General features: G+C 69.4%; 53 protein-coding genes and 1 tRNA gene (1 of these 54 running past the window's edge). 26 read left to right on the top strand and 28 right to left on the bottom strand.

The window, feature by feature from the left end:
- Positions 1–392, top strand: the 3' portion of a protein-coding gene (locus JL108_RS17125; RefSeq protein WP_307837309.1) for an Lrp/AsnC family transcriptional regulator. It extends 70 nt beyond the left edge of the window; only the last 392 of its 462 coding nucleotides appear in the window; its start codon lies beyond the left edge, outside the window; the stop codon is at positions 390–392.
- Positions 393–663: 271 nt separating this feature from the next.
- Here JL108_RS17125 and JL108_RS17120 read toward each other — a convergent pair whose 3' ends face one another.
- Positions 664–1245 (bottom strand): TetR/AcrR family transcriptional regulator, encoded by a 582-nt coding sequence (locus JL108_RS17120; protein ID WP_205199351.1) that lies wholly within the window; start codon positions 1243–1245, stop codon positions 664–666.
- An 88-nt stretch (positions 1246–1333) separates the two neighbouring features.
- Here JL108_RS17120 and JL108_RS17115 point away from each other — a divergent pair, with 88 nt between their 5' ends.
- Positions 1334–2185, top strand: coding sequence for an SDR family NAD(P)-dependent oxidoreductase (locus JL108_RS17115; RefSeq protein ID WP_205199350.1), 852 nt, complete (start codon positions 1334–1336; stop codon positions 2183–2185).
- Between the two features lie 139 nt (positions 2186–2324).
- Here the strand turns inward: JL108_RS17115 and JL108_RS17110 are convergent, their stop codons facing one another.
- Positions 2325–2657: a nuclear transport factor 2 family protein gene (locus JL108_RS17110; protein WP_205199349.1), complete on the bottom strand. Its 333-nt coding sequence runs from the start codon at positions 2655–2657 to the stop codon at positions 2325–2327.
- Between the two features lie 29 nt (positions 2658–2686).
- Positions 2687–3442: an SDR family oxidoreductase gene (locus tag JL108_RS17105; protein WP_205199348.1), complete on the bottom strand. Its 756-nt coding sequence runs from the start codon at positions 3440–3442 to the stop codon at positions 2687–2689.
- Between the two features lie 70 nt (positions 3443–3512).
- Here JL108_RS17105 and JL108_RS17100 point away from each other — a divergent pair, with 70 nt between their 5' ends.
- The gene (locus JL108_RS17100; protein WP_205199347.1) at positions 3513–4196 is read left to right on the top strand and encodes a TetR/AcrR family transcriptional regulator; all 684 of its coding nucleotides are present in this window, start codon (positions 3513–3515) and stop codon (positions 4194–4196) included.
- A gap of 3 nt (positions 4197–4199) precedes the next feature.
- On the opposite strand, the gene JL108_RS17095 is transcribed toward JL108_RS17100, so the two are convergent.
- The 5 genes from JL108_RS17095 to JL108_RS20560 all read right to left on the bottom strand — a co-directional run bounded on the left by JL108_RS17095 (position 4200) and on the right by JL108_RS20560 (position 7083).
- On the bottom strand, positions 4200–4823 hold the full coding sequence (locus JL108_RS17095; RefSeq protein WP_205199346.1) for a dihydrofolate reductase family protein: 624 nt from the start codon (positions 4821–4823) through the stop codon (positions 4200–4202).
- Positions 4823–5320, bottom strand: a complete 498-nt coding sequence (locus JL108_RS17090; protein ID WP_205199345.1) for an SRPBCC domain-containing protein — start codon at positions 5318–5320, stop codon at positions 4823–4825. Before JL108_RS17090 ends, JL108_RS17095 begins: the two co-directional genes overlap by 1 nt.
- Before the next feature lie 3 nt (positions 5321–5323).
- Complete coding sequence (locus tag JL108_RS17085) at positions 5324–5665, bottom strand: helix-turn-helix transcriptional regulator (RefSeq protein ID WP_143914538.1); 342 nt, start codon at positions 5663–5665, stop codon at positions 5324–5326.
- A gap of 72 nt (positions 5666–5737) precedes the next feature.
- Positions 5738–6283 (bottom strand): CGNR zinc finger domain-containing protein, encoded by a 546-nt coding sequence (locus JL108_RS17080; protein WP_205199344.1) that lies wholly within the window; start codon positions 6281–6283, stop codon positions 5738–5740.
- Positions 6284–6492: 209 nt separating this feature from the next.
- Entirely contained in the window at positions 6493–7083 is a 591-nt protein-coding gene (locus JL108_RS20560) for an XRE family transcriptional regulator (RefSeq protein WP_307837308.1), read from the bottom strand.
- A gap of 98 nt (positions 7084–7181) precedes the next feature.
- Between JL108_RS20560 and JL108_RS17070 the strand changes: the two genes are divergently transcribed.
- Together JL108_RS17070 and JL108_RS17065 are read left to right on the top strand one after the other, a co-directional pair.
- Positions 7182–8615: an MFS transporter gene (locus tag JL108_RS17070; protein ID WP_205199343.1), complete on the top strand. Its 1434-nt coding sequence runs from the start codon at positions 7182–7184 to the stop codon at positions 8613–8615.
- 124 nt (positions 8616–8739) lie between these two features.
- Positions 8740–10836 (top strand): ATP-binding protein, encoded by a 2097-nt coding sequence (locus JL108_RS17065; RefSeq protein ID WP_205199342.1) that lies wholly within the window; start codon positions 8740–8742, stop codon positions 10834–10836.
- Here the strand turns inward: JL108_RS17065 and JL108_RS17060 are convergent.
- Entirely contained in the window at positions 10806–11399 is a 594-nt protein-coding gene (locus JL108_RS17060) for a hypothetical protein (protein ID WP_205199341.1), read from the bottom strand. The two genes, JL108_RS17065 and JL108_RS17060, sit on opposite strands and share 31 nt — an antisense overlap.
- Positions 11392–11898, bottom strand: coding sequence for a pyruvoyl-dependent arginine decarboxylase (locus tag JL108_RS17055; protein ID WP_185973188.1), 507 nt, complete (start codon positions 11896–11898; stop codon positions 11392–11394). The genes JL108_RS17060 and JL108_RS17055 overlap by 8 nt, the downstream gene beginning before the upstream one ends.
- A gap of 160 nt (positions 11899–12058) precedes the next feature.
- Between JL108_RS17055 and JL108_RS17050 the strand changes: the two genes are divergently transcribed.
- On the top strand, positions 12059–12460 hold the full coding sequence (locus tag JL108_RS17050) for a response regulator (protein WP_143914545.1): 402 nt from the start codon (positions 12059–12061) through the stop codon (positions 12458–12460).
- A 4-nt stretch (positions 12461–12464) separates the two neighbouring features.
- On the opposite strand, the gene JL108_RS17045 is transcribed toward JL108_RS17050, so the two are convergent.
- Positions 12465–12854: a DUF1304 domain-containing protein gene (locus JL108_RS17045; RefSeq protein ID WP_205199340.1), complete on the bottom strand. Its 390-nt coding sequence runs from the start codon at positions 12852–12854 to the stop codon at positions 12465–12467.
- 55 nt (positions 12855–12909) lie between these two features.
- Positions 12910–13737, bottom strand: coding sequence for an AraC family transcriptional regulator (locus JL108_RS17040; protein WP_205199339.1), 828 nt, complete (start codon positions 13735–13737; stop codon positions 12910–12912).
- 163 nt (positions 13738–13900) lie between these two features.
- Between JL108_RS17040 and JL108_RS17035 the strand changes: the two genes are divergently transcribed.
- The 4 genes from JL108_RS17035 to JL108_RS17020 all read left to right on the top strand — a co-directional run bounded on the left by JL108_RS17035 (position 13901) and on the right by JL108_RS17020 (position 17782).
- Positions 13901–14935: an ABC transporter substrate-binding protein gene (locus JL108_RS17035; RefSeq protein WP_205199338.1), complete on the top strand. Its 1035-nt coding sequence runs from the start codon at positions 13901–13903 to the stop codon at positions 14933–14935.
- A gap of 62 nt (positions 14936–14997) precedes the next feature.
- Positions 14998–15966 carry an iron ABC transporter permease gene (locus JL108_RS17030; protein WP_205199337.1) on the top strand — a complete coding sequence of 323 codons (969 nt, stop codon included), beginning with the start codon at positions 14998–15000 and terminating at the stop codon, positions 15964–15966.
- Positions 15963–16997 carry an iron chelate uptake ABC transporter family permease subunit gene (locus tag JL108_RS17025; RefSeq protein ID WP_205199336.1) on the top strand — a complete coding sequence of 345 codons (1035 nt, stop codon included), beginning with the start codon at positions 15963–15965 and terminating at the stop codon, positions 16995–16997. Before JL108_RS17030 ends, JL108_RS17025 begins: the two co-directional genes overlap by 4 nt.
- Positions 16994–17782 carry an ABC transporter ATP-binding protein gene (locus JL108_RS17020; RefSeq protein ID WP_205199335.1) on the top strand — a complete coding sequence of 263 codons (789 nt, stop codon included), beginning with the start codon at positions 16994–16996 and terminating at the stop codon, positions 17780–17782. Before JL108_RS17025 ends, JL108_RS17020 begins: the two co-directional genes overlap by 4 nt.
- A 40-nt stretch (positions 17783–17822) precedes the next feature.
- Here the strand turns inward: JL108_RS17020 and JL108_RS17015 are convergent, their stop codons facing one another.
- Entirely contained in the window at positions 17823–18173 is a 351-nt protein-coding gene (locus JL108_RS17015) for a hypothetical protein (RefSeq protein WP_205199334.1), read from the bottom strand.
- Between the two features lie 32 nt (positions 18174–18205).
- On the opposite strand from JL108_RS17015, the gene JL108_RS17010 reads away from it, so the two are divergent.
- Genes JL108_RS17010 through JL108_RS16995 form a run of 4 tightly spaced genes read left to right on the top strand, consistent with a single transcriptional unit; the run spans position 18206 to position 21736 of the window.
- Positions 18206–19414 (top strand): cupin domain-containing protein, encoded by a 1209-nt coding sequence (locus JL108_RS17010; RefSeq protein WP_205199333.1) that lies wholly within the window; start codon positions 18206–18208, stop codon positions 19412–19414.
- A 7-nt stretch (positions 19415–19421) separates the two neighbouring features.
- Positions 19422–20342, top strand: a complete 921-nt coding sequence (locus JL108_RS17005; RefSeq protein WP_205199332.1) for a sucrase ferredoxin — start codon at positions 19422–19424, stop codon at positions 20340–20342.
- A gap of 1 nt (position 20343) precedes the next feature.
- Positions 20344–21225 (top strand): hypothetical protein, encoded by an 882-nt coding sequence (locus JL108_RS17000; protein ID WP_205199331.1) that lies wholly within the window; start codon positions 20344–20346, stop codon positions 21223–21225.
- 10 nt (positions 21226–21235) lie between these two features.
- A complete protein-coding gene (locus JL108_RS16995) occupies positions 21236–21736 on the top strand; it encodes a hypothetical protein (RefSeq protein ID WP_205199330.1) in 501 nt (166 codons plus the stop codon).
- Positions 21737–21740: 4 nt separating this feature from the next.
- On the opposite strand, the gene JL108_RS16990 is transcribed toward JL108_RS16995, so the two are convergent.
- The 10 genes from JL108_RS16990 to JL108_RS16945 form a co-directional block, all read right to left on the bottom strand.
- Positions 21741–22049 carry a metal-sensitive transcriptional regulator gene (locus JL108_RS16990; RefSeq protein ID WP_143914550.1) on the bottom strand — a complete coding sequence of 103 codons (309 nt, stop codon included), beginning with the start codon at positions 22047–22049 and terminating at the stop codon, positions 21741–21743.
- 4 nt (positions 22050–22053) lie between these two features.
- Positions 22054–24129, bottom strand: a complete 2076-nt coding sequence (locus JL108_RS16985) for a heavy metal translocating P-type ATPase (RefSeq protein WP_205199329.1) — start codon at positions 24127–24129, stop codon at positions 22054–22056.
- Positions 24130–24141: 12 nt separating this feature from the next.
- Positions 24142–26424 carry a cation-translocating P-type ATPase gene (locus tag JL108_RS16980; protein ID WP_205199328.1) on the bottom strand — a complete coding sequence of 761 codons (2283 nt, stop codon included), beginning with the start codon at positions 26422–26424 and terminating at the stop codon, positions 24142–24144.
- The gene (locus JL108_RS16975; protein ID WP_205199327.1) at positions 26384–27328 is read right to left on the bottom strand and encodes a heavy-metal-associated domain-containing protein; all 945 of its coding nucleotides are present in this window, start codon (positions 27326–27328) and stop codon (positions 26384–26386) included. Before JL108_RS16975 ends, JL108_RS16980 begins: the two co-directional genes overlap by 41 nt.
- Before the next feature lies 1 nt (position 27329).
- Complete coding sequence (locus JL108_RS16970) at positions 27330–27539, bottom strand: heavy-metal-associated domain-containing protein (RefSeq protein WP_143914553.1); 210 nt, start codon at positions 27537–27539, stop codon at positions 27330–27332.
- Between the two features lie 250 nt (positions 27540–27789).
- Positions 27790–28572, bottom strand: coding sequence for a hypothetical protein (locus JL108_RS16965; RefSeq protein ID WP_205199326.1), 783 nt, complete (start codon positions 28570–28572; stop codon positions 27790–27792).
- A gap of 11 nt (positions 28573–28583) precedes the next feature.
- The gene (locus tag JL108_RS16960) at positions 28584–30026 is read right to left on the bottom strand and encodes a polysaccharide deacetylase family protein (RefSeq protein ID WP_205199325.1); all 1443 of its coding nucleotides are present in this window, start codon (positions 30024–30026) and stop codon (positions 28584–28586) included.
- Between the two features lie 9 nt (positions 30027–30035).
- A complete protein-coding gene (gene glmS / locus JL108_RS16955) occupies positions 30036–31844 on the bottom strand; it encodes a glutamine--fructose-6-phosphate transaminase (isomerizing) (RefSeq protein ID WP_205199324.1) in 1809 nt (602 codons plus the stop codon).
- Positions 31844–32842, bottom strand: a complete 999-nt coding sequence (locus JL108_RS16950; RefSeq protein ID WP_205199323.1) for an NAD-dependent epimerase/dehydratase family protein — start codon at positions 32840–32842, stop codon at positions 31844–31846. Before JL108_RS16950 ends, glmS begins: the two co-directional genes overlap by 1 nt.
- Positions 32839–34179, bottom strand: coding sequence for a nucleotide sugar dehydrogenase (locus JL108_RS16945; protein WP_205199322.1), 1341 nt, complete (start codon positions 34177–34179; stop codon positions 32839–32841). The genes JL108_RS16950 and JL108_RS16945 overlap by 4 nt, the downstream gene beginning before the upstream one ends.
- A gap of 256 nt (positions 34180–34435) precedes the next feature.
- On the opposite strand from JL108_RS16945, the gene JL108_RS16940 reads away from it, so the two are divergent.
- On the top strand, positions 34436–35689 hold the full coding sequence (locus JL108_RS16940) for a glycosyltransferase family 2 protein (protein WP_205199321.1): 1254 nt from the start codon (positions 34436–34438) through the stop codon (positions 35687–35689).
- Here the strand turns inward: JL108_RS16940 and JL108_RS20555 are convergent.
- The 3 genes from JL108_RS20555 to JL108_RS16925 all read right to left on the bottom strand — a co-directional run bounded on the left by JL108_RS20555 (position 35677) and on the right by JL108_RS16925 (position 40180).
- Positions 35677–38328, bottom strand: coding sequence for a LuxR C-terminal-related transcriptional regulator (locus JL108_RS20555; protein ID WP_205199320.1), 2652 nt, complete (start codon positions 38326–38328; stop codon positions 35677–35679). The genes JL108_RS16940 and JL108_RS20555 overlap by 13 nt on opposite strands.
- 176 nt (positions 38329–38504) lie before the next feature.
- Positions 38505–38612 (bottom strand): methionine/alanine import family NSS transporter small subunit, encoded by a 108-nt coding sequence (locus JL108_RS16930; protein WP_143914562.1) that lies wholly within the window; start codon positions 38610–38612, stop codon positions 38505–38507.
- A complete protein-coding gene (locus JL108_RS16925; RefSeq protein ID WP_205199319.1) occupies positions 38609–40180 on the bottom strand; it encodes a sodium-dependent transporter in 1572 nt (523 codons plus the stop codon). Before JL108_RS16925 ends, JL108_RS16930 begins: the two co-directional genes overlap by 4 nt.
- A gap of 127 nt (positions 40181–40307) precedes the next feature.
- Here JL108_RS16925 and JL108_RS16920 point away from each other — a divergent pair, with 127 nt between their 5' ends.
- Together JL108_RS16920 and JL108_RS16915 are read left to right on the top strand one after the other, a co-directional pair.
- Positions 40308–41288 (top strand): ATP-binding cassette domain-containing protein, encoded by a 981-nt coding sequence (locus JL108_RS16920; protein ID WP_205199318.1) that lies wholly within the window; start codon positions 40308–40310, stop codon positions 41286–41288.
- The gene (locus JL108_RS16915; RefSeq protein ID WP_205199317.1) at positions 41288–42124 is read left to right on the top strand and encodes an ABC transporter permease; all 837 of its coding nucleotides are present in this window, start codon (positions 41288–41290) and stop codon (positions 42122–42124) included. Before JL108_RS16920 ends, JL108_RS16915 begins: the two co-directional genes overlap by 1 nt.
- Before the next feature lie 369 nt (positions 42125–42493).
- On the opposite strand, the gene JL108_RS16910 is transcribed toward JL108_RS16915, so the two are convergent.
- The gene (locus tag JL108_RS16910) at positions 42494–45586 is read right to left on the bottom strand and encodes a BTAD domain-containing putative transcriptional regulator (protein ID WP_205199316.1); all 3093 of its coding nucleotides are present in this window, start codon (positions 45584–45586) and stop codon (positions 42494–42496) included.
- Between the two features lie 97 nt (positions 45587–45683).
- Between JL108_RS16910 and JL108_RS16905 the strand changes: the two genes are divergently transcribed.
- From JL108_RS16905 to JL108_RS16885, 5 genes are all read left to right on the top strand, one after another.
- The gene (locus JL108_RS16905) at positions 45684–47744 is read left to right on the top strand and encodes an alkaline phosphatase family protein (RefSeq protein WP_205199315.1); all 2061 of its coding nucleotides are present in this window, start codon (positions 45684–45686) and stop codon (positions 47742–47744) included.
- Entirely contained in the window at positions 47741–48505 is a 765-nt protein-coding gene (locus JL108_RS16900) for an MBL fold metallo-hydrolase (RefSeq protein ID WP_205199314.1), read from the top strand. Before JL108_RS16905 ends, JL108_RS16900 begins: the two co-directional genes overlap by 4 nt.
- Complete coding sequence (locus tag JL108_RS16895; protein WP_205199313.1) at positions 48498–49064, top strand: DedA family protein; 567 nt, start codon at positions 48498–48500, stop codon at positions 49062–49064. The genes JL108_RS16900 and JL108_RS16895 overlap by 8 nt, the downstream gene beginning before the upstream one ends.
- Before the next feature lie 235 nt (positions 49065–49299).
- Positions 49300–49908: a DUF2975 domain-containing protein gene (locus JL108_RS20550; RefSeq protein ID WP_185973193.1), complete on the top strand. Its 609-nt coding sequence runs from the start codon at positions 49300–49302 to the stop codon at positions 49906–49908.
- Positions 49908–50147 (top strand): helix-turn-helix transcriptional regulator, encoded by a 240-nt coding sequence (locus JL108_RS16885; protein ID WP_143914571.1) that lies wholly within the window; start codon positions 49908–49910, stop codon positions 50145–50147. Before JL108_RS20550 ends, JL108_RS16885 begins: the two co-directional genes overlap by 1 nt.
- A gap of 64 nt (positions 50148–50211) precedes the next feature.
- Here the strand turns inward: JL108_RS16885 and JL108_RS16880 are convergent, their stop codons facing one another.
- A complete protein-coding gene (locus tag JL108_RS16880; RefSeq protein WP_307837306.1) occupies positions 50212–51423 on the bottom strand; it encodes an MFS transporter in 1212 nt (403 codons plus the stop codon).
- A gap of 55 nt (positions 51424–51478) precedes the next feature.
- Between JL108_RS16880 and JL108_RS16875 the strand changes: the two genes are divergently transcribed.
- The 4 genes from JL108_RS16875 to JL108_RS16860 all read left to right on the top strand — a co-directional run bounded on the left by JL108_RS16875 (position 51479) and on the right by JL108_RS16860 (position 57581).
- Positions 51479–52405, top strand: coding sequence for a Ppx/GppA phosphatase family protein (locus JL108_RS16875; RefSeq protein ID WP_205199311.1), 927 nt, complete (start codon positions 51479–51481; stop codon positions 52403–52405).
- Positions 52405–53316 (top strand): NAD(P)-dependent oxidoreductase, encoded by a 912-nt coding sequence (locus JL108_RS16870; RefSeq protein WP_205199310.1) that lies wholly within the window; start codon positions 52405–52407, stop codon positions 53314–53316. The genes JL108_RS16875 and JL108_RS16870 overlap by 1 nt, the downstream gene beginning before the upstream one ends.
- A 9-nt stretch (positions 53317–53325) precedes the next feature.
- Positions 53326–53398: transfer RNA gene (locus JL108_RS16865), tRNA-Leu, on the top strand.
- Between the two features lie 283 nt (positions 53399–53681).
- Positions 53682–57581, top strand: a complete 3900-nt coding sequence (locus JL108_RS16860) for an HtaA domain-containing protein (protein ID WP_205199309.1) — start codon at positions 53682–53684, stop codon at positions 57579–57581.
- Positions 57582–57671: the final 90 nt, after the last annotated feature.

Genomic DNA, 57671 nt, shown 5'->3' with positions numbered 1-57671 from the left:
TCGCGCGCGAGCTAGGTGTCGCCGATTCCACCTGCCTGGCTCGGGTGGCGGCGCTTCAGGACCGTGGTGTCATAACCGGCTTCCACGCGACGGTCGACCTCGGCGAGATCGGGAGGGGCGTGCAGGCGCACGTGTCGATCAAGATCCGACCCCAGGCGCTTCCGACTGCGTCTGCCTTCTGCGACGCGGTCGAGGGTCTCCCCGATGTGGTCGCCGTGTATATGGTCACCGGCGAGGCTGACCTCATTGCCTATGTCGCGGTCTCGAGTACCGATGAGCTGCGCGAGTTCGTTCTGCGGCTCGCCCGTCGCCCCGAGATCGCCGACATCAGGTCCTCGATCATTTATCTCAGCCGACGCGCCGATGTCATCGAACCCATCGAGGGAAGTTGAGAACGTCACGCTTCCGCCGGGAGGCGAGGCTCGCACCTTCACGTCATCGCTGAGGCTCAAGCCCTTGAGTCCCCTCGCCATCGCCTTCGACGGCCGCATCTACCCCTTGAGCGATCGAAAGAGGCCAGTGAACAGCGGCACCGAGAATCTGAACACCCTGACGAGGTTCTCGCCGACTAGGACACATCGGCCGTTGCTCGCTGATCGAGTCAGCAGCGGCTCTCGGATCGAACCGTGCTGCGCAGGCGCGGCCGCATCGCAGTGTGGAGCTCTAGGCGAAGGGGCGAATGGCCTTCATCGTCTCGTCGAGCAGCGCGCCGAGAGAGTCGCGCGCGTCGGGTTTGAGCCAGTGCTCCTGTGCGACGTGCAGGCAGGCGATCGCAGAAGCAACGACGGCTTCGACGTGGATCGCAGTCCGTTGATCGTTGGGGAGTCGTGGCCCTAGCGTTCTGGCGATCCCGCTCGTCCACATCGCGTCTTTAGCGCGCTGTAGGTGTGGGTGTTGAAGCATCAGCCTTCCAAGAGCATGGGCCTGCCGATCGGTGTCGGCTTGGTGGACGAGGGTGTCGAAGGCGCGTCGTAGCGCCAGCCAGGCGGTCTCGTCGTCGGGACGTGCTTCGAGTGCCTCGGCGACGGTTTCGCCGACGATCGCCAGCCCCGCGGCGAGCGCATCATCTTTGCTGGCGAAGTAGCGAAAATAGCTGCGCCGGGAGATACCGGCCGCTTGGGCGATCTCTTCGACGGTGGTCTCCTCGAACCCCTGGTCGAGGAACAGCTCCATCGCTGCCTTGGCGATCTCGGCTCGCACTGCACGGCGTGTGCGTTCCCTCAGGCTCTCTCCTGTAGTGCTCACCCGCCCATGTTACTTTGAAGAGTTATCTATGGCACTGTAGTGTCAATAGAGACATTGAAGTGCAGGGCGAGAGGGAGTGACAGGCACGATGAGTGAACGGACGATCGTGATCACCGGGGGTTCTGACGGGATCGGTGCGGAGGCGGCGCGGCAGGTGAGACGATCGCAGGCGTCCGCAAGGATCGTCCTGGTAGGCAGATCGCCGGAGAAGACGACAGCCGTGGCCCGCGAGATCGGCGCGGATCATTGTGTAGCGGACTACACCCGCCTCGATGATGTGCGCCGGGTTGCGGCGGAAATCCGGTCGACGGTCGATCGAATCGATGTGCTTGCGAACAACGCCGGCGGTGTGTTCGGCGAGCGGGCGGTCACAGAGGACGGGAACGAGAAGACCTTCCAGGTCAACCTGCTCGCCCCCTTCCTGCTGACGCATCTGCTGCTCGACCCGTTGCGGGCGGGAGAGGGCGGGGTGATCAACACCTCCAGCGCGTCGGCCCGGATCGTCGGCAAGGTCGATATCGAGGACCTCAACCATGAGAAGCGCTACGCGCCGATGCGCGCGTACGGCGACGCGAAGCTCGCGAACATCCTGTTTGCGCTGGGCCTGGACCGTCATCACCGGGTACAGGGCATCAGGGCCGCCGCCTTCGATCCCGGCAATGTGCGCACGAGCTTCGGGGCGGAGAACAACGACTTCCTCACCCGCCTGCTGTACCGCACGCCGCTGTCGAAGCTGGCACTGATCGCACCGGAGAAGGGTGGGGCGAACCTCGCGTTCTTTCTGAACGGCCGCCCTGGCGTCGACTGGCAGGCCGGTCGCTTCTACGCCCAGACCAAGCCCGCCTCCCGCCGCCAGACGAACAAGCAGGCCTTCGACGAGGGGCTCATCGAAGAGTTCTGGCGACGCGTGCACGGGCTGCTGGGCATCGCGGAAGGCTGACCGCCGCCGAGGCGGGTCGAGTCTTCGGCTCGCAACCCCGGCAACCTGGTGCGCTGCTCAGTAACTCGTCCTGGGCCGGTAGTCGGCCTGAGGGGGCGATGTACGACCGTGGTCTAGACCGGGTCGGGAGGGCCGGCTGCTAGCCCTCGCGGATGGTCATCGAGGTGAGCTTGTCGCCGTCGACCGTGAAGGTGAAGGCCGAGCGGCCGTTGGCGTGCTGGGAGCGCCAGTCGCCGGTGACGGTGACCGCGTCGGGGGCCTCGGTGGCGACCTCCTCGACCGTGAGGGTTCCGTGTGAACCGATGAACTCCTTGTCGCTCCAGGCCTTGATCTGCTCGCGCCCGGTGAAGGTGCGTCCCCAGTCGTCCACGACCCCCTCCGGGGTGAAGAAGTCGAGGAAGGCGGCCTCGTCGTGACGGTTGACGGCATCGACGAAGGAGGCGACGGGCTCGGGAAGGGTGATGTCTGCCATGGTGTTGCTCCTTGCTTCGTTGCGGTGTCTCAGCGGGTGGTGTAGCCGCCGTTGGCGAAGATCGTCTGTCCGGTGATCCACCATCCCTCGGTGGCGAGGAAACGGACGATCGGGGCGATGTCCTCGATCTGAGTGAGCTGGCCGCCCATGGCCTGCGACTGGTGGAACTCGACCCGCTCGGGGGTCTCTTGGCCGTAGAAGAACGGGGTGTCCATCGGCCCGGGAGCGATCGCGGTGACGGAGATGCCTCGGTCGGCGAACTCCTTTGCCGCGGCCCGCGTGAAGTGCTCGACCGGGGACTTGCCACCGGCGTAGGTGGAGTACCCGTCGGTGAACGCGGCCAGTAGCGAGGTGACGATCGTGATGATCTTGCCGCCATCGGCGACGTGCTTGCCGGCCTCCTTGATGAAGAAGTAGGCCGCCTTGGAATTGATATCGAACATCGAGTCGTACTCGTCCTCGGTGGTCTCCATGATCGGCTTGCGCAGCACCTTGCCGGCGGTGTTCACGGCGATGTCGATGGTGCCGAGGGCTGTCTCAGCATCGCTGAAGAGCCGCTCGATGTTGGCGGGCCTGGTCAGGTCGCCCGAGAGGATCACGCCGCGGGCGCCGGCGGCCTCGACGGCCGCGAGCGTCTTCTCCGCTTCGGGCCGGCTGGTCTCTGAGTTGTAGTGGATCGCGGTATTCGCTCCCGCTTCGGCGGCCTGGCGGGCGATGAGCCCGCCGAGATTCTTGCCGCCGCCGGCGATCAGCACGTTCTTCCCCGTCAGGGTGCGGTCGGTCATGGTCGACTCCTCCTCAGCGTATCGATGAGATGTATATCTATATCGACGATATGTACGTTACTGTAGCAGTGTGCCACCTGAGTTGCATACCGATACACGCACCCGGCTGTTGAACGCCGCGGCAGAGATGATCGCCGCGTCGCCGGGCGAGGATGTCTCGCTGCGTGCGATCTGCGCCGCGGTCGGCGTGAAGATGCCGACCCTGTACCACTTCTTCGGCAGTAAGCGGGGTCTGATCGAGGCGGTCATCGAGCGCGGCTTCGACATGTACCTCGAAGCGAAGGCCTCGACGGAGTCCTCGGGCGATCCGATCCAGGACATCCGCGCCGGCTGGGATGCCCATGTCGCCTTCGGCCTGGAGAACCCGGGCTTCTACACGCTCATGTACGGCACCGTCCAGCCCGGCTACTCACCGGCCGCCCAGTCGCGGCCCAGTGAGATCCTGCGCTCGATCACCCGGCAGGCCGCCGAACAGGGTCGCCTGGTCGTCACGCCCGAGCAGGCGGCCGCCCATGTGCTGGTGGCGAATATCGGCGTCACATTGCGACAGATCGTGCTCGATGAGGAGGATCGCGCCTTGTCGGTGGCGATCCGCGAAGGCGTCATCGCCGCCATCACGGGAGCGGCTGCCCTGGGCGGAGACTCCGACGCGGTGCGTGACCTCATCGAGCGGGCGGCCGCCCGCCCTGAGGTCCTGGGGCCCACGGAGACGCGACTCTTCATCGAATGGGCACAGCGCCTCGACGGTGCGTGAGCGTCAGTCTCGCGGACGCACGCGATAGGTCAGATGCGTCGCCCGCGGGGAGGATTCGGAGCCGATCTGCTCCAGGGCGATGCTGCCCGCGTCGATGCCTTCGAAGAGCCGGACGCCGGCGCCGAAGAGCACGGGGGAAAGGGCGAGGTGGAACTCGTCGACGAGTCCGGCGTTGAGGTAGCTCAGGATCGTCTCACCCCCACCGGAGATGCGGATGTCGCGGTCGCCGGCGGCTTCACGGGCCTGCTCGAGCGCGCTGCGTATCCCGTCGTTGACGAAGTGGAACGTGGTCCCTCCCTGCCGTTCCCACGGGTCACGCACCTCCTGGGTCACGACGAACACCGGTGAGCGGAAGGGCGGCGTCTCCGGCCACGCGTGCTCGCCGGCGTCGAACATGTGCTTGCCCATCACCTGCGCGCCGGTGCGCTCGAAGGTCGCGCGCAGGAGGTCGTTGTCGCGACCTTCCTCGCCCCCCTCGCCGAGCTGCAGGCGCTCGCGCATGTACCTCAGCGGGAAGACCCACGCCTGGAGCTCCATCCACTGCTTGCCCATCAACTCCTCGGGGGACTCGGGTGCGATGTACCCGTCCAGCGACATCGAGACGCTGAAGAACACCTTCCCGGACATCAGTTCCCGACCCCCTTGCGCACGCCGTCCGTGACATAGGCGTCCAGGGCCGCCAGGGTCTGCCGGCCACCTTCGACGGCGCGGTACTTCTCCGCGGCCTCATTGCGGTGCTCCGTGGTGGGGAACACGGTGCGCAGCTCCACCCGCGTCGACGACCCGACCGTCTCGAAGATGAGGAAGGAGTCGAAGGCGTTCGGATCATCGCGGTGCTCGCCGTGCACCAGGGCGATCCGTTCGGGCGGGACGATCTCGGTCCAGGTGATCCACTCGGGGTAGATGGTCTCGTCCGGCCCCCGCATCGTGAAGACCCACTCCCCGCCGACGTCGAACGCGAAGGACCTGGTCACCGTGGTGAAGCCTTCTGGTCCCCACCAGTGGGAGAGGTGGCGCTCCTCGGTGAACGCCTCGAACACCAGCTCTCGGGGTGCGTCGATGACTCGCGAGACGACGATCTCCCGGCCGGCCGTCGTCGAATCCTCGTGCCGTGCTCCGCCCATCGGCTATTCCTTCTCTCGTGTGTGCTTCAGGTCCTGTACATAGGCATCGAGTCGCTCGAAGCTCTCGTTCCAGAACTGCTCGAACCCGCCCGTCCACTCGTGGATCGGCCGGAGTCCGTGCGCGTCCAGGCTGTAGAGGCGCTGCTTGCCGGCCCTCCGGTCCCGCACGAGCCCGACTTCACGCAACACCCGCAGGTGCTTGGATGCCCCGGGCTGGGTGAACCCCAGCTCCCGCGCCACCTCCGTGGCCGCTCGTTCGCCGTCGCGCAGAAGGGTCAGGATCTCCCGTCGTTGCGGCTCGGCGATCGCGTTGAACACGTCCGAGGTGGTTGCTGCCCGCGCCATGGAAGCATCATATGCCTATATGGGAAAGTTTCAATAGGCACCACCCGGCGATACGTCTCTGCCCGTCAGTGCTCAGCCGTCCGCGGTCCCGCGGGCCCGGTGCCGGCGGACGGCGGCGCGGTTCGCGCAGCGGACCGAGCAGTATCGCTGTCGGCCGTTGCGGGTGATGTCCACGACGACGGCGCCGCAGGGGTCGCCGGGGGTTTCTCCCGCGGCGCAGCGGCGGAGGCGGTGCATGCCCCGGGTGCTGACATGCAAGGCGGTGCCGACGCTGATGACGGCGAACAGTACGTGCGGCAAGGATCGCGCGTCATCGGAGCGGTAATGCAGGTGCCAGCCCTCGTCGTGGTGGTCGGTCAGTCGCGGGTAGGCAGAGGCGGTCGCCATGTGATCGTTCAGGATGCCGGCGCGTCGGTGGGGGTCGGGCTCGTCGACCACGGTCAACCAGTCGTCGATGACGCCGCGGACCCGCAGGTGGTCCTCGCTGGCCGCCGGGAAGTCGACCGTCATGCCGAAATCCCGGGTGCGCGCCACGATCCCGGCCCGGTCGGCAGGCCAGTCGTTGGCCAGTGACGCGGCCAGGAGGACCGCGTACTCACCGTAAGGGTTGAGATGCATAAGGTCATTACATCACTGTGGAGCCATGACCGCCGCAGCGCACGGCTCCCGAGAGTGGAGCACCACCCCGACTGAAGCCCACGAGCACGGCTGGAGCGTCGAGTCCCGGCACGCCACCTCGGCCGGATACGTCCTCTATGTGCGATGCGCCGACTGTGGGACGCGGCGGGTGGATCTGCAGGAAGGGGACACGCTCCCACCGAGATCGCTCAGTGTCGAGGTGTCCCCGTCGAAGACTCGGTCACGCGGCTGATCGGGGCGTCGCCCTGCGAGCCGAAGATGTGCAGGATCTCCACGGTGTCGTCGTCGACGGGCCCGAACCAGTGCGGTGTCATCGAGTCGAACTCCGCGGTCTCGCCCGCGACCAGCTCGTATTCCTCGCCGTCGAGTTCCAGGCGCAGCCGCCCCGCGAGCACATAGAGCCAGGCGTGCCCCACGTGGCTCACGAGGTGGGGCTCCCGTGGGCCGAGCACGTGTTTGAAGACCTGCAGGCGACCGCGGTGCCGGGTCAGCGGCACTGCGACGCCGCCGGATGTGAGCCGCTGGGGTCGCAGATGGACCCGAGGGTCGCCGGCCGGCGGCATGCCGACGAGCTCGTCGAGCGAGACGCGGTGCACGCGGGCGAGCGGGATGAGGGCATCGAGGGTGGGTTGGCGATGGCCGGTCTCGAGTCTGGACAGCAGACTGACCGAGAGTCCGGTCTCCTGGGCGAGCTCCCGCAGCGCGAGTCCCCGGTTCGTGCGCAGTGACCTGAGTCGTGGACCGACGGCCCGCACGGTCTCGAGTGTGTCCTCCTCCACATCCCGGATTTTTGCAGAGTCTGCAAAACCCCCTGGAAGGGATGTGCTGGGCCGGGGATGATCGTCCCGACCCGCAGGGAGCGTGAAGGGATCGACCGGTGAGAGCGGACACGACGAGCGTCGGGGCACAACGCCGTGCCCCCACCCGGAGACGGCGTTGGACCATCCTCGCGATCTGCGCCCTCGCCCTCTTCCTCGTGGGACTGGACACCACCATCGTCACCGTCGGCCTGCCGCAGATCGGTGAGGGTCTCGGTGTCGAGGCGAACCGCCTGGCCTGGGTCGTCGACGCCTACACGCTGCCGTTCGCGAGCCTGCTCATCACCTCGGGGGCACTCGCCGACCGCTACGGCAGACGACGCGTCTTCCAGTCGGGTCTGGTCGTGTTCGGACTCGCGTCGCTCATGGGCGCCGCGGCGCCTTCGCTCGAGGTCCTGATCGCGGCGCGGGCCGTGCAGGGAGTCGGCGCGTCGATGCTGACACCGGTGGCGCTGTCGATCGTGGTCAACGCGATGCCCGACCCGCGCGAGCGAGCACGGGCGATCGGTGTCTGGGGTGCGGTCTTCGGCCTCAGCATGGCCGCGGGGCCGATCGCCGGCGGCGCCCTCATCGCGGTCTTCGACTGGCGGGCCGTGTTCTGGAGCAGCGCTCCCGTCGTGGCGGCCGCGTTGCTGCTCACGGCGTGGCTCGTCCCGGAGTCGCGGTCCGCCGTCCCACGCCGACTCGACCTCCCGGGTCAGCTGCTGCTGACCGTCTCTCTCGCCGCGGGCGTGGGGATCTTGATCGAGGGACCGCATCTCGGCTGGTCAGCACCACCGATGGCGATCGCCTACGTCGTCCTGCTCGCCGCCGTCGTCGGCCTCGGCATCGTGGAATCGCGCCGCGCCGTGCCTCTGGTGGAGCCGGCCCTGTTCCGGGTCGTGAGCTTCACCGCCGCGATCCTCGGTGCGATCGTCGTCTTCGTCGCCTTCAGCACGACCCTGCTGCTCACCACCACGCTCCTCCAGCAGGAGGGCTGGTCGCCGCTCGCCGCGGGGGCGGCGACGTTACCGATGGCGGCCGCCGCGACCGCCTGCGCGCCTTTGTCGGGTCATCTCGTGAGCAGGGTGGGGGCTCGCCCGCTGCTGCTGATCGCCGGCGGTTGCCTGATCGTCGGCGGAGCCCTGCTGACCAGCCTCGTCGCCGACACGAGGCTGCCCCTGCTGTTCGCCGCCTATGGGGCGATCGGCGCCGGTATCGGCTTCGCCAACGCTCCGATCACGAATACCGCGATCGACGGTCTCCCGCCCGACCGCGCGGGGGTCGCCAGCGCCATGGCATCGACCGCACGCCAGGTCGGTACGGCCGTCGGTATCGCGCTGGCCGGCAGCCTGATCGCCAGTGCTCGCGACTCCGGTGGTCTCACCGGGAGCCTTCTGCCGGGGTGGGCCTGGGTCGCGGCGTGCGGCGTGGGCGTGCTCCTGTGCGCGCTCGCCGCTCCGAGCGAGCGCGCGCCACGTCCCGGCCCGTCCGGCAGGTCCGGCGCCGAATGAGTGCCGCCTTGGCTATCGTCTGTGGTGACCGGGGGATCGACGTCTGCCTTCATGCGACGGATCGCCCCGGTCAGGACACGATCGGAGGGTTCCCATTAACGGCGCAGCGCCCACCACAGCCGTCTTGCCCTCGGGATTCCGTGCGTTCACGTGCGCGGCCGCCGTGGTCGTCGCGGCGGTCGTCGCCCTCACCGTCTTCCTCGGTCTGCAGTCCGGGACCGATGCCGCCGCGGTCGCGGCATCCGCGGGACTGCTGCTCGCCGGTGGCGCCACCGCCGTGAGCTGCTTCCTGCGGTCGCGCCGGTCGCAGCGGCGTCGCCGTGGTTCATGGCGGCTCATCGGGACCGCCGCTCTGGTCGCCGTGTCCGGCAATCTGATCGGGGCCGCCTCGGGCGGCCCCGCCGGGCTCTCCATCCCGCTCAACGACCTCACGATCGCTGCCGCTCTGACGCTGTCGATCATCGCGCTGCTCATGTTCCCGGCCATCCGGTCGCGTCGAGGGCTCGCCGTGCTGGTCCTCGACGGTGTCGTGGCCGGCTCCGCCGTGCTGATCATCGCCAGCTCGCTGATCTACGACAATCTGCTGCTCACCACCAGCGGCGGGCTGGGCGGGCTGACGGTCCTGGTCATCCCGGTACTGGACGTCGTCGTGGCCATGATCGCCGTGCTGCTGCTCGTGCGCTCCAACTCCGCCGACCGCTTGACACTCGCTCTGATCGCATCGGGCTACCTCTTCTACATGATGAGCGACCTGAACTACGCCATCAGCCAGGCCGAGGGCGGCTATGTGTTCGGCACCTGGACCGACCTGGGATGGGTCAGTGGATACGCCCTCATCGGACTGGCCGCATGGGCGCCGGTCCGAAAGGGCAATCCCGCGGTCGCTCGTCCCCGTGTCGCCGAGATCGTCGGCACGGTCACGATCTTCGCCGTGCTGTTGGCGGCCGGGGTCCTGCAGACGGTCAACTCCGGGGGACCGACGACACCTGGCCGCGTCATCCTGTGGATGGTGCTCGTGGCCGCCGCCTGCGGTCGGGAGCTGATCATCAGTCGCGACAGCTACGAGCTGCGCCTGAACCTCGAGCATCGGGTCGCCGCCCAGACCGCGGACCTGCGGCACTGGGCCGAGCAGACGCGCGCGCTCCTCGACAGTGTCGCCGACGGCATCTACGGGGTCGACGTGTCCGGCCGGGTCACCGTCATCAACCGCTCCGCCAGAGAGATGCTCGGTCTCGACGACCGGGTGATCGGGACGGCGCACCCGCATGAGCTGTTCCACGCGCCGGCCCCCGACGGCACCCCGTATCCGATCGAGGAGTGCTACGTCACCGAGGCGATCCGGCACGCGTCCGTCGCCCGCAGCGAGGACGATGTCTACCTGCGCAGCGACGGCACAGAGGTTGCCGTCGAGATCGTGGCGTCCCCGATCGTCGATCCGGCGACCTCGGAGGTCACCGGAGCGGTCGTCGCGTTCAGGGATGTCACTGAACGACGCGAGGTGGAGCGGATGAAGGACCGGTTCCTCTCGGTGGTCAGCCACGAGCTGCGCACCCCGCTGACCTCGATCCGCGGAGGTCTGGGCCTGATCAACAGCGGTGCCCTCGGCGCACTGCCCCCCGAGATCGAGGTGATCGCGGCCAGCGCGGAGGAGAGCGCCGAGCGGCTGGGACGACTCGTCAACGACATCCTCGACGTCGAACGCCTCGCCTCGGGCAACTTCGAGGTCCGTCCCGCGCCCCACTCCGCGGCCTCGCTGATCGAGACCAGCGCGACCGAGCTCGCCTCCCTCGCCCAGCGCGCCGGAGTCACACTCGAAGTCGGGGACGTCGGCGGACGGGTCGTCGCGGACCCGGATCGGGTGGCGCAGGTCCTCGGCAACCTCATCGGCAATGCGATCAAGTTCTCCGAGCCGGGAGACACGGTGCGCATCAGCACCGCTCCGGGGCGTGACGAGGTGGTCTTCGCCGTCGCCGACGAGGGCCGTGGCATCCCGGCCGACCGTCTGGAGGACATCTTCGAGAGGTTTCGCCAGGTCGACTCCTCCGATGCCCGTCTCGAGGGAGGAACCGGACTCGGCCTGGCGATCACCCGGGCGATCGTCACCCAGCTCGGAGGCCGGGTCTGGGCCGAGAGCGACTGGGGCAAGGGCAGCACCTTCCGCTTCACCCTGCCGGTCGCCCCCGATGCCGGTCAGCGGCCGCCGGCGAAGTCCGCGCTGTAGTACGTCTGCACGTCGACCTGCGCCACGGGAACGTCGTCGCCGCCGAGCTGCGCCTTGACGGCCTCGTTGAAGCCCGCGCCGACATTGGCGGCGCACATATCCCAGCCGACCACCGCCCGCTCCGTGAGCGCCGCCTCGACGACCGCCGAGAGCATGGTGGCGAAGACCCCGTTGCGCTGCACACCGGGCACAGTCATCGTGAAGCCGAGATACCAGACCGCGCCGCGGGCGGCGTGCTCGGGATAGCGAGCCAGGTAGAACTCCGGGCTGGCCCACGGCACGGCATCGAGATCGCGCGCGAGCGTCGACATGCCCAGGAAGGAACCGTCGGCCTCCGACAGCGCCACCAGCTTGTCGATGCGCGGGTCGGCCATCTCCTCGACGAACTCCTCCAGCGGCACCACATGCCGTGCGGCGGCCGCCTCGCGGAGAGGGCCGAAGGAGCTCTCGTAGTAGGCATAGAGCTGCTCGGCCTCGGCCGCGGGAACCACGGTCCGCCGCTCGATCCTGACGCCGGGGGCTCGACGGTCGACCGGCTCCGCGCCCGTCACGTCCTCACCCACGAGCCGTACCCCACGACTCGACCGCGTACGTGGCGATGGCCAGCGCGCACACCGGGCTGTCGACGCAGTGCGCTCCGACCACGATCTTGTGCGTGGGGCCGAAGTCACGACCACGTCGCCGGGCCATGTCCTGCAGCGAGAGCTCGATGAGCTCCTCCACCGACTCCTCGCTCCCGCTGTGATGCTCGACGAAGAGCCCGCCGAGCTCTTCGTCGTACACCCAGCCGAGCCCGGCCCAGGCCGACTCTCCGCGCAGCTCCGCATTGGCGGTCGCCATCACGCAGTACAGCTTGTCGCCGTGCTCGGCGGGAAGCGGCTCATCGGCGACCACGACATCAGTGCGCGGCGGTACCACCGAGGACAGCGCGATCAGATTGAAGTCGGCGACGTTCGCGCCGTGCAAGGCATCGTCGAATGCCGAGATCGGCGTCCGCCCGGAGCCCGTCGCGGTGCGTACGGTGATCCGTAGGCGTCCTTCATCAGGTTGTACGTCCGGCACGGGACTCCTCCTAGCATCGCGGCGAACCCGACGGGCCGACGCAGTCTTGTCATGCGCGACTCTATCGAGCGGAACGGCCGCGCGGCGCTCCGGCCGGTAGGCTGAACATCTGGCACAGCGGCTCGCGCTGTCGCCGGACCTTGGATCGCGGAGATACCTGATGACGTCACCCCTCGCTCTCGTCGTCGAAGACGACTCCAGCATCCGTGCTCTCACCGAGATCGCTCTGACACGGCTCGCCGGCTGGCGGGTCATCACGGCCGAACGGGGACGCACGGCGATCGAGCTCGCCCGAGAGCATCGGCCCTCGGTGATCTTGATGGACCTCATGATGCCGGAGATGGACGGCGTGGAGGCCGCTCGCATCCTGCTCGGGGATGCGGCCACCGCCGACATCCCAGTGGTCTTGCTCACCGCCCGTCCGACCTTCGGGGACGAGGACCCGCCGTGGGCGGGCGTGGCGATCCGTGGTGTCATCGCCAAACCCTTCGATCCGATGAGCCTGGCTCGGCAGGTCGCCGACCTGGTGGGCTGGAGCGAGGACTCCATCGCCGACGGCTGAACCGTCAGAACGAGAGTCCCACGGCCAGCGCGATGACGGCGAGGGCTGGAGCGACCCCCTGCTTGGCAGCGGCGGACGCCTTGTCCGGGCTCGACACCAACAGGACGAGCGAGGCCGCCGTCATCGACCCGGAGCCGACGAACACGAGGGTCGAGCCGGCCACGGTCTCGCCCCAGGTGTACAGGACGATGCCGACGCCGGCGGTGATCGCCAGGAACAGGTTGTAGAAGCCCTGATTGAAGGCGAGTTCCTTCTGCGCGGACGCCTGCTCGACGGTCCCGGTGCCGAAGATCCGACGGGCCAGGTCACTGGTCCAAGCGATCGACTCGAGATAGAAGATGAACACGTGCACGAGCGCCGCGACACCCGCCAAGATGAGACCGGCGATCACCATGATCAAGGGCTCCTTCCCGGCACGGATTCGAGTACGATCCGGCCCATCTGCGAGCCTAGTCGAGAGAGTTCGCGAGCAGGGTAGTGTCCCGCCCGTGCCGGTGTTGTTCGCGGGCGTAGGTGGCCGGGGTGACGCCGAAGGCCTCGCGGAAGGCAGTGATGAACCCGCTGGCCGTGCGATAGCCGACCTCCACGGCGGTCGCCTGTACCGAGAGACCGTCGGCCAGGTGAGCCGATGCCGCGATCAAGCGAGCACGCGTCCGCCAGCGGGCGAAGCTCTGGCCGGTCTCGGTGACGAAGGCCCGCATGATGGTCCTCGAGCTCACGCCGAGCTTCTGCGACCACGCGTCGAGTGATGTCGCGTCGTCGGGCTCGGAGAGCAGGTGCTCGGCGATCCGCCGCGCCGCCCAGTGTGCAGGCACGCTGAAGCCGACGCGACGGTCCTCGCTCTCGGCGAGCAGTTCGATCAGCAGTCGGTAGCACGTCTCTCGATGCGGTGCCGTGAGCTGACTCGAACCCACGTGGCGGACCAGCTCCATCAGCAGGGGAGAGGCGGAGATCACCCGAGGTCTCGCCCAGCGCTCGCCCGCGGGGCGAAGGGTCGCGCTGAGGTAGATGCTCACCGTGCTGCCCGGGGCGAGGAGGCGGATCGAGTGCACGGCACCGGCGGGAAACCAGACGAGCGAATCGTTCTGGACGAGCCAGCGTTCTCCCTCGGCGTCCACCTCGAGTCCACCCGACGGGAACCACAGCAATTGGTCGCTGTCGTGGCGATGCGGCGGGTGGTGGGGATCGGCATGTGATCCGCCGAAAAAAGACCACGATGTCACCTTGGGCGGATGCGGCTGCCGGTCTCTCGGCGAATTGCTCTCGGAATAGCTCATGCTGGACATCATCGTGTCATCCTGGCGATGTCAGTGTCATGTCGGAGGCATTGCTGGGACATGGAGGTGAGGATAGTCTTACCTCGCTTTCGCCCGTGGTGGCACCCTCCCAGGAGTGGTCCACGGCGACCAGCCCAGTCCCCCCGTGAGCAGAAAGACCACTATGTCGTCAGTCTCCCTGATCCCTCGTCGCCTTCTTCGCGTCGCGGCCCTCGCCGGTGCCGCCGCAGTGGTGCTCAGCGCCTGTTCGAGCAGCTCCGATGAGAAGGACGACGACTCGAAGGCCTCCGGCGAGGGCACGTTCCCGGTGACGATCGAGCACGCCTACGGAACCACCGAGATCACCGAGGAGCCGACGCGGATCGTCACCCTCGGGCTCTCCGACCAGGATCCGCTGCTGGCCCTCGGTGTCGCCCCGATCGCCGTCAGCCCCTGGTACGGGGACTATGAGTACGCGACCTGGCCGTGGGCGCAGGACGAACTCGGCGATGCGACGCCGGTCGTGCTCAACGACGGTGTCCGCGACGAGGCGAATCCTCCCGTGGAGGAGATCGCCTCCCTCGATCCGGATCTCATCATCTCGCTCTACAACGGCACGACCGAAGAGCAGTACGAGCAGCTCTCCCGCATCGCACCGGTGGTCGTGCCCGATGAGGAGTACACCGACTTCTCGATCACCTGGCAGGAGGCCACCCGGGCGACCGGCGAGGCTCTCGGCCGCGAGGACGATGCCCTGGCCCTGGTCGATGAGCTGGAGGACGCCTTCGCGGATGCCGCCGCCGAGCATCCCGAGTTCGAGGGACAGGAGGTGGCCGTCGGGGAGCGATTCGAGCCGGGCGAGACCGTGCTGCGGACGGGCAACGACGTCCGTGCACGATTCTTCGAGCAGCTCGGCTTCACGATCCCCGAGGAGATCGCCGGAATCACCCCCGATGAGTACGGCGAGCTCATCGTCCCCGATGAGCTGATCACGGAGATCTCCAAGGATCTGCTGGTGTGGAATGTCGGTTTCGCGCCGGAAGAGAAGACGACGATCGAAGGACTGCCGCTGTACTCCCAGCTTCCCGTGGTCGATGAGGACAAGGTCCTCTGGATCGAGGATGAGGTGGTGTCGGGAGCCTTCAGCTGGGGCACGGTCCTCAGCCTCGAGTACGCCCTCGAGGAGCTGCTGCCGCAGATCGACCAGGTGGCGGGCTGAGCGCGAGCCCGGGCCGGCGGACTGCCGGCGGGAGGGGAACACGGCTGGTCGCGCTGACCGCCGTGCTCCTCGTCGCGCTGGCGGTCGTCTGTCTCGCCAGCCTGGTCGTCGGAGCACGCAGCATCCCCCTCGGTGACGTCATCGCCGCCCTCGTCGACCCGACGGGTACGGCGGACCACATCGCCGTGAGAGAGATCCGTGTTCCGCGCACGCTGGTCGGCCTGCTGGTCGGCATCGCGCTCGGGGTCGGCGGAGCCCTCATGCAGGGACATACGAGGAATCCGCTGGCCGATCCGGGGATCCTGGGCGTCACCGCGGGTGCCTCGTTCGCCGTCTGCGTCGGCATCTCCGCTTTCGGGATCACCGCCCTGTCCGGGCAGGTCTGGATCGGGATCCTCGGCGCGCTCGTCGCGAGTGCCGTCGTCTTCGCCGTCGGTTCCTCGGTGGCGGGCCGGGACTCCGCTCCGGTCACCCTCGCGCTCACCGGCATGATCGTGACGGCGATCCTGACCGCCCTCACCAGTGCCGTGCTGCTGCTGGACTCGGCGACCATCACCTCCTTCCGCTTCTGGACGGTCGGCTCACTGGCGGGCCGCGGGCTCGACCAGGTGACGACGGTGCTGCCGTTCTTCCTGCTCGGCCTTCTGGCCGCCCTCGGCGGATCGAGGGCGCTGAACTCGATCGCCCTCGGCGATGAGCTGGCCGCGTCCCTCGGGCATCGTCTGCTGTGGGACCGGCTCCTCGGTGTCGGGGCCGTCGGGCTCTTGACGGCATCGGCGGTGGCGTCGGCGGGACCGATCGTCTTCATCGGCTTGATCGCGCCGCACGTCGCTCGGGCGATCAGCGGACCCGACTACCGCTGGATCGTGCCGCTATCGGGCTTGATCGGTGCCGTCGTCCTGGTGGCAGCCGATGTCCTCGGCCGGGTGGTGATCCATCCCCTCGAGGTGCAGGTCGGCATCATCGCCGCGCTCATCGGTGGGCCACTGTTCATCGCCCTGGTCCGGCGGCGGAAGCTGGCCGCGCTATGACCGGCCGCAGAGCGGCCGTGCGGGTGGGGCGGTGGTCCTTGCCCTGGCGGCCACGGACAGCCGCTACGGCGCTGGCGGTGCTCGCGTCGACCGTCGTCCTCGCCTGCGTGAGCCTCGCCATCGGCGACATGAACATCTCCGTCGGGCGGGTGGCCGCCGTGCTCGTCGGGGGAGGCGACGGCGGTGATCGCTTCATCGTCCTCGATCTGCGACTGCCGCGCCTGGTGGTGACGGTGCTCGTGGGGTTGGCACTCGGACTGTCCGGAGCCGTGGTCCAGAACATCACCCGCAACCCGCTCGCCAGCCCGGATGTGATCGGCATCCTGTCCGGGGCGAGCGCCGGGGCTGTCGCCGCGATCGTCCTCGGCACGTCGAGCACGCTCCTCATCCCCTCGATGGCCATGGCCGGCGGCCTGACCGCGGCGGCGGTCGTCTTCCTCGCCTCCTGGAAAGGCGGTGTCGAGGGGTACCGGATCGTGCTCGTGGGGATCGGCGTCGCGGCCATCTGCTCGGCCCTCACATCGCTGTTGCTGGTCCGGGCTCGGGTGCACGAGGCGGCCCAGGCGGTCGTGTGGCTGACGGGCACGCTCGACGGACGCACCTGGACGCACGCCGTACCCCTGATGATCGTCGTCGGCCTGGTGGTTCCGGTCCTCCTGGTGCTCCTGCACGCCCTGGGCGCGCTGTCGCTCGGGGACGCCACGGCGGGCAGCATCGGAGTCCGCGTCGACAGCGTCCGGGTGGTCGCGCTCGTCGCCGCGACATTGCTGGCCTCGGTGGCGGCAGCGGCCACCGGACCCATCGCCTTCGTGGCCTTCGTGGCTCCGCAGGTGATGATGCGGGTGATCGGATCGCCGACGCCGCCGATCATGGGCTCGGGACTCGGCGGGGCGTTCTTGCTGCTCTCGACGGATGTCATCGCTCGGACCCTCCTGCCGGTCGAGCTGCCCGTGGGCATCGTCACGGTCGTGATCGGCGCGCCCTTCTTCCTGTTCTTGCTCATGGCTCGCCGCCGGAGGTTGACCGTATGACCCGCACGACACGTCTGCACGCCCACGCGGTCGAGGTCGGTTACGGGCCCACGACCGTCCTGAAGGACGTGGACTTCGCCGTACCCGATCGGGCGGTCACGGCCATCATCGGTCCGAATGGATGCGGCAAGTCCACGCTGCTCAAGACGCTGGGACGCACGCTGCGGCCTCGCAGCGGACAGGTCACGCTCGACGGCACCCCGATCCGTCGGATGGCGCCGAGATCCTTCGCGACCGCGGTCGCCACGCTGCCGCAGTCGCCCACCGCTCCGGAGGGCATCACCGTCACCGATCTCGTCGCCCGCGGCCGGCAGCCGCACCAGAGCTGGTTGCGACAGTGGTCCCGCGAGGATGAGGAGAGGGTCCAGGCGGCGTTGCGCCGCACCGGGACCGAGGACTGGGCCCATCGACCACTCGATGAGCTCTCCGGGGGACAACGACAACGAGCCTGGCTGGCCTTCGCTCTCGCACAGGACACCGACATCCTGCTGCTGGACGAACCCACCAGCTCGCTGGATCTCGCCCATGCGATCGACGTGCTCACCCTCGTTCACGCCCTGCACCGTGAGCTGGAACGCACCGTGGTCATGGTCGTCCACGATCTGAATCTGGCCGCCCGCTACGCCCACCATCTCGTGGTCATGGGCGAGGGACGGATCATCGCCGAAGGGCCTCCGGAGGAAGTGCTCTCAGCGCAGCTCCTGGAGGACGTGTTCGGTCTCCGCGCCCAGGTCCTGGCCAATCCCATCGGGCGGGGGATCCTGGTGGTTCCGGCCGACAGATGAGGGCATCGCCTCGGCATGCGGCAGCGGGTCCGGGCTGTTTTCATGGGAGAGGTGAGGACGCGCAGGACCAAGATCCGCCCTCACCACCGAATCCGACCGAGGAGGACGTATGAGCAACCCGAACGATCCCAACGAAACTGAAGGTCCCGCTGACGGTGGCGCGGCGGGTACGCCCGGTGTGCACGATGGTGGTGCCGATGGCGGGGCTGAGGGTCCGGCCGACGGTGGTGCGGCGGGTACGCCCGGTGTGCACGATGGTGGTGCCGATGGCGGGGCTGAGGGTCCGGCCGACGGTGGTGCGGCGGGTACGCCCGGTGTGCACGATGGTGGTGCCGATGGCGGGGCTGAGGGTCCCGCTGACGGTGGGGCCGCGGGTACGCCCGGTGTGCATGACGGTGGTGCCGACGGCGGCGCAGACCGCTCTTGAGCCCAGCTGACGACGCTGGTCAGTACCCCGGAGCCGCCACAGGCCCCGGGGTACTGACATCGCGTCTCATCGACATCCCCCAGCAGCTCTTCGCCGAAGAGCACTGGGGCCGCAAGGCCCTGCTCACGCACCGGGCCGGCGACTTCGCCGATCTCTTCTCGCCGGCCGCCGTCGACGAGCTGATCTCCCGGCGCGGCCTGCGCTCGCCTTTCCTGCGCGTCGCGAAGGACGGCGAGACGCTTCCCGTCTCCTCCTTCACATCGCCCGGCGGAGTGGGCGCGACCATCGGCGACCAGCTCGACGACACCGCCCTGTGGCGGCACCTCGACGCGGGCGCCACGCTCGTCCTGCAGGCCCTTCAACGCACCTGGGAGCCGATTGGCGACTTCGTCACGCGCCTCGCCGAGGAGCTCGGTCACCCCGTGCAGGCCAATGCGTACATCACCCCGCCGCAGAACCAGGGCTTCGACGATCACTACGACGTGCACGACGTCTTCGTCCTGCAGATCAGCGGGACCAAGCGCTGGATCATCCATGAGCCGGTCGTGGACCATCCACTACGCGACCAGCCCTGGACCGATCGCCGCGACGAGGTGGCGGCGGCGGCCACGGACGCCCCGGCGATCGACGCGGTGCTCGAGCCCGGCGATGTCCTCTACCTCCCGCGCGGCTGGCTGCACGCGGCCACGGCACAAGGTGAGGTCTCCATCCACCTCACCCTCGGCGTGCACACCTGGACCGGGCATGCGGTCGCGGAGCAGCTCGCCCAGGCCGTCACCACGATCCTGCGCGACGACCCCGAGATCAGAGCGAGCCTTCCGCTGGGCGTGGAGGAGCTCGATCAGGACATCGTCGACCTGGTGAAGAAGCGCTTCGCCGACGCCCTCGATCAGGCCGATCCCCGGCCCGCCTTCCATCGGACTCGCCGGTCGCAGGCACGGCCGGCTCCCCTCGGGCCCCTCGCGCAGCTGCGGGCGGTGAACGATCTGGGTCCCGACACGCTCGTGAGCTGGCGGGGCGGACTGGACTCCACCGTCACCGGATCCCGGCTGATGACCCGCGTCGGATGGCTGGATCTCACCGATGAGGAGCTAACCGCCGTCCGACGGCTCCTCGATGGCGAGGTGCTGACATGCGGCGAGCTCGGCACCCACCTGACCCGCCGGCTGCTGCGGGCCGGAGTCGTCGTCCCCGTCCAGTCCTGAGGCGCCGGTGACGACCGACCAGTTCTTCTGCGCACAGGCTGCCGACGACCGCGGGGATCCGATGGCGGGGACGGCGCCGCGCGGCACGTACTGGATCCTCATCGAGCACCGCGGAGGCTGGCCGGTCAACGGTTTCGACGGCCTCGATCTCGACCCGCAGGTGCACGCGGCCGTGTTCGCGGCGGCCCAGGCGCGCCGGGCCCGCATCCTGCTGATCCGCCGTCACGGCCGCCGCCGGCGCGAGGGGCCGGGGCGTTGGGCGGTGCTCCATCGCGCTGGGAGCGACCGCCTGCGGCAGCACTGGGGCACCTGGCGCGAGGAACGTGATCTGCTGGGCATCGTGCGCGTATTGGACGAGCCCGCCGAGCTCACCGCCCACGGGCCCCACGATCCCGTCGTGCTGGTCTGTGCCCACGGCCTGCACGATGTCTGCTGCGCGGTCCGCGGACGCCCGGTGGCCGAGGCATTGAGTGGGCGGTGGCCCGATCTGGTGTGGGAATGCACGCACGTCGGGGGCGACCGCTTCGCGGCGAACATCCTCGTGGTGCCCGACGGTGTCTACTACGGGCGTCTCGACGCCGCATCGGCCGTCGAGGTCGTGACGGGGCATCTGGCCGACCGCATCGACGCGCGCTACCTGCGGGGCTACACCGATCTCGTTCCCGTCGAGCAGGTCGCGGTCGCCGCCGCGCTGGAGTCGCAAGGCCCCGCGGGACGCGACGACTACTCCATCGTCTCCGCCTCGCGCGACGCAGGCCGCTGGACCATCCACGTCGCCAGCCGTGTTCCCGGACGTGACGTGCTCGCGGTCGACATCGACGTCACGAACTCGCCACCGCGTCAGCTCACCTGCCGGGGCACGGCGCAGGCCTCCGCGCTCGTCCACACCGTCGCCGCGGTGCGACCGGTTCCGCGCGAGGGCCACTGACATGGGCACGTCCGCCCGGGCACCCCGATGGCAGATCCTCGCCGCGATCGCGGTGGCCGTGGGCTCGATCGCCGTACCGGTAGCGCTGGAGATGTCGCCGCTGCGGGCGGGTGCCATAGCCACCGCGGCGATCGTGCTGACCTATGGCATGCGAGGCCGGGATCGTCCCCGCCGTGATCTCCTGATGGGCATGACCCTGGTGGTGCTCGTCGGCCCGCTGCTGGCCGTCCAGGGCGAGCCGCTGCTGGGTCTCAGCTGGTGCGGAGTGGTCCCGCTCGGCTATCTGCTGCGACGCGAGCGAGAGGCCCGCCGAGACCCGGCGATGCTGGATCGGACCTGGACGGGATGGCGCGCTCGGCTGGCGGTGGCGCTCCTCGTCGCGGGCATGCTCGGTTCGCTCGTCTACGTGGCCGCCACCGTCCGCTCCTGGAACGACCTGATCTCGGCTGCCGGCCCCGCGGCGGCTGTGGCCATCGCCGGCCTGCTCGGATCCCTGATCGTCCTCGGCAAGCGGCTGTGGCTGCGTCGGGCGACCCGGCGGTGGTATGCCGCCGCGCGGTCGAGGGTGGAGCCGGCGTTGGCGGAGCTGCGGCGGGAGCAGGCGATCGCCCGCGAGGAACGTGAGACCGGTGCCGACGACGCGTCGCTCGTCGCGGCGGCCGATCACGCGGGGATGGCCCTGCTGTTCCTGGACTCGGGCCCGCGCTTGGAGGCCGTGCACGAGATCGCGGAACTGGCGGCCGTCGCCTCACGGGACGGCTGGAACAGAGCGGCTCCGCTGACGCGGGCCATTCGGCGCATGGAGCGTCTGGGGCGTCGCGGCGCGCGCCTTCGTCACGGTGTCGATGTCGAGATCGACCGGCCGTCACCAGACGTCCGTTAGAGAGGAGACCATGACTTCCAGCAGACGTGGGACCGCGTCCTTGGTCACCGCGACCGCGATGGTGGCGCTGCTCGCCGCATGCGGGGGCGATTCGGACGACGACGGCGGCGCGACCCCGCAGGACGAGGCCACGGAGACGGAGAACACCGAGACGCAGGACGCTTCGGACACGATCGAGGTGCAGCCGACCGGCGACGGTCCGATCGGCTTGACGACCGCCGGCACTCCGGCCGGGGAGGCCGCGTCGGTCAGCGGCAAGCTCATCGTCGGGCCCGGTGGATGTCTGTCCATGACGGCCGACCGCCAGCCCGAGCTGGTGGTCTTCGAGGACGGTGCCGAGTTCACCCTCCGTGGCGACCGGCCCTCGGTCACCACCGATGATCTGGGCACCGTCCAGGTCGGCGAGCCGGTGGAGCTGACGGCGGTCTCGGTCGATCGCGCCGATATCAGCGGGATCCCTCAGCGATGCTCGAACGGCACCGCCGACACCGTGGTCGTGGTGACCGGCTGATCGGTCAGGACTTGACGAGCCGGGCGATGGCGGCCGAGGCCTCCTTGATCTTCTGCTCGGCCTCCGGACCGCCGGCCTTCGCCGCGTCCACGACGCAGTGCTTGAGGTGATCGTCGAGCAGGCCGAGGGCGACATTCTCCAGAGCGCTGGTGAGCGCGCTGATCTGCGTGAGGATGTCGATGCAGTAGGTGTCCTCGTCGATCATCCGGTGGATGCCGCGAGCCTGCCCCTCGATGCGTTTGAGGCGGGCAAGGTAGCGAGCCTTGTCGTCGATATAGCCGTGAGCGTGAGCGCCCTCGTGCGAAGCGGTCATGATGTCATCCTCCGGGACGGTGGTTCGAAGAGGTCAAGAAGGCGGCGGCGCTGCTCCGCGGGCGCAGGTCGAGTCGCCTCAACAGCTGGGCGTTCAGTGCGACCACGACGGTGGAGGCCGACATGAGTATCGCACCGACGCTCATCGGCAGGACGAAGCCGACCGGGGCCAGTACGCCGGCCGCCAGGGGGACGGCGAGCAGGTTGTATCCCGCCGCCCACCACAGGTTCTGCTTCATCTTGCGGTACGTGGCGCGCGAGAGCTCCACGATCGAGAGCACCGAGCGCGGATCGGAGGAGGCCAGCACCACGCCGGCGGAGCCGATCGCCACGTCGGTGCCCGCACCGATGGCGATGCCGACATCGGCCTGCGCCAGTGCGGGAGCGTCGTTGACGCCGTCGCCGACCATGGCCACCCGGTGGCCTTCGTGCTGCAGCTCGGCGACCTTCGCCGCCTTGTCCTCGGGACGGACGCCTGCGAAGACCCGGTCGATGCCGAGCTCACCGGCCACCTGATCGGCCACGGCCTGCGCATCCCCGGTGATCATGACGACCTGCGCCCCGATCGCGTGCAAGGCGTCGACGGCCTCGTGGGACTCCTCGCGCACCTCGTCCGCCAGCCGCAGCGCGCCGATGACCTCGTCGCCGGCGAGCACATGCAGGATGATCGCGCCCTGCTCGCGCCAGGTCTCGGCCACCGGCAGCTCGTCCAGCTCGTGCTGGTCGAGGAGGTACGGACCGCCGACGCGGACCACGGTGTCGCCGACCGTGGCCTCGACGCCGACGGCGGGGGAGGAGGAGAAGTCACGTGCGGCGGGCACCTCCAGCTCACGGTCGCCGGCGGCGCGGACGATCGCCTCGGCCAGCGGGTGCTCGCTGCCGGACTCCGCTGCCGCGGCGAGAGCCAGCACGCCGTGCTCGTCTCGTCCGGAGACCGCCTCGACCGCCGTCACCGTGGGCTCGCCCTTGGTGAGGGTGCCGGTCTTGTCGAAGAGCACCGCGTCGACGGTGCGCATGGACTCCAACGCGAGCCGGTCCTTGATGAGCACGCCTCCGCGCGCGGCCCGTTCGGTGGCGATGGAGACGACGAGCGGGATCGCGAGCCCGAGGGCGTGCGGGCAGGCGATCACGAGGACGGTGATCGTGCGGACCACTGCGGAGTCGGGCATGCCGAGGAGGCTCCACACGATCGCCGTGATCGCCGCGGCACCGAGCGCGTACCAGAACAGCCAGGCGGCCGCGGTGTCCGCGATCCGCTGGGCCCGCGAGGACGACGCCTGGGCATCGGACACCAGCCGGCGGATGCCGGCCAGCGCCGTGTCGTCTCCGATCGCGGTGACCTCGACGCGGAGACCGGAGTCGGTGGCGACGGTGCCGGCGACCACCTGATCGCCGGTCTCCCGGCGTACCGGAGCCGATTCGCCGGTCACCATCGACTCGTCCATGCTGGCGCTGCCGTCGACGATCCGTCCGTCGGCGGGCACCGAGGCCCCGGGGCGGACGACGACCACGTCGCCGACCGCGAGGTCAGCGGGCGCGACGGTGACGATGTCGTCGCCCTCCACTCGTTCGGCCTCATCGGGCAGCAGCGCGGCCAGTGAGTCGAGCGCCGAGGTGGTCTGCGCCAGGGAGCGCATCTCGATCCAGTGTCCGAGCAGCATGATGACGACCAGCAGCGCCAGCTCCCACCAGAAGTCCAGCTCGTGATGCAGCAGGTGCAGGCTCGCGCCCCACGAGGCCACGAACGCCACGGTGATCGCCAAGGCGATGAGCAGCATCATGCCGGGCTGCCGGGAGCGGATCTCGCTCACGCCGCCGGTGAGGAACGGGCGGCCTCCCCAGACGTACATGACGGTGCCGAGAACGGGCGAGACCCACCGCACCCAGCCGGCGTCGGCGAGCTCGTAGCCGATGAGGTTGGCGAACATCGCATTGAAGCCGACGACCGGCACGGCCAGGACGACCATGATCCAGAACAGCCGGCGGAACTGGCCGACGTGGTCGTGATGGTCGTGGTGCTCGCCGTGGCCCATATCGTCGTGCTGGGTGTGATCGTGCTCGTCGTGGTGTGTCATCGTCATAGGGTCGACCTCCTAGCGTGCGATGCCCGTGAACGTGCGCAGGCGCAGGCTGTTGCTCACCACGAAGACGCTGGAGAGCGCCATGGCCGCTCCGGCGAGCATGGGATTGAGCAGCCCGAAGGCGGCCAGCGGGATCGCGGCGGTGTTATAGGCGAAGGCCCAGAACAGATTGGTCTTGATCGTGCGCAACGTCCGGCGGGCGAGCGCGATCGCATCGGCGGCGGCCCGCAGGTCGCCCCGGACGAGCGTGATGTCGGCAGCCTCGATCGCGACATCGGTGCCCGTCCCCATCGCGAGGCCCAGATCGGCCTGCGCGAGCGCGGGGGCGTCGTTGACGCCGTCGCCGACCATCGCCACGACCTTGCCCTCGTCCTGCAGCCGCGCGACGAGGTCGACCTTGTCCTGCGGCATGACCTCGGCGATGACCCGCTCGATGCCGACCTCGGCAGCGACCTGCTCCGCGACGGCCCGGTTGTCCCCGGTCAACAGCACCGGGGTCAGACCCAGCTCCTTGAACCGGGCGACCGCCTCCGAGCTGGTCGGCTTGATCTGATCGGACACGACGAGCACGCCACGGGCGCGGCCGTCCCAGCCGACGGCGATCGCGGTCCTGCCCTCAGCCTCGGCGTCCTGCTTGGCCCGGCGCAGATCCTCGTCGAGGGGCTGTGCCCACTCATCGAGGAGCGCCTCGCGCCCGGCGATCACGGCATGGCCCTCGACGACGCCCTGCACGCCGCGGCCCTCGATGTTCTCGAAGGACTCGGGCACCGGCAGGTCGCCGAGCTCATCACGCGCCCCCGTGGCGATCGCCTGCGCGATGGGATGCTCCGAGGCGTCCTCCAGGGTGCCTGCCAGGCGCAGCAGGTCGGCGCGCTCGACCCCCGCTGCGGCGATGACATCGGTCAGCGTCATCCTCCCGGCGGTGACCGTGCCGGTCTTGTCCAGCACGATCGTGTCCACCCGGCGCGTGGACTCGAGGATCTCCGGACCCTTGATGAGCACGCCGAGCTGTGCGCCCCGGCCGGTCCCGACCAGCAGGGCCGTGGGCGTCGCGAGTCCGAGAGCGCAGGGGCAGGCGATGATCAGCACCGCCACGGCGGCCGTGAACCCCGCTGAGAGCGGGAAGCCGGCGCCGATCCAGGCGCCCAGCGTGGCGACGGCGACAGCGATCGCGATGGGAACGAACACGCCCGACACCCGGTCGGCGAGCCTTTGGATCTCGGCCTTGCCCGACTGGGCGTCCTCGACCATCCGGGCCATCTGCGCCAACTGGGTGTCGGACCCGACACGGGTCGCCTCGACCACGAGCCGGCCCCCGGCGTTGACGGTCGCGCCGGTCACCGTGTCGCCCTCAGCGACCTCGACGGGGACCGACTCGCCGGTCAGCATCGAGGCGTCGATCGCGGAGTTGCCCGAGACGATCACGCCATCGGCGGCGAGCTTCTCGCCGGGCCGGACGACGAACTCGTCCCCGACGGACAGCTGCTCGACCGGGACCCGCTGCTCCCGGCCGTCGCGCAGGATCGAGACCTCCTTGGCGCCGAGTTCCAGCAGCGCCCGCAGCGCGGCACCGGCGCGACGCTTGGACCGCTTCTCGAAGTAGCGGCCCATCAGGATGAAGGTGATGACCCCCGCCGCGACCTCGAGATAGATGTGGCCGAGTCCGTCGGTGCGCGAGATCGTCAGCTCGAAGGGATGCACCACTCCGGGTTCGCCGGCGGTGCCGAAGAACAGTGCGACGATCGACCACAGCATCGCCGCGGTCGTGCCGACGGAGATGAGCGTGTCCATGGTGGCCGCGCCGTGCCGGAGGTTCATGAACGCCGCGCGGTGGAACGGCCAGCCGGCCCAGACCACGACCGGTGCGGCCAGCACGAGGGAGGCGAAGCCCCAATAGTCGAACTGCAGCGCGGGGATCATCGCCATCGCGATGACCGGGACGCTGAGGATCGCCGATCCGATCAGCCGCTGGCGCAGGCCGCGCAGCTCGGCATCCTCCGGCGACTCACCGGGTTCATCCTCATCGCGCGGGGGAGCGGGCAGCTCGGCGGTGTAGCCGGTTTTCTCGACCTCCGCGATCAGCAGCTGCGGGTCCAGGCCGGCCGGCCCGGTCACGCTGGCCTTCTCGGTCGCGTAGTTGACGCTGGCGGTGACCCCGTCGAGCTTGTTGAGCTTCTTCTCGATGCGGTTGGCACAGGACGCGCAGGTCATGCCGCCGATCCGCAGCTCGATGCTGCCGGTGTCGACGATGTCCTCAGTGGTCATGGTCGCCTCCGTTCGCGTGGTCGTCGTCATGACCGTCGGTGTGGTCCGTCGTGTCGATCACGAGGGGAGCGGTGCGCACCTCGCCGCCGATGCGGAAGTCCAGGTAGAGCAGGTAGCGCCCCGGGGTCGGCGCGGTGGCCTCGAAGACGATCTCCGGGCCGGACGTCTCACCGGTCTCGGGCACATCCCCGTGGGGATGGACGTGCAGATAGGCGAGGTCGCCCTCGCGCAGCGCCACCAGATGGCCGAAGGCGCCGAGATAAGGCTCCAGGTCGGTGACGGCCTCGTCGTCGCGGGTGATCGTCATCGTCAGCTCGGTCGACTCGCCGGCGACCAGCTCGCCGGCGACCTCCACGGTGTAGCCGTCGACGGTCGTGCTGGCCGTGGGGTGGGCCGGGACGGGAGAGTAGTCGCCCGCGACCTGGGCAGTGGTCGAGAGGGTGAGCCCGTCGCCGGTGGCGGCGGGGACGAAGTCGGCGATCACCCGGTAGGTGCCGCCGGCGGTCCACTCCCAGGGGAGGGACCAGGTGCCGTCCTCGGCGCGCTCGGGGTGGACGTGGCGGAACAGCTGTCCGTCGGCGCGCACGACGATCAGGTGCAGTTCCTTCTCGTGCTCCACGTCGAAGTCGGTGACCGGTTCGCCTTGGGGATCGATGACGACGAGGGACAGCGCGCCCTCCTCGCCGACGGTGCCCGGTGAGGTGACCTCGGCGAGCCGGTAGCCGTCCTGGGCGAGGCCGAGCCCCGGCGCCGTCTCGTGGGCGTCAGAGCCACCGTGTGACGCCGGGGCGTCGTGGCCGCCGTGTCCCTCGGTGTCCTGCGCCCAGCCCTCTGCGGCATCGTCGGGGACGACCGCGCTCGCGGTGGCGAAGGCCACGGCGAACACGGCGATGAGACCGACGCCGTACAGGCCGAGTCGTGCCGGGGCCCGCACGTCAGGCCCGGGCCGCTTGGTAGCCGGCCTCGTCGACCGCGGCGATCACCGCGGCATCGTCGACCGGTTGATCGGCGGTCACGGCCAGTCGGCCCGTGGCGGCGCTGACCTCGATGCCGGTGACGCCGGGGACCTGCGAGACCTCCTCGCGGACGGCGCCTTCGCAGTGTCCGCAGCTCATGCCGGTCACCTGGTACTCGGTCGTGCTCATGGTCGGCTCCTCTCGGTGGATGCGATGAAGCCTACGCTATACCCCTATGGGGTATTGAACAAGGTGAGTGCAGGTCTATCAGGTGGCGGGGGCTGATGTCGATGCGTTGCGGCGGCCATGGCGACCCCAACGCATCGATATCGGTACGGCTCTGCCCGGAACTCGATGCGTACGGGTCGCGCGAGGGACCGCAACGCATCATGATCTGTCCCTGCTCGCGGATCCCGGCGGGACGGCGAGGTGAGACGGGTCAACGGACCCGCGGATCGTCGTCGACGAGGCGGGTCCACGGGCCGTCCGGCACCTCGTCGGCCTCGACGAAGCGCCAGTCCACGCGCGACTGCAACATATCCAGACCGGCGAGATGCAGGCAGGCGTTGAGGGCGGGGGAGACGTCCATGCCCGCGCCGCGGAACTTGGTGGTCGAGGGCGGAGTGTCGTCCGCGCCGAATACATAGGCGGTGTCGTGATACTTCGCCGGCCCGGCGTCCGCGATCTGCCCGAAACAGGTCCGGTCACCGTGACGGATCTCGACCCAGCGGTTCTTCATCAGGCTGAACGCGGGATCGTCGACGTGCTCGGCGTACCCCGGATCGTGCGCCCACGGCACCACCTCGCCGCGCCAGGCGAAGCCGAGCTCGTCGTTGACGTCGTCATAGGGCAGGTCGAGATAGAAGGGATTCATCCGCGGCTCCATCGAACGAGGCCAGTAGCCGTCCGCGGCATGTCTCTGCTCCGTGTGGCATTCACGGCCGACCTGTTGGCCGTCGCAACCGCCGTAGTGCTCGATCCAGCGTGAGTCGTAGGTGGAGACACGCTGCGAACCGTCGGGGGCGTCCGGGTCGAGGATCTCGCCGACCCAGAAGGTCGCCGCGACGATATCGGTATGCCAGGGATAGCTGCGGGGCAGCGGACCCGGGTCGACGAACACCCCCGGCGGCTCAGGGGCAGCCGGCTCGGCCAGCAGAGATCGTGGCGGGCTCGTCAGCAGCAGTCCGAGGAGGACCATCACCACGGCGCCCGCCACACCCACGCGGCGACTTCTCACCCTTCAGTGTCCCCTTGCGGCTCGACCTGCGCGCTGACCGCCGGCGCTTCCTGGAGCCCGGATGCCTCCGTGGCCGCCTCGCCGGGAGGTGGCGCGTCCCGCGTGTCGTAGATCTCGACGTCATCGGTCGTGATCGTGCCGTTGGCGAACATGTTCAGCCCGAAGCTGATGCCGCTCATGCCCTCCGGGATCTCCGGCGTGGTCCACACGGCCTGGGCGTACGTCGCCGAGGCGGCGAACCACGGGCTGGAGGTCCAGTAGTGCCAGCCGCCGCCGGCGTCACGCAGGTAGACGGCGAACTGGGTGACCGCATCGGAGGTGTACCAGCTGCGCAGCGAGTAGGTGTGTCCTGGTGTGACCCCGGGGGCGCACTCGCCGAGGTCGAAGGCCTGGAGCCACTTCGCGTCGCCGTCGGTATAGCCGGAGACCGTCACCCGGGTGGCCTTCGTGCCGGTGTGTGCGGCATCGACGGTGCTGAGCTCGGCGGTGTTGGCGCCGTATCCGCCGCGCATCCAGCAGCGTGGTGTCCCGTCGGCGCCGATCTCTTCGGCCCCGCCGTTGACGACGCCGTTGCCGCCGCTCGGGACGGGGTCGATCGGCGGACCGGGAACGGTCGGCTTCGCGTCGCCGCCCACGGTGTCGCCCACGGTCTGCACGACTGTGCCCTGCGCCGCGCGCGGCTTCAGCCACTTGAGGAACTGCTCGAAGACCTTCGGCGTCACCGAGATCTCACAGCCGGAGGCGCAGACATTGTGGAAGGTGATCGGCACCCAGCCGCCCGTCCGCTCGGCGCGCGTGACCATGCCCTTGAGGTCGGCGAGCTTCCACGAGGTCTCCACCTGCGGCGGGGCCCGGAGCTCGAAGGGGTCCGGTGGCGGCACGGACTCGGCGTTGATCTTGTTCTTGCCGCGCTTCATGTCGAGGTCGCCGAGCCCGCGGGCGCTGTTGTAGCCGCAGTCGACGACCGCCTGCTTCGCGATGTCGTTGACCGCCGCGAAGGGGTAGGCGAAGCTGCGGACGGACAGGCCGGCCTCGCTCAGGCGGACGCGGTCGTAGCAGACCTGGCGGGTGGCCTCGGCCGCCGAGAGCGTCGTGAGGTCCGGATGCGAGACGGTGTGACCGCCGATCTCGTGGCCCTTGGCCGCGATCGCTGTGACCTGGTCCATCGTGAAATAGCCGGGAGCACCGAGATAGCCCGAGGGGATGTAGAAGGTGCCTTTCATGCCGTACGTGTCCAGCAGGTCGACCGCGGCCTGCTGGTTGGCGTTGCCGTCGTCGAAGGTGAGGCTGACGATCGTGCGCGGCGCGGCATCGGCCGGTTCCATCGCGGGCGTGGTCAGCCAGGCCGTCGCGATGGCGGTCAGGCCGGCGAGCACCAGCGCGACGAGCTGCGTGGGCGTACGCCGTCTTCTCGGGAGTGTGAGGGAGGAGCTGGGCATGGTGGTCTCCTATTCGACCGTGACCGACTTGGCGAGATTGCGCGGCTTGTCGACATCGCGGCCCAGAGCGACAGCGAGTTCACGCGCGATGATCTGCAGGGCGACGACCGAGGCGAGGGGCCCGAGCCAGTCGACCGTGGTGTCCAGGGCGCCGGCCAGCGGAGAGCCCAGCGCGGGCACGGAGGTCCCGTGGCCGCCGATCGAGGTGATCTCGGCTCCGCGAGCGCTCACCTCGGCGATCGTGGCGTGCATCCGGGCGCTGCCGTCGTCGACGACGATGACCGGGGTGCCGTGCTCGACGAGTGCCAGCGGACCGTGCTTCAGCTCGCCCGCGGCGTGACTCTCGGCCCAGCGGTAGGTGAGCTCCTTGAGCTTCAGGGCTCCCTCATCGGCGTAGATCCGTCCGGGCCCGCGGCCGAGGAAGACGTAGCCGGAGGCCTTCGTGAGTCCTTCGAGCACCTGGGGGACGGTGCGCCGTGACGCGCCGATCGCCTGGGCGAGGGCGTCGGGGACCCGGTCGAGGTCGCGGACCAGGCGTTGCGCCCGCTGCTGCTCGACCGCGCCGCTGCACCCGAGGAGGGACAGCACGACACAGGTGCCCCCGAGCACCTGGGCGACGAAGGTCTTGGTGGCCGCGACTCCGATCTCCGGGCCCGCGTGGCACATCATGACCGCCTCGGCGCGGCGAGCCAGCGCCGAGTGGGGATTGTTGGTGAGCGCGACGACGGCATGGCCTCGTCCGTGCAGGATGTCGAGAGCCGTCAGCACGTCGGCGGTCTCGCCGGACTGGCTGAGGACCAGGGCGAGGCTGCCCGGGACCGTGGCCGTCGACGTGAGCTCGCTCGCCTCCACGGCAGCGAAGGGGATGGACCCGAGCCGGGCGAGGAGATCGGCGACGACCCGCCCGGCGTTGAGGGACGTGCCGCAGCCCACCACCGTCACGTGGCGGGGGAGCGGCAGGGAGAACGAGGGCCACAGGCCGTGCAGGATCGATCCCGACCAGGTGGTGATGAGACGCTCGGCCACAGCGGGCTGTTGTTCGATCTCCTTGGCCATGAAGTCCGGATACAGGCCCAGCGACAGGTCGGCGACCCCCACGGAGCAGGCGACAGCGGGCGGGGGAGCGACCGGCACGCCGCCGCGATGCCACGGCAGTCCAGCTCGCAGCCGCACCACGTCCCCGTCGTCGAGCACGTGATACCACTCCACCCAGGGCGCGATCGCGCCGATATCGCTCGCCGCGAAGACGCCGTCGGGACCTTCGGCGACCACGAGCGGCGACCCGTGACATGTCGCCACCAGCTCATCGGTGCGCGCGTCGAGCACCACGAGCGCCCAGGATCCCCGGAGCCCGCCCACGACCCTTTCGACGGCCCCGGCGAGATCGGTGTCCTCGCTCATGGCCTCTTCGATCAGATGCGCGATCAGCTCGGAGTCGGTGTGCGAGACGATCGTGTGACCTGCGTCGGTCAGAGCACGTCGCAGTTCCGTCACATCCTCGAGGACACCGTTGTGGACCACCGCGACGCGCCCTGAGCAGTCGCGATGCGGATGCGCGTTGACCACGGAGACCTCTCCGTGGGTCGCCCAGCGCGTGTGGCCCAGGCCTGTCGTGGCGCTCACGGCAGGAGCCCACCCGGCCGCGCGACGTCCGAGGTCGTCGACCCGCTCGATCGAACGGAGGGCCTCCACATGGCCGTCGACAGCCGGTACCGCGATCCCGGCGGAGTCGTAGCCGCGGTACTCCAGGCGCTCGAGTGCCTCGACGAGCAGGGGCGCGACCGGGCTCCCGCCCGAGCACGCCACGATCCCGCACATCACCGGCTCGCCATCGTGCTGCCGGATCGCGACGATTGGCCGGCGACCCGACGGATGATCTCGTCCACGCGCGTGCGGGGGACGAATCCGATGAGCGACCCGGCCAGCGAGTTGTCCGGCACGCGCCGGCGCATGTCCTCGTATCCGGGCGCGTAGGCATCGGCATAGGGCACCAGCCGGATCGGGCTGTCGGAGGCGGTGACGTGTTTGATCCGCTCAGCCAACTCGAGGATGGAGACCTCCTCGGCGCCGCCGAGGTTCACCGCGAGTCCGTGGGTCGCCGGGTTCTCGACGAGGGCGACCAGCGCGGGGACGATATCGCCGACGAAGGAGAAACAGCGGGTCTGTCGCCCGTCGCCGTACACCGTCATCGGCTCGCCGCGCAGTGCCTGGCCGACGAGCCGCGGCAGGACCATGCCGTAACGGCCGGTCTGCCGCGGCCCGACGGTGTTGAACAACCGCACGATGGTGACCGGCAGGCCGAGCGACGACCAGTACGCGTGAGCGTAGGCCTCGTCGATGCCCTTCGCCGCAGCATAGGTCCACCGGGAGAGTAGGGGTGAGCCCAGGATGCGGTCGGCTCCCTCGTCGAGCCGGTCGGCGGTGTTCTTTCCGTACACCTCGCTCGTCGAGGCGAGCAGCATCGTGAGCCCCAGCTCGTGCGCCAGATCGACCACGTTCTCGGTTCCGTGGATGTTCGTGCGCAGACTGCGGAGGGGTTCGTCGATGATGAGGTGCACGCCGACGGCGGCGGCCAGGTGGAACACCCGGTCGGCGCCGGTCATCGCCCCGCGCAACAGGTCGCGGTCGAGGATCGATCCCTCGACGACCGTCAGGCGGGGATGCTCCGCGAGGGCCGCGAGGTTCTCGCGGCGTCCCGTGGAGAAGTCATCGACCACGACGACGTGGTCGCCTCGGTCGAGCAGGTACTCGGTCAGGTGGCTGCCGATGAAGCCCGCACCGCCGGTGACGACGCTGCGCCGGGTGCCGGCGCTCACAGCGCCACCCGATTCGCGAAGCCGCGGGCGCCGTAGGTGGCGTCCACGACGAGGGCGTCGCCGATCCAGGAGGTGTCGACCCCGGTGTGTGCGGTGTGCAGCAGTACCACCTCGGGGTCGAAGGCGCCGGGCTCGTCGACTCCGATCAGCTCGATACCGTCGGGCAGCGTGGCCACCGGGATATACGGATCGGTGTAGCCGACGATGGCACCGGCCTCGAGCAGGCTCTGCAGGATCTCCAGCGCGGGGGACTCCCGCAGATCGGCCACATCGGGCTTGTAGGTGATGCCCGAGACGAGAACGCGGGTGCCGGGCAGTCCCCTCCGCCGGGCGGAGAGCACGTCGCGGATGCGATCGACGACGCGTCCGGGCCGGCCGGCGATCTGCTGCATGGCGGTGGCGATCATCGGGGCGTCCATGCGTTCGCGGCGCAGCTGCCACAGCAGGTAGTGCGGATCGCAGGGGATGCAGTGGCCGCCGACTCCGGGTCCGGGGCGGAAGGCCATGTATCCGTAGGGCTTGGTGGCGGCGGCGTCGATGACATCGCCGACCTCCATCCCGAGGGTCCGGCAGATATCGGCGAACTCGTTGATCAGTGCGATGTTGACCGCACGAAAGGTGTTCTCCAGCAGTTTGGTCATCTCGGCCACGGCGAGCGACGAGACGCGGTGCACGCTCTCGGCATAGGAGCCCAGCACGTTCGCGGCGGCCTCCGTGCAGGCGGGTGTCGCCCCGGCGACGACGCGCGGCACGGTCTCGGTCTTGACGCCGGCGGACCCGGGGTCGATGCGCTCGGCGCTGAAGGCGACGTGCACGTCGTCTCCGGCCACGAGACCGCGGCGCAGCAGCGGGCGGACGAGCAGATCCTCCGTGCAGCCCACGTAGGTGGTGGAGGTCAGCATCAGCAGCTGGCCGGGCACCGCGTGGGCCACGACGGATGCGCAGGCCGCGCGCAGCAGGCTCAGGTCCGGCACGAGATGGCGGTCGACGGGCGTGGGGACGCAGACGATCACCGCACGGGCCCGGGAGAGCGCGGAGACGTCTGCGGTGAGGACGAATCCCGGGTCGTCCAGGGCGTGGCGCAGCCGCGTGCGGTCATCGGGCACGAGGTCGACCTCACCGGAGCGGATCGCGGTCAGCCGCGGGGCGGCGATGTCCAGGGCCACGACGCGGGTGCCGGCGTGGTGGTAGGCCAGCGCGGTCGGCAGTCCCACATAGCCGAGGCCGACGATCGCGACATCCGCGTCGAAGGAGGGTGTTGGTCGGGGCGGGTCCTCGATACGGCCGATACGGCGGCGGGTGAGGGCTCCCTGATCGGGAAGGTCGAGTGTGCTCATCGTCGTCTCTCCTACGCAGGTGATCGGGCGGCGGCGCCCGGTCGAGCGGATGGGGTCGCCGAGCACCGCCTGAGGCTCAACCTCGGGGAGGAGCGAAGGCCCGGTCAACGGCATCGGCGGAACGCTGTGGACTCCCGCAATCGATCCGCAAAGGCCCGCAATGGACCGCCATATGTCTTACGGTTCCAGGCGTTCCCGGGACGGTCCGGGCTGGCTTAGCATGATGGCGCGCTTGCATCAGGCCGGGAGGTGGACGATGAGCGATCTCGCGGTCTTCATCGCGACGGTCGTGCTGTTCGCGGGCCTCAGCACGACCCTATGGGGGTGTGTGGGCGGCCTGCGCTGGGTGCTGGGCCGGACCCACCCCCTGCCGATCCGCGAGTCGCGGATCCGGCCCGGTCAGGTGGGCGTCCTCATCGCCGCGCACAACGAGGAGACGGTCATCGAGGACACCATCACGGCGGTCAGCCGTCTCGTGCCGGCCGGCCAGGTGTTCGTCGCATCGGACGCCTCGACCGACCGCACGGCCGAGATCGTCCGTTCCTGCGGCGCGAACGTGGTGGAACTCGTGACGAGCCACGGCAAGGCGGGAGCGCTCGTTGCCGGGTTGCGCCACTTCGGGCTGACCCGTCGCTTCGCGGTGATCATGATCCTCGACGCCGACACCGTCCCGAGCGACGACTATCTCTACAGCGGTCTGCCGCTGTTCGACGATCCCGCGGTGGCCGCGGTCGCCGGCCGTGCCTCCACCCGATGGCCCGGCGGGGCCGGATGGATGACACGGGTCCTGGTCGCCCACCGCGAACGCCTGTACGTGCTGTTCCAGACCCTGCTCAAGTACGGGCAGGCCGCGCGCGGACTCGATGCCGTCGCGATCGTGCCGGGATTCGCGAGCATGTACCGGGCCGACGTGCTCGACACGGTGGATATCGCTGCCCCCGGCCTGGCGATCGAGGACTACAACATGACCTTCGAGATCCACGCCAAGTCGCTCGGACGGATCGCCTTCCAACCCTGGTCGGCGCGGGCCTACACGCAGGACCCGGCCACGCTCACCGACTACGTGCGGCAGGTGGGGCGTTGGAATCTGGGCTTCTGGCAGACCCTGCGCCGGCATCGACCGCGCGCGCGGGTCTTCTGGGCCTCGGTCACGGTCTTCGCCGTCGAGGTGGTGCTCAGCAGCGTCCTGGTCCTGGCCCTCGCGGCGACCGCGATCGCGCTCGCCTTCGGTCGACTCATCCGGGTCGACGAATGGTCCGCCCTGTCGTTCCCCTTCGGCGACGTGGTGGTGGCGGCCGTCACCGGGATCGTCGTCGTGGATCTCATCGCGACGACCTATGTCGCGATGCTCACCCGCCGCGCGTCGATCATCGTCTTCGCTCCGGCCTATACGGCCTTACGCGTGTTGGACGCCGCGCTCTGCCTCCGTGCTCTCGTGCACGCGCTCACCCGGCGCTCCAGCGGGGTGTGGCGGAGTCCCGAGCGTCGGATCGAGGGTCAGGCCGCCTGATGGCGTTCGCCGAGCAGCGCGGTGAGCTCGGTGCGCGAACGCACGTCGAGAGCCCGGTAGACATGGGTGAGCCGGAGCTCGACGGTGCGCACCGACACGTAGAGGCGTTCGGCGATCTCGCGATTGCGCAGCCCTTCGCGCACCAGCGAGACGATCTCCCGCTCCGCCGCGGACAGACTCTCCAGGGGCGAGGCGGGGGCGGCAGCGGCAGGTTCGCGGTACGGCCGCAGCCGCAGGTGGGCCGCCCAGCCGCTGGCGCCGATCGCGTCGAAGATCGTCGCGGCATTCGCGGCGGTCCGCTGTGCCTCGGACGTGCGCCCGACCTCGGCCTGGCGGTCCGCGAGGCAGACCAGGCTGCGGGCACCTTCGTAGGAGTGCAGCGAGGACTCGGTGAGGGAAGCGATGTGCTCGGCCAGGAGCGTCACCGCCGCCTCGGCCGACACCAGCCCCTTGACCCTGGCCAGCACATGGTCGCCCCACCGACTCGGATGGGTGGCCAGCAGGCGTTCCAACGAGGTGACGGCCCGGCGAGCCTCGCTCGCTCGACCCGTGAGCAGACAGGCCTCCACGTAGTCGCCCCAGTGGCGCAGCAGGCTCGGATGAGGCACTTCATGACTCAGGACCGTCACCGCGCGCAGATCCGCGACGGCCGACTCGGGGTCTCCGGTCATCAGATGGATGGCGCCGCGCAGTGCCAGGGCGGTGGCGCGGTTGGCCGGATGGCTCTCGTGGGCCGCGAGCTCCAGGCAACGGGCGATCGCCTCATGGGCCGCACCGATATCGCCGGTGATGTAGTGATGCCAGGCCGCGACGAGATCGGTCGTCGAGGAGTCGTGCCGGATCCAGGGCGGGTCCGCTGCCCACAGCTCGATGGCGCGCCGTGCCGCCGTGAAATCCCCGGCGGACAGTTCGTTGCGCACGCCGATGAGATGCGCCACGGTCACCAGCGACCGCTCCCGGAGGCCCGGGTGGTGCAGCATCGTCGTCAACAGGCGACGAGCGCGGGTGTACTCCTCGCGCAGGCTCGCGGCATGGGCGCGCAGCACGAGGGCCTCGGGAGGGTCGGTGGTTCGCCTCGGTCGGACCGGACGGCCGCGGCGGCCGTCCAGGGCATCGGCGACGTCCTCCAGGGCGTCCCGGATGTCGCTGAGCCGCGGATGGATCGTCAGCCGCTCGCTCGCCGTGAGCGCCGACCGCGCCGAAGCGAGCTCGAATCTGGAGAGATGGCCGGCGGCGAGGATGAGACTCAACCGCGAGGCGTCGTCGGGATAGGCATCGCCGTGGAGCGCGGTGGTCGCCTCCACTTCCTCGTCGTACATGCGTTGACCGGAGACCAGCGTCGCCGTCAACTCGGCGGTGGCGAGCGCCAACTCGGTGGTGGGGCTCAGCTGCTGGGCACGGGCCCACTGCGTGTAACGAGCCGCGAGCGCGCTCTCACCCGCGCGCTGCAGGACCCAGACGAGCCGAGCCTGGGCCTGTTCGGAGCCGTTCGGATGCTGACGGAGCCGCGCGTACCCGCTCTCGGCGAGCTCGACCGCCATCCGCAGCTGGCCGGCCTCGGCGGCGTCAGCGGCGGCCTCGAGCAGCTCGGGGACCACAGCCGGCGATGAGCTGAGGAACCCGCGGTGCCAGCTCGCCAGCTCGGGCGAGACCGGGCCGAGCCGCTCGGCGAGCGTGGCGTGGCGGGAGATGCGGTCCGCGCGACGCGAGCGACGCAGGAGGGCGGCTCGGAGGTTCTGATCCTCCATGCTCACGTGATCGCCGTGCAAGGTGAGCACTCCTTCGTCGATCAGTTCCGCCACGAGCTCCTCGGCACCGGTCATCTCCACCAGCGCGTCCAGGGGACAGGCCGGCCCCAGCGCGGTGGTCAGCAGGACCTCGTGTTCTCTCGCGGACACGGCGGCGGTGAGACGAGGGACGACATCGTCGAGCTCTGGTGACCACCGCATGGGTAGGCAGAGCGGGCGGTGCCCTTGACGCTGGTGGTGGTCGAGGGTGCTCAACTGATGCAGCAGGACCGCGGGATGGCCGCCGGAATAGTCGAGCAGCAGCCGTCCCGTCGTCGTGTCGACCGGGCCGGTCTCGCGCAGGAGGCGTTCCGCGGCGTCGACGCTCAACTGCCCGAGCCGGATCGAGGACAGGCTGTCCATGCCCGCAGGAACGGCGGTGACGGAGGCGATCACCCGCACGCCGGTACCGCCCAGGTGAGCCAGCAGGACCGTCAGGATCGCGATGCTCTGGTCGTCCATGACGTCGAGGTCGTCGATGAGGACGAGGGTCGGCGGCAGACGGAGACCTCCGAGGACATCGAGTACGTCGTGGGCCGCGGCGTAGAGGCCGCCGTCGGTGACATGCCGCAGCGACAGATGGTGGCCGAGCTGATGGGCCATCTCCGGGTGCAGGGCGCTGACGACGGCGTCGATCCCTGACAAGGCGAACTCGTGCTCGGAGGCCACGGCACGTACCCACAGCGCCTCGTGGTCGCGCGCCAGCATCCGCAGGATATGGCTCTTGCCGAGACCGTGCTCGCCGACGAGCAGCGTGGCCCCCTCGGTCTCGTCCGCGACGATGCTGCTGAGATGCTCCGCCGCGACGTCAGGACTCAGCGCTGTGACACCGTGGCTCTTCGCCCCTGCCACCGGGGCACTCCGCTCGAACATCGAACCCCCAGACGCCCCCTCCCACCGGTGATATCACCGAAGGGACGCGGAATCCCAGGGGCGAGGGGCAGAACCATCCGAAGGAGTCGTCCGGCTAGTCAGCCGGTGATGGCCCGGGGGCTACGGTTCGGGCCATGTCTCACTGGTGCGGTCGGTCAGTCGCCGAGATCGGGGTGACGACGCAATCGGACGATACTCCACGCGAGACCGCCCCAGAAGAACACGATCGCGAGGATCATGACGACGATGGCGATGGGGGTCATGATGCGCCTCCGTTGCGGCTGGTGCTGCGGGCGTTCTCGACCTCGCGGGCGAGCTCGGTCGTGTCGTCGGGAGCGAAGTCCTCGGTGTCCTCGCGCCGGTAGCGCCGGTAGCTCATCGCGAAGGAGAAGACGGCGACAGCGGCGATGACGCCCCAGCCGGCGACGCCCAGGTACCAGCCCGGGAAGCCGCCGTAGCCGTCGGTGGCGTACGACCAGGCTCCCGTCACCAGGACTGCGGCCAGGATGACGGGCGAGACGAAGCGGATCATGACGCTCCACAGCGGCCCGACGTGCAGGCTGCCTCCGGCATTGAGATGGGCGGCCAGCCGTGGTGTCGACCGGGCGACCCAGGCGACGAGCAGCAGCGTCAGCACCGCAGAGGTGACGACGCCGATGTTGTTGATGAAGGCGTCGATGACGTCGAGCGTGTTGACGCCGGTCGTCGTCGCGAAGAGCAGGACCGAGGGGATCGCGGCGCCGATACCGACGACGATCCCGGCCTTGGCGGGGGTCCACCCGGTCTTGTCCTGCACGGCACCCGACACGACCTGCAGGATCGACAGCAGCGAGGTGAAACCGGCGAAGACCAGGCTGAGGAAGAACAGGACGCCGATGACGGCGCCGCCGGGCATCTCCGCCAGCAGGGTCGGGAAGGTCACGAAGGCCAGCCCGACCCCGGTGATGCCCTCCAGCTCGTCGATCGTGGTCGCCTGCTGGGCCGCGAGGAAGCCGAGGGTGGCGAAGACGCCGATACCGGCGAGGATCTCGAAGCCGCAGTTGCCGAAGGCCACGACGGTGCCCGAGCCGGTGAGATCCGCCTTGCGCCGCAGGTACGAGGAGTAGGTGATCATGATGCCGAAGGCGATCGAGAAGGAGAAGAAGATGTGGCCGTACGCGGCGATCCACACCGCCGGGTCGCCGAGGGCCTCCCAACTGGGCGTGAAGAAGGCGTTCAGGCCGTCGGCGGCCCCGTCGAGGGTGACGGCGTAGATGACGATGGCGATGAACAGCACCACCAGGAGCGGGAGCGTGACGCGATTGGCGCGTTCCAGCCCTCGGCGGATGCCCAGCGCCATCACGGCGATCGTCACGATCCAGACGATCAGCAGCGGCCAGAGCACCTTGCCCACGAGGTCGAGGGAGAACCCGGCGTCCGCGGCGCTCAGGAAGTCATCGAAGAAGAAGCCCGCCGCGTCGTCGCCCCAGGCCCGGGTGAAGGAGAACACGGTGAAGGCGAGGGCCCAGGCGATGACGACCGCGTAGTAGATCGCGATGACGTAGCAGACGGCGACCTGCCACCAGCCGAGCGGCTCGAGCCGGCGGTCGAGGCGTTTGAAGGCCAGCGGGGGAGCCGCCTTGAACCGATGCCCGATCGCGTAGTCGAGGAACAGGATCGGCAGGCCGGCGGTGAGGAAGGCGATCACATAGGGGAGGAGGAAGGCACCCCCTCCGTTCTCGTAGGCGACGCCGGGGAATCGCCAGATATTGCCCAGTCCGATGGCCGAACTGACTGCCGCGACGATGAAGGCGGTCCGGCCGCCCCACGCCTCGCGCCTTACCTCGCTCACGATCCGCCTCCTCGTCGACGAGCTGTCAGGACACGCTAACCGATGGCGGCGCCCATCGCCGGCCATGCGGCCGCCGGTGTCACCGCTGTGAAGGCGCCGTGAAACCGCCGTCCACGACGATCGGTCCATGACCACCTCATCCCACGAACTCGCGGTCCACGCGACCGGCCTCGTGAAGACCTTCGGCTCGACGCGCGCCGTCGACGGCGTCGACCTCGACGTGCGGCGCGGCGAGATCTTCGGCGTCCTCGGTCCTAACGGGGCCGGCAAGACCACGACCATGAAGATGCTCGCCACCCTGCTGTCGATCGACGGCGGCGCAGCGGAGATCTTCGGCCACGATGTCCGCCGCGAGCCTCACATCATCCGTCAGCTGCTGGGCGTCACCGGCCAGTACGCATCGGTCGACGAGAATCTCACCGCGACCGAGAATCTCCGGCTCTTCGCGCGCCTGCAGGGCATCCGCTCCCGCCAGGCCCGCGCGCGGGCGGCGGAGCTCCTCGAGCAGTTCGGCCTCACCGAGGCCGCGGACCGGCCGATCGCCCAGTTCTCCGGCGGGATGCGCCGCCGGCTCGACCTGGCTGCGAGCCTCATCACCCGGCCGCCGTTGATCTTCCTCGACGAGCCGACCACCGGGCTGGACCCGCGCACCCGCGGCCAGATGTGGGAGACCATCCGCGATCTCGTGGCGAACGGCTGCACGGTGCTGCTGACCACGCAGTATCTCGACGAGGCCGATCAGCTCGCCGACACCATCGCGGTGATCGACCGCGGACGCAAGGTCGCCGAGGGCACGCCCGACCAGCTCAAGACCCAGGTGGGCGACTCGACGCTCCAGCTGGCCCTCACATCCGGTGAGGATCTCGACCGAGCCGCCCGGATCGTCGGGGAGACGACCCGCCAGACCCCGGTCCTCTCCCCGGAGCTGGCCCGGATGAACGTGCCGCTCTCGGATGCCGATGATGCCGCCGAGGTGCTGATCGCGCTGCGTCAGGCGGACGTGAGCATCACATCGGTCTCCGTGCAGAAGCCCACTCTGGACGAGGTCTTCCTCGCGCTCACCGGCCATGACACCGCTACCGACGACGACCACGAGGAGGCTGCGTGATGACCACGCTCGATGTCCGTCCCGATGACGTACTCGCAGAACACGACCCGGCCCGTGAGCTGCACCCCCGGGTCAGCCTGCGCGAGACCGTGGACCAGACCTTCAGCATGGCCTGGCGGGCCCTGCTGAAGATGCGGCGCAATCCCGAGCAGCTCTTCGACGTGCTGTTCCAGCCGATCCTGTTCACCCTGATGTTCGCGTACGTCTTCGGCGGCGCGATCTCCGGCGATGTCAAGAGCTATCTGCCGCTCATGGTGCCCGGCATCCTCGCGCAGACGACCATGACGGCGTGCATGGCCACCGGCGTCCAGCTCCGCGAGGACATGGACAAGGGGGTCTTCGACCGGTTCCGGTCCCTCCCGATGGCTCGGATCGCGCCGCTGGCAGGGCCGATGGTCGCGGATCTGGTCCGCTACACCATCGCGACAGTGCTCACACTGACGATGGGCATCGTCATGGGCTACCGGCCCGGCGGCGGCTTCGGTGGCGTCGTCGCGGCGGGATTGCTGCTCATCGTCACCGGGTGGTCGCTGGCCTGGGTGTTCACCTGGGTCGGCACGATCGCCCGGTCCGCGCAGAGCGTGCAGGGCATCTCGATGATGATCATGTTCCCGCTGACCTTCCTCTCCAATGCCTTCGTGCCGACCGAGACGATGCCGTCCTGGCTGGAGGCCTTCGTGACGGTCAACCCGGTGTCGCACGTGGTCTCGGCCGCACGCGACCTGGCCAATGACGGCGCGATCACCGGCGAGGTGGGATGGGCGCTGCTGGGCTGCGCGGTGGTGATCGCGATCTTCGCGCCGCTCTCCGTCCGCTCCTACAGCCGCAAGATCTGAACGGGATCGGTGATCGAGGAGGGACGGCTAGCGCGTCGCGTATCGAGATCAGCATTCCGTAAGTGTGGTCTCGCTCCAGCGCGGCTACGCCCCTGATGCGCTGGCTCCATCGCTCCGGTCGCTGAGCGACCTCCGCTACTCGACCGCCGAGGGTCGGGAGAACTCGGTGGTTGAGTAGCCGCGAGGGACGAGCGGCGATGGAGCCGTGGCACCAGGGGCATAGCCGCCACGGAGCGAAACCACTCACCGAAAGGTGGTCTCGCTCCGTGACGGCGATGCCCTGTTCTGTCACGGCTCCAGCGCTCCCTCGTCCCTCCACCGCAAGCGGGAGGTGCCCCCAGGTCGCACTCGACCACCGAGGGTCCGGGGTCAGGGGAGGAGAGTGAGGGTTCCGAGCTCGTCGAGCAGCTCGTCGATCGGCCGGTTCCGGCAGTCGGCGAGCTGCTCGTCGAGGGCTTCACGGTCCGCCGTCTCCTCGGCGACCGACCAGTCCATCGACGGGTGGGCCTGGTTGTAGCCGAAGCGGCGCGCGAGGGCCAGCAGTCGCACGGCGATATCGCGGTCGAGCCCACCGTGCGCAACCCCCCAGAGCCCGAGGCTGAAGACCAGGCAGCCCAGCACGGGCACGTCGATGCGGGTGCGGCCGCGTGCGAGCAGGGCCGAGAGTCGCTCGGCCGCCTCGTGGACGAGATCGAGGTCGTCGTCGGGGGTGCCGAAGCGGGTGCAGGTCACGACACAGAGCGAGAGAGCCACGAGGCTCCACGGCTCGAAGCCGGACAGCTCACGCCTGCCGGGCACCGTGACGCTGCGGTTGACCGCGAGCCCACGTCGCATGAGACGCCTGGCCTCGCCGCCGTCCCCGCGCCGCGCCGCGATCTCGGCGCGGATGCCCTCCACGCCGGCGGCCCCGCCGAACAGGCCGTGGCCGGTGTCGGCGAGCTCGTCGATGACGGCCTCGGCCCGATCGATCCGGCCCTCGGCGACATGGGCGATCGCGATGTTGAGCCGCAGCCGCGCGGCATCGTCCTCGGCGTACAGCCGACTCAGCGGGCCGACGGCGAGCTCGGCGTCGAGCACGGCCTCCTGGCGTCGTCCCAGCTGCATGAGCAACTGGGACCGGAAAGCACGCATGGTCGCTGGAAGCCACGGGCCGTCGGTGTCCGGGCACAGATCGACGGCCGATGACGCCGCCCGGAGCGCCCCGTCGAGGTCACCGGAGTTCTCGCGCAGGTGAGCCAGCCAGCGCAGGGCACGTAGCCGGGTGTGGAGATCAGCGTCCTCGCTCAACCGGGTCAGCACCGTCAACGCGTCCTCGTCGGTGGCCGTGACCAGGGCCAGCACGGCGTGGACGTCGCCGGCGAGCTGCGGGTCGTCACCCGGGCCCAGTGCGGTCAGTTTGAGGGTCGCCGGGTGTGTTGCGCCGTCGCCGCGCATCGCGGCCGCCAGGACGATCGCCGAGAGCACCCGCCGCATGGCGTGCTGCTCGGCCGGGGTCTCGTCGTACTCGGTCATGAGGGGAGCCACCCGGTCCAGGTAGACCAGGAGCCGGCGATAGCCGTCGGTGATCTCCCAGTACCTCATGAGGCTCGCCGCGAGAGCGAGCACGGCGGGCACGTCCCCGGCGTCGATCGCCACGCGCAGCTCATTGGAGAGGTTCGCCTCCTCGGCGCGCATCGCGTCCACCGCTTCGATCTGACCTGGGCCGATCAGTCGTCCTTGCAGCTCGCGACTGCGGCCGATCGCCCAGGCGCGCAGCCTCGCCTGTGTCACCTCGCGCTCGCCGCTCTCGGTGAGCCGGTCCCGGCCGAACTCGCGCACGGTCTCCAGCATCCGGTACCGCACGCCGGTGTCCTCGTGCACGGTCAGCAGCGAGTGATCCACGAGAGCCTCGACGACGGCCACCGCGTCGTCGCCGAGCAGGTGCTCGGCCCCGTCGAGCGTGAACCCGTCGTGGAAGACCGAGAGCCTTCGCAGGGCCGCGCGCTCGCGGTCGTCCAGCAGGTTCCACGACCAGTCGATGACCGCGAGCAGGGTCTGGTGACGTTCCGGGGCCGCGGTCGATCCACCGCGGAGCAGCGCGAATCGGTGGTCGAGACGGTCCAACACGTCCCGCACCGACATGGCCCGCACACGGGCCGCGGCCAGCTCGATGGCGAGGGGGAGGCCGTCGAGACGCCGCACCAGCTGGGTCACCGTCTCCCCATCGAGGACGACGCCGGGTCGTGCGGCGCGGGCACGCTCGCTGAACAGCGAGATCGCATCGGAAGGTGAGAGCTCGCCGAGCGCGTAGACCCGCTCGGCGCGGATGCCCAGCGGCGAGCGTGAGGTGGTGAGCACGGTGAGGTCGCGGGTATTGGCCACCAGCGTGGCGACGAGGTCGGCGACCGCGCCGATGATCTGCTCGCAGTTGTCGAGGATCAGCAGGGTGGGCGCCGAGCCGAGGTTCTCCAGTACCCGGGTGGCCAGGTCCATACCGCGGGTGCCGGTGCCACCGGAGGTCTCGCGGATGCCCAGGGCGGCGCCCAGCGTGGGCAGCAGTCCTGCCTCGGTGACGACACCGACGAGCTCGATGAAGTGCACGACCGGCTGCTCGGCGCCGTGACCCAGGATGTGCGCCAGCCGTGTCTTGCCCAGTCCGCCGGCGCCCAGGATCGTGGTGACCCGGGAGACGTGCAACAGCTCCCGCAGTCGTGCCACGTCCGCGTCGCGGCCGATGAGGGAGGTGGCGTCGTACAGGAGGCCGTCGCGGACGGGGCGATCGGCCGCGAGAAGCTCGCCGTGGAGTCGGCGGAGCGTCTCGCCCGGGTCCGTCCCGAGTCGCTCCGCCAGGCCCCGGCGGTACTGCTCGTAGCGTTCGAGTGCCGCGGGCGGTCCGTGCTCGGTCGCGACCGAGCGCAGCAGCGCGGTCAGGACCCGTTCGTCGCCGTGGTCTCGGGCGTACTCGGCTTCCAGGAGCGGCACCGCCGCCTGGTGTTCCCCGAGCGCGGACAGGCTCAGCGCACGGACCCGGGTGGCCTCGCGGATGGCCCGAGCGGCCTGCTCGCGCAACCGGCCGAGCGGGCCGTCGTCCTCGACCCCGATCTCGGTGTCCGCCAGCATGGTGGCGATATCGCGTGCCCGGGTCCAGTCGCCGTCGTTCATCGCCCGTGTCGCCTCACGGCCGCGTTCCACCACGACGAGCGCGTCGATGTGCTCGGCCGGAAGGGTCAGCCGGTAGCCGGACTCCGTGCGGACGACGGCCTCGGTCCCGGTGATGCGGCGGGTGCGCGAGACCACCACCTGCAACGCCTTGTGCGGGTCCGCGGGCGGCTCGTCGGGCCACAGGTAGTCGATCAAGGTGGTGTCGCCGACGGTCGCCCCACGTGCCTCCGCCAGCGACGCGAGCAGTACGCGCGGACGGTCGCCGACGACATCGCGGCCGTGCCACCGCACGGCGTCGAGCAGGGCTAGGGGAGGAGCCACCAGCTCAGGATACGAGGCCGAGTGTCCCCGGCGAGATCATCGACGTAGGCCCTGCTCAGGCGTCGAGGCTGAGCGTCACGAACTAGAGTCGTCCGATGTGGCGAGCGTGATCGGGCGATACGGTGCGGCAGTGCGGCGCCGCCTACGGCGGTGGACGCCGTCGTGGCGTTGGCTGTTCGGTGTACTGCGTCTCTTCCTCACCTCCGCTGCTGCCCTGGCGGTGAGCCTGTGGCTGCTGCCGGGCGAGCAGGTCGGAGCCGATGCCGAGACGGTGTTGCTGGTCGCCGCGAGCGTCTTGGCGATCGGAGCGCTCCTGCGCCCGTTCCTGACTCAGCTCGTCGTCTTCACCGGGCCGGTCGGCCTGCTGGTCGCCGGGCTCTTGGCCGATGCCGCGATCCTGGGGGCCGCGCTCGCGGTGGTGCCCGGGGTCGCTCCCTTCTCCTTCAGCGAGCTCGTCTTGGCGGCGTGGGGTGCCGTGGCGGTCGCCGCGGTGCTGAACTGGCTGTTCGACTCCTCCACCGACGAGGCCTTCTTCAGCCAGGTGCTCGGGCGGGCCATCCGTATCGCGCGGCGCGAGTCGGCATCGGGGCCGGGGCTGCTGGTGATCCAGCTCGACGGGGTCGGCGCCGACACGCTGCGCCAGGCGGTCACGGCGGGGTCCTCGCCGACCATCGGCCGGTGGCTCCGTTCGGGCGATTACCGGTTCCGCACCTGGCACACCGGCGTGCCCGCCACGACCCCGGCGGGACAGGCCGTGCTGTTGCACGGCGACGCGCACGAGGTGCCGGCCTTCCGCTGGTACGACAAGGCCGCCGGGCGCTCCTTCGTCAGCAGCCGGCCCGAGGACGTCGCCGTCGTGCAGGAACGCATCTCCACGGGGCGGGGCCTACTCGCCGATGACGGTGTGAGCGTCTCCAATCAGTACTCCGGTGACGCTCCGACGTCCTTGTTGACCATGAGCAGCGCGGGCATCCCGCGCGATCGTGGGCTCGCCGCCTTCATGACGACCTCGGCCGGTTTCGCCCGGTCGGTCGTCCTGATGGTCGGCCAGATGGTCACCGAGGTCTATCAGGGCCGCAGACAGCGACGGCGCGCCGTCGTACCTCGGGTCAGGCGCAGCGGCAATTTCGTGCTGTTGCGCGGGCTGACGACGGTGGTCCTGCGCGACCTCAACGTCCAGCTGGTCAGTGAGCACATGGCACGCGGGGCGCCGGTGATCTTCGTCGATTTCGTGGACTTCGACGAGGTCGCCCATCACGCGGGTCCGGCGCGACCGGAGTCGCTCAAGGCGATGGAGGGACTCGATCGGGTGATCGGCTTCCTCGCCGAGGTCGCGGACGAGGTCGGGCGTGACTACGAGATCGCGATCGTCTCCGACCACGGCCAGTCGCAGGGTCCGACCTTCCGTCAGCTGAGTGGTGCGACCTTGGCCGAGGTCGTCGATCTGCTGGCCGCTCTTCCCGCTCGCCGGGCCCATCACGATGACGAGCCCGCTGAGCTCTGGGGTCCGGCGAACATGCTGAGTGAGTCCGCACCCGGGACGGGACGGCTGATCGGCGCCGCGGCCCGGACGGTCGCGGTGGGGTCGGGAGGTTCGGGCTCCCCGCGTGGTGGAGGCGTCGATGAGAGCCGGCCGCTCGTGGTGATGGCCTCGGGCAGTCTCGCGCATCTCTACCTGCGCGATGTCGAGGGAACCGCCTCGCGCGAGGCGGTGGACGCGCGGTACCCCCTGCTCGTCCAGGGGCTGGCGCAGCACCCGCATATCGGCCTGGTCGTCACGCATGTCGACGGCGGCCTGCGCGTGGACGGGGCTACCGGGTGGCGGTTGCTCGGGCCGGGATCCGGGTCGGTGCTCGACGGGTCCGGCATCGACCCGTTGCTGGACTACGGGCCCTTCGCCGAGGACGATGTCCGCGATGTGGCGACCCGCGCGCACGCCGGGGATCTGGTGGTGATGGGCCGCTACGATGCCGACCTCGACGAGGTCGTGGCCTTCGAGGAGCTGGTGGGCTCCCACGGCGGGATGGGAGGCGGCCAGACCGAGGCGGTCTTCGTCCATCCGTCGAGCTGGCGGGTCGACCGTCCGGCGCTGCGTGGGCGCGATGTCCACGATGTCCTGGTCGGGCGTCTCGCGGAGCAGGGGCTGAGGTCGTCATGAGTGCCACGGAGATCACCTGGTGGGGTCACTCGACGGCATCTGTCGAGACCGGCGGGGTTCGGCTGTTGACCGATCCCGTGGTGACCGATCGACTCGCGCACCTGCGCCGGCTCGCGCCGTCGGTGCGCGAGGAGGAGGCGCTGATCGCCGATCTCGTGGTCGTCTCCCACCTGCACCCCGACCACTTCCACGTCCCGACGTTGCGCCGGCTGCGTCGCGGCACCACGGTGCTGGTGCCGCGCGGGGGAGGACATCTGCTGCGCGGCGCCGGCCTCGATGTCGACGAGCTGGCCCCCGGCGATACCGGTTCGGCATCGGGTATCGAGGTGCGCGCCACGCCCGCGGTGCATCCGCACCGGCGCCATGTGGTGTCGCGGCTGAGCGGCGAGCCACTGGGTTTCGTGGTTCGTCAGGGAGGGAGCTCGCTCTGGTATCCCGGCGACACGGAGCTGTCCGATCACGTCGACGACGTGGGTGAGGTCGATGTGGCGCTCGTGCCGATCGGAGGCTGGGGCCCGACCCTGGGCGCCGGTCACATGGGGCCCCGGGACGCGGCCGAGGCGGTACGCCGCGTCGGCGCGCGATGGGCCGTTCCCGTGCACTGGGGCACGTTCTGGCCGCTCGGGGTGCGCCGCGGCGGACGGGTCTACGAGCGGTTGTTCCGGACGCCGGGGGAGCGGTTCGCCGAGGCCGTGACGACCGCTCAGGTCGAGTCGATGGGGCACGGCGCGACCATCCGCGTGGGAGGCGACCGTGGCTGACGACCTGGGATGGGTGCATCTCGTCGTCCTGGTGGCGGTGATCGCCTTCGGTGCCGTCGTGCCGGTCGTGCCGACCGGTCCGACCCTCGCCGCGGCCGCCGTGCTCGCCCACGACGAGGCGCCGTGGGAGCTGCTGCTGGTGCTGGCGGCCGGCTGGCTCGGTGCGTATCTCGGCGACTGCGTCGTCTTCGTGGTCTTCAGCGCGACCGGTGGGAGGGTGGCCGACAAGGTCCCGTGGCTGCGTGCCGATCGCCCCGCGATCACCCGGATGAGGACGCGTATCGAGGAGAACGACGTCGCGGCGATGACGGTCTCGCGGCTGATCCCGGCGGGGCGCTTGCCGGTGCTCATCGCGGCGGCGTTGAGCGGCTACCCGTGGCATCGTTTCGCCGTGACCTGCGTGTTCTCGGCGGGGGCGTGGGCGGTGCTCTACGTCGGGATCGGCGTCCTGGGCGGTGCCGTGGTGCCGAGCAACACGGTCGCGCTGATCGCGGCCGTCGTCGTCGCCTTCGCCGTGGGTGTGGTGCCCAAGGTGATGCCCCGCCGGCATGCGACGTGACCTCCTCTCACCGCGGGGCGGTAGATCATCAACCTTTCCCGTGCCCGGGCGGTACGCCAGCAACCTCATGCCACCCCGATAACGTTGCTGGCCTACCTCTGCCCACGGCCAAAGGTTGCTGGTGGGCCCGTCCCGGTGCCCGGTGAGCGATGCCGATGTCCTACCGCCGGGCGGCTTGACCTCCTCGCCATATCGTGTTTCGATAATATCGATAAACGATATGAAGGGAGTTGTCGTGAGAAGCAACGGACTGTGGAACACCGAACGCGGCGATCTGTGGGCGGTGATCGTCGTGGGCGCGGCCGTGGCGCTCGGATCGGTGTGGTCGATCATCATGAGCCTCATCGAGATCGTGCCCAATAGCGATGTCCCGGTTCGCGTCCAGCTGGTCGGGGAGACCTTCGACCTGCCGATCGGTCCTGACGGAGCACCGGTCGAGGCCGGGGTCGACGAGATCACGGTGCACGTGAGCGACCTGCCCGTGGCGTCCCACGTCTCTGCTATGGGCGCGGCGATCGTGCCGAGCCTCGCGGTGATCGCGGTGGCCGTGTGCGTGCTGCTGCTCTGCCGCAATCTGTTGCGGGGGGAGTTCTTCAGCCGGACGAACACGCGGCTGGTGATCACGACCTCGATGGTCATCGCCTTCGGCTGGGTGATCACGCTCCTGTTCACGGTGATGGCCAGCAACGGCGCACTCGCGCAGATCGAGGCGAGGCCGGTCTACGAGTCGGTGCAGTTCCACCTCGACTGGTACGCCGTCCTCGCGGCGATGGCTGTCGGTGCGCTCGGCGCCGCCTTCCATGCCGGTGAGCGGATGCAGCGGGACACCGAAGGGCTCGTCTGATGCCACCGGAGGACGAGGCGGGGCGCGTGCACTGCCGCTTGGACGAGCTGCTCGCCGAGCGCGGCATGACGCTCAGCCGGCTCGCCGAGCTCGTGGGCGTCACGGTGGTCAACCTGTCGATCCTCAAGAACGACCGGGCCAAGGCGATCCGCTTCTCCACCTTGACGGCGATCTGCGATGTCCTCGGCTGCGAGGTCGGCGACCTGCTGGTCGTCACTCCACCCACTCCGGGGCGGTAGACCATCAACCTTTCCCCGCCCCCGGCGGTAGGCCAGCAACGTCATGAGGTGCTGATGAGGTTGATCAGCTACCGCCGCCGGGCGAGGTGGAGACTCGTCGCGAGGTAAGCACCGCGACGATCACCGGGAGCGTGAGCAGGGCGGTCGCGAGATTGAGGATGCCGAAGCCGAGGGTCGCGACGATGAGTCCGGCGAGTAGGCCACCGGCCGCGCCGGCGAGGTTCATCGTCAGGTCGCTGAACCCCTGCACCAGCGGTCGGACGTCGCGCTCCACGCTGCGTGTCAACAGCGCGGCTCCCGCGATGATCGAGGCGGACCAGCCGACACCCAACAGGATCAGACCGGCCGTGATCTGGGGTTCGGAGTGCCCGGCCGTCCCGGCGAGTGCCGTCGCGCCCACGAGGACGGACATGCCCAGCAGGATCGTCGTGTCCGCGCCGATCCGGTCGGTGAGCCAGCCCATGACGGGCGAGAGGGCGTACATGCCGGCGATGTGCAGGCTGATCGTGAGCCCGATGACCTCGAGCGCCGCCCCGTGCCCCTGCATGTGCACGGGCGTGAGGGCCATGACCGAGACCATGATGGCGTGCGCGATGGCGACGGTCAGCACCGCGACGGCGGCGCGCCCGCGCACATGGGGCAGCGCGCGGGCGATGACACCTCGCTCGGGCGTTGCCGCGGTGGCCCGGACCAACGGCTCGGGTCGCAGGAAGAGGAACGTGGCGAGACCGGCGAGACCGTACGCGACCAGCGAGAACACCATCGGGCCGGCGAGGGACGGGATATCGAGCCACTCGGCGACGGCGGCGCCGGGGCCGGTGAGATTGGGTCCCGTCACCGCCCCGATCGTGGTGGACCAGACCACGATCGAGATCGCCCGTCCGACCTGATCGGGCTCGGCGCGATCGGCGGCGGCGAACCGCGATTGCAGGTTGGCGGCCGTGCTCGCGCCGAACAACATGAGTCCGGCCAGCGCGAGCGGTAGGGATGCGAGCACGGCCGCGCCGATGGTGACGCCCGCTCCGACCGCCCCGAGCCACCATCCGGCCGTCAGGGCCGGCCGCCGGCCGCGACGGGCGGCGAGTGTCGACAACGGGATCGTGAAGAGCGCCGCGCCGAGGGTCAGGGCGACGGTGGCGGTGCCGGCCCAGGCGTCCGATCCGCTGATGTCACCGATCAGCAGGGCGCCGATCGCGAGACCGGCGCCGTTGCCGATGCCACCGATGACCTGCACCAGGGAGAGCACGGTGACGATACGAGACTGCGGCGACGACACCTCCACACTCTAGGGGGAGCGTGTCCTGGGCGAAGGTCATCGCTAGGGTGTTGACATGCCGGAGCGCGTCGCCGCCATCGACTGTGGGACCAATTCGATCCGCCTGCTCGTCTGCGATGTCGACGGCGAGTCCAAGACCGATCTCTTGCGCGAGATGCGCATCGTGCGGCTGGGCCAGGGAGTCGACACGTCTGGTCGGCTCAGTCCCGAGGCCATCGATCGCACGCTGGCGGCCACCCGCGAGTACGCCGAGTTCATCGCGATGCTCGACGCCACGACGATCCGGTTCTGTGCCACGTCGGCCGTCCGCGATGCCGCGAACGCCGACGAGTTCTCGTCGGCCGTCGAGTCGGTGCTCGGAGTGCGTCCGGAGATCCTGTCGGGGGACAGCGAGGCGCGCGCCTCTTTCGACGGCGCGACGCGCGAGCTCGACGGCGCACGGACATTGCTGGTCGATCTCGGCGGAGGATCCACGGAGATCGTCGTCGGCGAGGGGGAGGACATCCAGTTCGCCACCTCGCTGGACATCGGCTCCGTCCGGCTGACCGAACGCTATCTTCCGGGGGATCCGCCCTCCGTGAGCGAGATGACCGAGTGCATGACGGCGATTGACGCGCTCGTCGTGCCGATCGTGGATCGCCTGGAGCCGGCCGATCTGTTCGTCGGCGTGGCCGGCACCGTCACCACGATCGCCGCGCACTCGCTGGGTCTCGGCTCGTACGACTCCGAGGCGATCCACGGGGCGAGGTTGCACGTGGACGATGTCCGTGAGGCCTGTCTGTCGCTGGCCTCGATGTCGGTGGCCGATCGCCGGGCGCTGCCGTTCATGCACCCGGGGCGTGCGGACGTCATCGGGGCGGGGGCGTTGATCCTGGACCGGCTCATCGAGCTTCTTCCCCTCTCGACGGACACACTGACAGTCAGCGAACACGACATTCTCGATGGCATCGCCTGGGGTGCCACGACTAGGAGGGGTGACTGATGGCGATGCGCGTGAGCGTGCCGGACGCGAGCTGGCTCGACAGCCTCAACGATCTGGGACTCGGTCTCGATCTGCTCGTATGGGATACGCAGGGTCCGCAGCCCGATGGCGATCTGGACCTCGTGGTCTGGCCGTACACCCTCGATCCGTCCGCGATGGCGTCGGTCGACACGAGCCGTGTCGGCGTCATCCAGGGGCAGTCCCTCGGCTTCGACGGTGTCGCGGAGAATCTGCCTGCCGGCGGGGTGTTCTGCAATGCGATCGGTGTGCACGAGGAGTCGACGGCCGAGCTGGCCGTGACGCTCGCGCTGGCGTCGGCGCGCCGGCTCGATGTCTTCGCCGACCAGCAGTCGCGAGGGGAGTGGGTCAAGACCTTCACCTCGAGTCTCATCGACAAGCGCGTCCTCCTGCTGGGGATCGGCGGTATCGGCGGAGAGATCGTCAAGCGGCTCGACGGCTTCGGCTGCGAGCTGATCCGCGTCGGCACGTCCGCACGTGACGACGAGCGGGGTCACGTGCACGCCACGAGTGAGCTGCCCCAGCTGCTGCCGCGCGCGGATGTGGTGATCGTGGCGGTGCCGCTGACCGAGCAGACCACGGGGCTCATCGACGACGACTTCCTCGGGGCGCTGCCCGATGACGCGATCGTCGTCAATGTGGCGCGCGGCAAGGTGGCCGACACCGACGCCGTGCTGCGGGCGCTGCCGCGTATCCGGTTCGCCAGCGATGTCTTCGATCCCGAGCCCCTGCCGGACGATCATCCGCTCTGGGCCGCGAAGAACGTCATCATCACCCCGCATGTCGGCGGGATGACCTCGGCGATGCGTCCGCGCATCGAGAAGGTGGTGCATCGTCAGGTGCGTGCCCTGGCTGCGGGGGAGGAGCCGATCAACGTGGCCGTCCGTACCTGACGAGGCCACGCTCCCGTAGCCCAACGGCAGAGGCAGACGGCTTAAACCCGTCCCAGTGTGGGTTCGAATCCCACCGGGAGCACCGTTGACCGGTGATGATGCGTTGTGGTCGCCATGGCGACCACAACGCATCATCTTGCGTCCGGGCCTCCTTGAAACGTGATGCGTCAGGGTCGCCATGACCGCCGCAGCGCATCATCATCGGTCCGTGCCCGCGGCCGGCGATATCGCGCCGGCTGGAACTCATTGCCCAAAGAATGAGACCCCTTAGGTCAGCCTGAACTTACTTAGGCTAGCTTTAGCTTTACTGGCGACCATTGCGGTGCCCTCCTGGGCGTCGCGACTACCAAGGAGAGGCGTCTGTCGTGGAAACCCCCGTTTCACGCGCGCGGAGCAAGTCCCCACTGCTCGTGCTGTTGACTTCATTACTGATCGTCCTGAGTGGAATCGCGCTGCCCAGCGCCGCTCAGGCCGCCCCCGAGCAGGGCACCGTCGAGGGCGCGACCCTCGACTGGGGTGTCAAGCAATCATTCCGCAACTACCTCACTGGCCCGATCGCGCACGGTTCGATCACGATGCTCGGATCGGCGACGCAGGTCGGCGGTACTAAGGGCGGATTCTCCTGGCCCGGCGGCTCGGGTGAAGCGGCGACCAATGGAAGCTCCGCGGATGTGGGCTTCGGCGCAGGCAATGGTGTTCACTTCCGCGGCCACGAGATGACCGTGGACGGCCAGACCGCCGATGCGCTGGACATGCGGTTCACCAACCCGCGCATCCTGGTCACCTCGACTACGACGGCTGAGTTGTACCTCGATGTCCGCAGCCGCAAGTTCGAGGGCATGACCTCGATCAGCGACGAGTTCTTCGACCAGACCAACGTGCATTTCGCCGATGTGGCGCTCTCCCAGCCCACGACGAATGGCACGACGTTCACCTGGACGGGCGCGGCGACCACGCTCACTGAGGCCGGTTCAGAGGCCTTCGGTGGGTTCTACGGCGCTGGCGATGCGCTCGATCCGCTGAACTTCACCGTTCCGGTCGCCGCGACGCCCGATCCCGAGGCCACCACCACGACCCTCTCTGTCGCTCCCGAGGGTGACATCGAGGAGGGCACCGAGGTGTCCCTCACCGCTACCGTCGCACCTGCTGCCGTGGGAACCGTCGCGTTCCGCAACGGTGAGAACGCGCTCGGCGAGCCGGTGACCGTCGAGAACGGCACCGCCACGCTGAAGACCAGCGACCTCCCGGTCGGCGACCACAGCATCACCGCCGTCTTCACTCCGGCCGATGCCGCTGCCCACCTCGGCTCCACGTCGGACCCGGCGACGGTGTCCGTCAAGAAGACCGCCGACCCCGACCCCGTGTGGGAGCCGAAGATCGAGGTCTTCCGTGAGGACGGCACGACTCCGGTGGGTGACACGAAGCTGTCGGAGGGCGACAAGGTCGTCGTCAAGGGCTCGGGCTTTGATCCGGAGGGCAATATCGCTCCGGCTGGTGGCAGGCCCCCGATCTCCGCGGGCTCACCGGCGGGCACCTACGTGGTCTTTGGCAACTTCGCTGAGAACTGGCAGCCGTCCGGTGGCAATGGCGAGCGGAACATCGGTTCGCAGCGCTGGGTGTTGAGCGAGGATGCGCTGAACCAGGTTGACCCCCGCTATCAGGGAACCATCCGTGGTCAGTGGGTGGAGTTGTCCGAGGAGGGTGAGTTCACCTGGGAGGCCACGCTCGAGGAGCCGGAGAAGCTCGCCGAGAACGGTCACTACGGCATCTACACCTACGGTGCTGGTGGGGTCAAGAATGCCGACCAGGAGCTTGGGGTTCGGCTGAACTACAAGGCGGCCGGATCTGAGCCGGAGCCGGTCTGGGAGCCGAAGATCGAGGTCTTCGCCGAGGACGGAGTGACGCCCATCGGCGATGCTGATCTCGAGAAGGGCGACAAGCTCGTGGTCCGCGGCAGCGGATTCGACCCCGAGGCTAATGTCGGTGGTCGCGGCGTCCCGATCCCGAACACCCTCCCGCAGGGCACCTATGTGACCTTCGGTCACTTCGCGGAGAACTGGAAGCCCTCGGACGAGGTCGCCTCCAGCCAGCGCAAGATCGGCTCGCAGGGCTGGGTCCTGACTAAGGACACGGTCGACAAGATCCCCGCGAACTACCAGCAGATCGTCAAGAACCAGTGGGTCCCGCTGTCGAATGAGGGCACCTTCACCTGGAATGTGACGCTCGAGTCCCCTGAAACCCTGGTCAAGGACGGCCGTTTCGGCATCTACACGTTCCCCGGCGGCGGTGTGAAGAACGCCGACCAGGAACTGGCGGCGCTACTCGGCGACTACACCGCCTCGCCGGACGTCACCAAGCAGCCCTCCGCGAAGACGGTCAAGGCCGGTGAGAGCGTCTCGTTCGAGGCGACCGGCAAGGGTGTCCCCGCCCCGTCGGTGCAGTGGCAGTCCAAGACGGGCAACGCCGACTGGGCCGACATCAAGGGCGCGACGACGACCAAGCTCGATCTCGCCGACGTGTCCGCGGATAAGGACGGCACGCAGTACCGTGCGGTCTTCACCAACGAGCACGGCACGGTCGAGACGAATGCTGCGACCCTGACGGTCGAGAGCCTGCCCGAGCAGCCTTCGGACCCGACGATCGGGATCGAGAAGAGCGGCTCGGCGGTCCAGCAGGTCAAGCCCGGCGACAAGCTCACGATCGAGATCTCTGATCTCAAGCCTCAGGAGAAGGTCTTCGTCGAAGCGCACTCCGATCCGGTCGCGATCGGCAGCCCGGTCGCGAACGCGCAGGGTGTGGCGACGGCCAGCTGGACCGTCCCGGCGAACTTCCCGGCGGGCAGCCACAACATCGTCGTCTTCGCGGCGAACGGTGACGTGAAGGGCGACGAGCTCGGACGTCAGCCCTTCGCGGTCGCTGACGCCGCGCCGGTCGGCGAGTGCCGGCAGGTCACCAGCGAGTCGCTGACGTGGGGTGTCAAGCAGTCCTTCCGCAACTATGTCGGCGGTCCGATCGCCCACGGCAAGATCTCGTTGCTCGGTCGCACCACGCAGGCCGATAGCGGTGCCTTCGTCTGGACCAAGGGAGCCGGCAAGTCGGCGCTCGACGGCAGCGCCGCCGACATCGCCTATGGCACCGGTAACGGCGCCCGCTTCACCGGTCACCAGATGGGTAGCGACTACGCGCTCGACCTGCAGTTCACCAATCCGCGCGTGGTCGTCACCTCGGCCACCACGGCTCGACTGCACGTCGACGTCGCCGGTCGTGACTTCAAGGACATGACCAGCGTCGGCGAGCGGTTCGAGACGAAGGACGTGCATTTCGCCGATCTGGCGCTGAGCGCTCCTGCCACGTCCGGCGCCAAGCGCACCTGGACCAACGCCGCGGCCACACTGACGGCCGATGGTGAGCGGGCCTTCGGCGGCTTCTATGAGGCCGGTACCGAGCTCGATCCGGTGTCCTTCGATGTGACGACCGGCGCTCAGATCGACTGCGACGACGTCCAGGGTCCCGGCGGCGGCTCAGGGGAGACCCCGGCCGGCGGCGGTTCCGGCGGTTCCGGTGACAACGGCAACGGTGGCACCACGCCCGGCACCGGCCCTGGTGTCGGTCAGCAGGGTGACCAGTGTGTCGCTCGTGAGGTCACCGGCGGCAGCCTCGAGTGGGGCCTGAAGGCCAGCTTCCGCGAGTACGTCGGCGGACGCATCGCCAAGGGTCAGTTCTCCGGCGGCAGCTTCTCGGCCACCGGCGGCGCGGTGAACCCGGCCGCCAACGGCATCGGCAAGGTGAACTACTCCGGCGCCATCACGGCCACCGGCCACGGCGGACTGCTCAACTTCAAGCTGAGCAACCCGACCGTGCAGATCACCGGCCCCGGCTCGGGTGTGCTCCATGCCCACGTCAGCTCGACCAACACGAAGGGCGAGACCGTGGTCAACGGCGAGGTCGCGTTCGCGAACCTCTCGTTCAGCGGTGGGGCGGTCAACGGGGACACCATCAGCGTCTCCGGTGCCTCCGCGACGTTGACGGGTGCGGGCGCTACGGCCTTCGCCGGGTTCTACGACGCCGGAACCGCGCTCGACGCGGTCTCCTTCACCGCCAGCCTCGGCGGCGAGGTCCCGTGTGACGGCAGCACCGACCCGGGCCAGCTGCCGAAGACCGGTGCGGAGGCCAATGCCGGCCTGCTGGCACTGAGCGCCTTCGCGGTGCTGGCCGGCGCGGCGATCCTCGCCCGCCGTCGTCAGCTGGTGCAGCAGGGCTGCTGATCCAGCTCGGCCGCAGGGTCCGCCCCCCCCCCCCGCGGGGGGGGCCCCGCCCCACCCAATGAAAAAGAAAAATAAACAAAACACCGAGGC

This window comes from Aeromicrobium sp. YIM 150415, from assembly GCF_016918125.1.
Taxonomy (GTDB): Bacteria; Actinomycetota; Actinomycetes; order Propionibacteriales; family Nocardioidaceae; genus Aeromicrobium; species Aeromicrobium piscarium.
The sequence above is the reverse complement of the archived record's forward strand: the minus strand, read 5'-3'. Positions and strand labels throughout refer to the sequence as shown.

Excerpts from the sequence above, each read along its gene's own strand:
- JL108_RS17115 (WP_205199350.1), top strand. The coding sequence starts at position 1,334 with ATGAGTGAACGGACGATCGTGATCACCGGGGGTTCTGACGGGATCGGT.
- JL108_RS17110 (WP_205199349.1), bottom strand. The coding sequence starts at position 2,657 with ATGGCAGACATCACCCTTCCCGAGCCCGTCGCCTCCTTCGTCGATGCC.
- JL108_RS17105 (WP_205199348.1), bottom strand. The coding sequence starts at position 3,442 with ATGACCGACCGCACCCTGACGGGGAAGAACGTGCTGATCGCCGGCGGC.
- JL108_RS17095 (WP_205199346.1), bottom strand. The coding sequence starts at position 4,823 with ATGTCCGGGAAGGTGTTCTTCAGCGTCTCGATGTCGCTGGACGGGTAC.
- JL108_RS17090 (WP_205199345.1), bottom strand. The coding sequence starts at position 5,320 with ATGGGCGGAGCACGGCACGAGGATTCGACGACGGCCGGCCGGGAGATC.
- JL108_RS17085 (WP_143914538.1), bottom strand. The coding sequence starts at position 5,665 with ATGGCGCGGGCAGCAACCACCTCGGACGTGTTCAACGCGATCGCCGAG.
- JL108_RS17080 (WP_205199344.1), bottom strand. The coding sequence starts at position 6,283 with ATGCATCTCAACCCTTACGGTGAGTACGCGGTCCTCCTGGCCGCGTCA.
- JL108_RS17050 (WP_143914545.1), top strand. The coding sequence starts at position 12,059 with ATGACGTCACCCCTCGCTCTCGTCGTCGAAGACGACTCCAGCATCCGT.
- JL108_RS17045 (WP_205199340.1), bottom strand. The coding sequence starts at position 12,854 with ATGGTGATCGCCGGTCTCATCTTGGCGGGTGTCGCGGCGCTCGTGCAC.
- JL108_RS17040 (WP_205199339.1), bottom strand. The coding sequence starts at position 13,737 with ATGAGCTATTCCGAGAGCAATTCGCCGAGAGACCGGCAGCCGCATCCG.
- JL108_RS17035 (WP_205199338.1), top strand. The coding sequence starts at position 13,901 with ATGTCGTCAGTCTCCCTGATCCCTCGTCGCCTTCTTCGCGTCGCGGCC.
- JL108_RS17025 (WP_205199336.1), top strand. The coding sequence starts at position 15,963 with ATGACCGGCCGCAGAGCGGCCGTGCGGGTGGGGCGGTGGTCCTTGCCC.
- JL108_RS17020 (WP_205199335.1), top strand. The coding sequence starts at position 16,994 with ATGACCCGCACGACACGTCTGCACGCCCACGCGGTCGAGGTCGGTTAC.
- JL108_RS17015 (WP_205199334.1), bottom strand. The coding sequence starts at position 18,173 with ATGCACACCGGGCGTACCCGCGGCCCCACCGTCAGCGGGACCCTCAGC.
- JL108_RS17000 (WP_205199331.1), top strand. The coding sequence starts at position 20,344 with ATGGGCACGTCCGCCCGGGCACCCCGATGGCAGATCCTCGCCGCGATC.
- JL108_RS16995 (WP_205199330.1), top strand. The coding sequence starts at position 21,236 with ATGACTTCCAGCAGACGTGGGACCGCGTCCTTGGTCACCGCGACCGCG.
- JL108_RS16990 (WP_143914550.1), bottom strand. The coding sequence starts at position 22,049 with ATGACCGCTTCGCACGAGGGCGCTCACGCTCACGGCTATATCGACGAC.
- JL108_RS16985 (WP_205199329.1), bottom strand. The coding sequence starts at position 24,129 with ATGACGATGACACACCACGACGAGCACGATCACACCCAGCACGACGAT.
- JL108_RS16980 (WP_205199328.1), bottom strand. The coding sequence starts at position 26,424 with ATGACGACGACCACGCGAACGGAGGCGACCATGACCACTGAGGACATC.
- JL108_RS16970 (WP_143914553.1), bottom strand. The coding sequence starts at position 27,539 with ATGAGCACGACCGAGTACCAGGTGACCGGCATGAGCTGCGGACACTGC.
- JL108_RS16960 (WP_205199325.1), bottom strand. The coding sequence starts at position 30,026 with ATGCCCAGCTCCTCCCTCACACTCCCGAGAAGACGGCGTACGCCCACG.
- glmS (WP_205199324.1), bottom strand. The coding sequence starts at position 31,844 with ATGTGCGGGATCGTGGCGTGCTCGGGCGGGAGCCCGGTCGCGCCCCTG.
- JL108_RS16945 (WP_205199322.1), bottom strand. The coding sequence starts at position 34,179 with ATGAGCACACTCGACCTTCCCGATCAGGGAGCCCTCACCCGCCGCCGT.
- JL108_RS16940 (WP_205199321.1), top strand. The coding sequence starts at position 34,436 with ATGAGCGATCTCGCGGTCTTCATCGCGACGGTCGTGCTGTTCGCGGGC.
- JL108_RS16930 (WP_143914562.1), bottom strand. The coding sequence starts at position 38,612 with ATGACCCCCATCGCCATCGTCGTCATGATCCTCGCGATCGTGTTCTTC.
- JL108_RS16920 (WP_205199318.1), top strand. The coding sequence starts at position 40,308 with ATGACCACCTCATCCCACGAACTCGCGGTCCACGCGACCGGCCTCGTG.
- JL108_RS16915 (WP_205199317.1), top strand. The coding sequence starts at position 41,288 with ATGACCACGCTCGATGTCCGTCCCGATGACGTACTCGCAGAACACGAC.
- JL108_RS16900 (WP_205199314.1), top strand. The coding sequence starts at position 47,741 with ATGAGTGCCACGGAGATCACCTGGTGGGGTCACTCGACGGCATCTGTC.
- JL108_RS16885 (WP_143914571.1), top strand. The coding sequence starts at position 49,908 with ATGCCACCGGAGGACGAGGCGGGGCGCGTGCACTGCCGCTTGGACGAG.
- JL108_RS16875 (WP_205199311.1), top strand. The coding sequence starts at position 51,479 with ATGCCGGAGCGCGTCGCCGCCATCGACTGTGGGACCAATTCGATCCGC.
- JL108_RS16870 (WP_205199310.1), top strand. The coding sequence starts at position 52,405 with ATGGCGATGCGCGTGAGCGTGCCGGACGCGAGCTGGCTCGACAGCCTC.